This is a genomic window from Mesobacillus foraminis (assembly GCF_004340465.1).
Lineage (GTDB): Bacteria > Bacillota > Bacilli > Bacillales > Cytobacillaceae > Mesobacillus_B > Mesobacillus_B foraminis.
This window is the reverse complement of record NZ_SLVV01000007.1, coordinates 280,746-338,416: the sequence shown is the minus strand read 5'-3', so window position 1 is coordinate 338,416 and position 57,671 is coordinate 280,746. Positions and strand designations below refer to the sequence as shown.

The window sequence follows — 57,671 nt, the reverse complement described above, 5'->3', positions numbered from 1 at the left end:
GTCTGTTAATTGTTCTTTTACCACTGCTAACGCCGTTTCACGATCCATATAATTGATTCTCCTCTATATAAAGGCGTACAGAATCAGGAATCAGATATCGAATAGTCTGGTTATCCCCGATTCGCTTTCTGATCAAACTTGATGACAACTCCATCATAGGGGATTCGACATAGAGAATATCATATTTGGTTTCACTGCTATAGGCTGGCCTGTTGACGCCCACGAATGTCAGCAGATTCTGCAATTCATCCACTTTATGCCACTTTGGCAAATATTCAATCATGTCCGCACCGATGATAAAATAAAATTCTTTATCCCCATGCCGTTCAGTCAGAAGTTTCATCGTGTCATAGGTATACGAGGGGCCTGAACGTTCCAGTTCAATGCTTTCCACCCGAAAACATGGGTGGCCCTTGATTGCCAGCTCCAGCATTTCTACCCTTTGCTCATTGGTAACGTCCCCCTCTTTCCGCTTATGCGGCGGTTCCTGATTGGGCATAAACCAAATGCTGTCAAGCGAAAGAGCTGAAAGCACTTCATTTGCAATGATGAGATGGCCAATGTGAGGCGGATTAAAGGTTCCGCCGAGTATACCAACTTTTTTCATGCAGTCGCCTCCTTGTTAACGGGGAAGTTCAAGCTGCTTGTTTTCCCTCGATTCCTTGTAAAGGACGATTGTATTTCCAATTACCTGGACAAGTTCTGCACCTGCACCCTTTGAAAGCTCGTGAGCCACTGTATCCCTATCTTCATCGCAGTTTTGCAGAATATTTACTTTGATAAGCTCCCGGACCTCCAGAGCCTCAGCTATCTGTGTGACCATATTATCATTTACCCCGCCTTTTCCGACTTGAAAAATCGGATTGAGATGGTGAGCTTTTGATCTTAAATACCGTTTTTGTTTTCCTGTTAACATGATGATCCTCCTAGTTGTTTCAAGACATTTCCCTTCATTCGCGCAGTATCAGGGAAGATGCCTGTCCATTTTTCAAATGCCAGCGCCCCCTGGTAAACGAACATGTCTATTCCATTTTGGGTTGCTGCTCCCAGTCTTGCCGCCTCAGATAATAGTCTCGTTTCAAGAGGGTTATAAATAATATCACTTACAAAACAGCCCTCTTTCAAAGCAGAAAACGGCAGCGGGGTTCCGTCTATATCCGGTGACATGCCAATGGAGGTTGTCTGGATAATGAGATCATACTGATCACAGGATTTCCCTGCTTCCTCCATACCCAATATGGCAGACTGCACAGCGAAAGGACATCCCTTTGCCAGCTCTTCAGCCCTGGCAGCCGTTCGGTTGCAAATATCTATTTCCTTTAAACCAGCTTCGGCTAAAGAAAAATAAATGGCCTTGGCCGCTCCTCCAGCCCCAATGATCAATGTCTTCTTTTCCGTAATGGCCGGGAGCCTGTCCAATAGGCCACGAACAAATCCTCTTCCATCTGTATTGTAGCCAATTAACAGTCCATTTTCATTCACTACTGTATTAACAGCGCCAATTGCTTCAGCCAGATGATCCACTTTGTCCAGTAAAGGGATGATTTGGGTCTTATGGGGGACAGTTACATTAAAACCTGCTGCCCCTATTGCTTTAAATCCCTTCACCGCATCTTCAAGGTCCATTGGTTTGACATGAAAAGGAAAATACTGCCTATCCATTCCGTAAAAATTGAATAAGTCATTATGCATGACAGGTGACATAGAATGGCCGACCGGATCGCCGATCACACCGTATAATTTTCTCACTGGATTTCCCCTCCCCGGGACTTACATTTATATCTTCTATATGAGAGATTTTCTAAGCAGAACATGTACTCCTTCTGGAACATGGGCAGCCACCTTGGCTCCTGCCTCATTCACAGTAACCCAGCCCAGACCGGAAAACACGATATCAGTCTTGGCCTCTTTAATGGAAAATTCATGCCGGACCAGCTTTGGAAATGCATCAAGCTGCTCAGGCCTAGGCGGGGTCAGCAATTCTCCCGCATGCTTCTCATAAAGTTCAGATGCATTTTCCAGCTTCGTCCGATGGATTTCAAGCTCATTGGACAGATAGCATGTAAATGACCTACGCCCTCCCGAAAGATAATCAAATCTGGATAATCCTCCAAAAAAAAGGGTCTGGCCTTCATTGAGCTGATATATTTTAGGTTTGATTTCCTTCTTGGGTGTGATGACCTTTAGATCACGCTTATCCACATAGTGGGCCATTTGATGGTGGTTAATGATTCCCGGAGTATCAATCAGCGACTTTCCATCTTCTAATGGTATCTGGATGATATCAAGCGTTGTTCCAGGAAAATGGGAAGTGGTGATGACATCTCCTTCACCTGTAACTTCTTTAATGATTCGATTTATAAAAGTTGATTTTCCTACATTAGTGCACCCGACTACGTAAACATCCCTGCCTTTACGGTACTGGTCAATCGCAGCAGCCGTTTCCCGAATGTTCTTCCCTTTGGCAGCACTGACGAGAAAAACATCCTGAGGAACGAGACCCTGATCTTTGGACTCCTTCTTCATCCACTCGATCAATTTGTTCTGTTTGACTGATTTAGGGACAAGGTCTGCCTTATTCCCAATAAGAATAACCGGATTTTTCCCTGCGAATCGCTGTATCCCAGGCAGCCAGCTGCCATTGAAATCAAAAATATCAACAATTTTTACTATCAGGGCATCTTTCTCTCCGATCCCATTTATAATCTTTAAAAAGTCATCGTCCGTCAGGCCCACATCCTGAACCTCATTATAATGCTTTAACCTAAAGCAACGCTGGCAGACTACCGACTCTTTTTCAAGCGAAGACTGAGGAGCATATCCCAATTCATCAGGTGTTTCTGTCTGAATTTTCACACCGCAGCCAGTACAAACTATTTGCTGATCACTCAATTCCTAGTCCTCCCAATTTAATTGACCTTTTTTTCTGAACCAGTTTAAAATCCTTCTCTCGACCGTCCGATTGATCCTCGTAAAAAAGCCATCTGTTTGAGTTACCGGCACGACAAGGATGGTATGAAACCCGCTCCTGTTTCCTCCGAGTACATCCGTCAGCAGCTGGTCCCCAATCACAACAGTTTCTTCCTTTTTTAAATCCATTTCTCTTAACGCTCTGCGGAATGCCCTGCCCATAGGTTTCCTCGCCTGGTAGATATAAGGTATGCCCAGTGGGTCGGCAAAAAATTTAACGCGATTTTCATTATTATTTGAAACAATGGTCACGAGAATGCCATGTTTTTTTATTTCCTCAAACCACTGCATTAATTCCGGGGTTGCGGAAGGGCGGTCCCATTCTACTAATGTGTTATCCAGATCTGTGATAATTCCTTTGATGTTTTTACGTTTTAAGCTTTCCGGCGTGATTTCAAAGATATTTTTCACATGCTGGTCTGGCAAAAAATGCTTTAGCAAATTCTTACACCTCGTTATTTAAATTCCTTGTCATACCGTAACATCATAACCAATTTTATCCTCTGTTTCAAAACAAACACTGTTCACGTATAAATTTTTCGACATTTTTTTCCTTTTTTTGGTGTTGTGGATAACTTTATGCACATTTTACCACTTGAATTGTATATTATTTTCCACTTTATAAACAAATTAACCACAGGTTATCCACCTATAATTGTGGATAATTAGAACGGTTGTTCTCCGCGTTTAAATTTGATAGAGTAAGGGTACAAATAAGAAACTTACTAGTATATGAACGTAATTTATTATTTATACATTCATATTCGGGGGTGAATGACTGAATGCGAAAGCTTTCGGATGAATTATTAATTGAATCCTACTTTAAAGCAAGGGAATTAAACCTCAGCCTTGACTTTATCCGCCTGATTGAAACAGAAATACAGCGGCGGTCATTGACTCACAAAATTCGATACTCCTCGTGATCTCAACGTCCCTAGGGGCGTTTTTTTATAGGTTTCTGTGAAACATGCAAAAAGCACAGAGCAAGATCTGTGCCGCATGTTTCGGCTGGCTCGTTATTCACCAAGCTTCTCTCCCATTCTGACCGGAAGCGGAAGCCTTAAGGTGTTCGGAAGCTTCAGCGTGTTTTTCTCAAAAAGAAGCACCACAGTTGATCCAAAAGAGAAATAAGCCATTTCCTCTCCTTTTTGCAGCCAATCGCCTGCATGGACGGTTTCAATTGAATTTACGAACATGGCTCCTACCTTGACTACAGCCAGACGGCCCCGACCATACTCCATTTCAGTAATAGTCCGGTAATTTTTGGCAAGTGTGCTCTTTCCATATTTAAGTCCCAAAGAGTTCACAGGATATGACCTCGTTCCCAGAGTCCACTGTTTAATGATCCTTCCCGTGACCGGGCTGTGAATTCGGTGATAATGGCTTGGACTAAGGTACAGCACTAAGTATGTCCCTCCTGCATAGGCTTCGGCAGCCTCTTTGCTTCCCAGCATCTCAGCAATGGAGTATACCTTCCCTTTTACGGTGATTTGATGAATGCTCTCAACTGGTCCAATGTCCTCCAACACAGCATCTACCGGACTGACAACTTCAGCCCCTTCATCAGTGACAATTCTTGCACCCGGCTTAAGCCTCCTGACAAAGAAGTCATGAAGGGATTCATATTCGTGCAGGCCTTTCTCCATTTCTCCAAGGTTAATGTTATAGACTCTCGCAAATGATGGGATCACCTTTCTGCTTGCTGAGGACTGGGCAAATCTTTTTAAAAGTTCTGATGACCATTTACGGTTGGTAAGTTCGATAAATAAGCGGTACAGGCTCTGAATCAAGCAAATAACCTCCATAAGTGTATTGATACAGTGCGCATTCTCCTAAATCAACTTTTTATAATTGCATGCCGAATTAGATTATCGTGTTTCAGGCAAGGGCATTGCCGGGTATGGCTGACTGCTTTTAGGCTCCATACTTCCATAATGACTGTTATTATACCATTTGATAAGGGCCTGTACTATTAATATATTACTGGGGACAGTAAAGAACCTCATTAATCAATCAGAGAGTTGTCGCATGGTTCCCGTCCATTGAACGGACAGCGTGGAAACAACTCGCTCAATTTGTTCCTCCATATGCAAAGGTTTCCCGTAAGGCGTTCATTACTTTGGGATAATTAGCAGCCTGCTATAGAAATCAACGAGCTGAGACATCGTATCCTTCTATGTACGTACTTCCCTTAAAGCAGATAAGTAAAAAACAAAAACAAGGATGCCCAATTAAAGATTGAGCACCCCCTTTATCTATTCTGTTATTGCAAGAAACTCTTCAATATCTTTCACGCACAGGTGTACTGCCTGCTCCCAGAAGTCCTTCTTCGTCAAATCTGTTTGAAGGTGTTTTTGGGCTAGTTCTTCCACAGTCATGGAAGCGGAGTCCCTGAGCAGGGCCATATACCTGTGTTCATATCCCTGGCCTTCCTCCAGCGCCTTAGCGTATATACCCATAGAAAATAAAAATCCAAAGGTGTAAGGGAAATTATAAAAAGGGACACCAGTAATAAAGAAATGAAGTTTTGAAGCCCAAAACAAAGGATGATACTCTTTAAGAGCACCGCCATAAGCCTCCTCCTGGGCCTCCTTCATTAATTCATTGAGGCGCTGCACACTCACGACCCCCTTCTTGCGCTCTTCATAAAACCTTGTTTCAAATAGGAACCTGGATTGAATATTCATCAATAAAGCAACAGAACGCTGTATTTTATCTTCCAGCAGCCCCAGCTTCTCTTCTCTTGAGGCAGCTTTTTTAACAGCAGCATCAGAAACAATCGTTTCCGCAAAAGTAGAAGCCGTTTCCGCAACATTCATCGCATAGCTCCGGTTAAATAAATGAAGGTCTCTCATCGCGTAGGTATGAAAGCCATGGCCCAGCTCATGTGCCAAGGTCGAAACATTGGAAGCTGTTCCAGAATAAGTCATAAAAATCCTTGACTGACTGCTCTCCGGAAAATAAGTATGAAATCCCCCTGGAGCTTTCCCCTGGCGGTCCTCCGCCTCGATCCAGCGGTCTTCAAACGCCTTTCTGGCGAACCCAGCCATCCCCTCGCTGAAATTCGAGAAATTCTCGATGATAAAATCTGCTCCCTGCTGATAGCTCATTCTTGTATTAGCCTGCCCGAGCGATGCATCAAGGTCGTACCAACTTAAGGCTTCGAGTCCAAGAAGCTTTGCCTTTCTGTTTAAAAATCGGATCATAGTTTCCTTTTGTTCCGAGATCGAAGACCACATCGCATCCAGTGTTTCCTTTTTCATCCGGTTCATTTCAAGAGGTTCTTTCAGAAAGTCATCCCACCCCCGTTTATTGTAGATATTGAGGCGAAATCCAGCAAGATGGTTTAAGACTTTGGCAAAAAAGTCGCTATTCTCCCCCCATGCTTTTTCCCATGCTGCGAAAACCGCTTTTCTGGTTTTGCGGTCACTGTCTGCAAAAAGATTGGCTGCCTGCCCTACTGAAAGCAGCTTTTCCTCTCCGTTTTCTCTGTATGGAATTTTCACTGAACCTACCAGCAGATCATACATCTGGCCCCAGCCGTGATAGCCGTCGATGCTCAGTGAGGTAATCAGGGCCTCTTCCTCGGCGGGGAGTTTATCTGCGGCCCGTTCCCTGCGCTCACTTAAGATAAATTTTAGCTCTTTCAGGAATGGATCCTTCATCATAGCAGTCCATTCATCCGGAGTACAGGTGGAAAGCTTTTGATCAAAACCCAGCAGTACCGTCTGCAGCTGGGCGCTTAGCTCCGTCACTCTCGCTTTTAATTCACTGGCCTGTTTATCCTGCGTATTTTGAGCCTGCAGGCAGCTTACAAAGGCCCCTGCCTGTCGAAGCGGCTTAGCGGCCTCTTCAAATCTGTCAATCAGCTGTTTCAAAGTGGCTGCGTCTTCAAGGGAAGAGCCAGGTAACCAGGATTCAACACTTTGCTGAAACCCATGTATTTTTGCCTTTGTCTTCTCCAGATGTGCTGTAAACTCCCTTGAATTGCTTCCCCCTTCAAAAAAGATGTCCAGGTCCCAAACTTGGGAATATGTATGAACAGCCATTTCCATCCCCCTCTCAACTTTCCCCTATATTATAAATTGCACGAAGAAATGTTTCTATTTTTAGCGGAAGAAAAAAACGGCCAGTCATAAAGGCCGCTGATTCCCATTATTTTTTATTCTTCTTTTTTTCTTTTTCAGCCCGGTAAAATTCATGAAACATTTTCATCAATGCCCTTTTTTCAATACGGGAAACATAGCTGCGTGAAATTCCAAGTTCTTTCGCTATTTCCCGCTGTGTTTTTTCCTTTTTCAGATCCAGCCCAAACCTGCCGATAATCACTTCTTTTTCCCGCTGATCCAATACATCTATATACTGCTTTACTTTTTCCAGCTCCATATTAAGCTGAATGGTATCAATAACATCCTCTGATTCAGATTTAAGGACATCAATAAGCGAGATTTCATTCCCCTCTTTATCCTGCCCGATCGGATCATGCAGCGACACATCTTTCTTGGTTTTCTTTAAGGCCCTCAAGTGCATTAAAATTTCATTTTCAATACACCGTGCAGCATAGGTCGCAAGCTTGGTTCCCTTTCCTTCCGAATAGCTTTCAATTGCTTTGATCAGCCCGATCGTCCCAATTGAGATAAGATCTTCAGAATCTTCCCCAGTGTTTTCAAATTTCTTCACGATATGTGCCACTAGCCGTAAATTATGTTCAATTAGCATATTTCGGGCATGCGCATCTCCCTCAGCCATCAACTTTAAGTATTTTCTTTCATCCGCGGATGATAACGGTTGGGGAAATGCATTGTTTTTAACATAAGAAACAAGAAAGATAATCTCCTTTACTAAGTACCCAAGTGCTGCCAGAATCCCAGACACTTTTCCACCCCCCGTTTGTTAGGACTTTTGCCTATAATAGATTCCTATGAAGGATTTGCCTGGTTCGTGTATGTCCGATGAAAATCTTTTCTGATGTAAATATTCCCAACCATAAATGTAAAAAAGCATTAACCTTCTATCGGTTAATGCTTCCATTTAAAACGTGGCAGTAGCGGTATTTCGAACGTATTTTTTCTAATCTACACTGACCTCTGTTGCGATGATGCTTCCGATAGCTCCGCAAATGATAAGGCCCATAACAATTGAAAACATTGGTCCACACTCCTAAAAAAGGATTCCTGTCTCCTTCAAATTTACCATACTGAAAACATGAGTATGGAGTAAGATTGTGAACTTTTTTTAACAATGATTTACTTGACCTGCTTTCTCCTTCGAAATTCTAAAGTTATTAACAAAACATGCAGTGACATTGTCATTCCCCCCTGGCAGAATGGCTAGGTGGTATCTTTCTCCACCCAGTAAATTGCTTTCCTTTGATTAAACCTTTTCATAAGTAAAACCACCTTTCTCCTCTATTTGATAAAGCAGCTTTTAAAACTGACGCATCATTTTTGCCTGCCGGGCTTTATTCTCTTCAAGCAATTTTTCAACCATATCGTTATGTTCCGCTTCTTCCTGAGTCATTTGGCGTCTTTTAATTATAATGGTAAAAAATAATATATTTAGGGTCATTACCTAATCACCTCCTTCTATCCTATCCCCAAAAATAAAAACCGCAGGGAAAAATGCTCCCTGCGGTCTCAAAAAAGGCATAAAAATGCCGCAGGGCACGCTCCTCCCTGCGGCATGGACAGGCTTAATTAACAAGAAAACGTTCTTAAGCGATCCATCCGATCCTGGTCGAATGCGTAAACAAGCTATTTAACTTGACTGTTGATTTCATATGCAACTTCATCATTTCATTCGACCTCCTTAAGAAAATTTTACTTACAGTGGTAATTATATCCACTAATAGCATATTTGTAAACCTAATTATCGCTTAATTTTCTAAATTGTTTATTCATTATTATTGTAATATAAAAAAACGCCCCCAATATTAGGGACGTTTATTTTTCATTAGATATTCCTGGCCTTCTTCTGAATCAATTAATTTATTCCTGCAGCTTCTTGAAAGGCTTAAGAACAAGATCGAGAAAAGCAGGAAACCCGCGGAAGCTCCAGCGGATATATATATATCTTTCATTACCTTGACTTCGGAAGGAATAATAACACCAAGATAGAAGAATACACCAGCAGCCAAAAGAATGACTCCGTATTGTCTGTAGTCGACCATCTTTTCATACAATTGCTTTGCGTTCACGTTCCATCACCTTTTCTCTTCCTGTCATTCTATTAAGTGCTTAGTAGAATACAATAATAATTTAACATATTCATTGCCATTGATGATCATGTAAATTGTGTCATTTTTAGCAAACAAAAAAAAACCCTCCAATCAGGGAGGGTTCTTTGCTTCATGGCTCGTTTTACTTTCTTAAAGATCCAGTGATTTTCATCACCAGGGTGGCCGAGTTTATGGCTGCTGTTTCTAAAAACTGGTCGAAGGAAACATTGGATTCTTTTCCCGCAATATCTGACAGGGAACGAATGATAACAAAGGGTATACCGAACTGATACGCTACCTGGGCTATTGCCGCCGCTTCCATTTCGACCGCCTGCAAGTTGTTAAATTTCGTTTTGATGAACTCCACTCTATCCGGGTCGCTCATAAATGAATCTCCAGTTGTAATAAGTCCCTTTACGGTTTGGATGCCTTCAATTTCTCCGACGCTGTCCTCTGCAATCTGAATCAGTTTAGCATCGGCTTCAAAGGCCGGCGGAAGCTGAGGGACCTGACCATACTCGTAGCCAAACGCTGTGACGTCGACGTCATGGTGCCGCACTTCACTTGATATAACTACATCTCCAACATTTAATTCTGGATTTAAACCGCCCGCTGACCCTGTATTTATAATATAATCAGGGCTGAATCTTTCCAGCAGGACAGTGGTCGACATTGCAGCGTTTACCTTGCCAATCCCTGAACGCAAAAGGACAACTTCTGTTCCTTCAAGTGTTCCTGTAATAAATTCGAAACCCGCAACCGTTTGCTGTTCCCCATTCTCTATTTTATTCCTTAATAGAGTTACTTCTTCTTCCATCGCACCAATAATAGCAATTCTCATAAAAAGTTCCTTCCTGCTTTCCTGTTAAGCTATATTCTGCATCATTCAATCCATTTTATACTCTCTTTAAGTGCCTAAAAGATGAATGTGCGCGCGAGCCTATTTTACCATTTTGATATTCAACTTTCTAATGTGAATCTTAATCAGGTGAAATATCCGAGTATGCTTGCATCAAAACCGACCTGAAAATACAATAGAATTAACCATATTAATCAGAAAGGAAAAGAAAAATGAATTTTCAGCTTGACCTCATTCAAGATAAAGTTGAGTTTTTCGAAGCCGCCAGCTTAAAAGAGCTTGAAAAACAAATCAATACCCAGATTGAAATAAATAAGGGAATCATGATGACTGTCCATCATGTCTCCCATCAAATGCATTTAGATGGAGAAGGACGCACCTTTTATTCTGCAGTTGTCCATTTCAAATTAAAAAAAGACTGACCTTCGAAGCCAAAAAGCCGGAGCTCAAAAAGTGAGCTTCCGGCTTTTCATTATTTCAACTCTTCCACCTTAACTGGTTTCCAGCCCTTTCCATCTACCCACTCAATGGCAACGCGGTATTTGACTGATCCGCCTTTTTCTGAAATGGTACCGGCAGCACTATTAGGGCCTCCATTATTTCCCAGAAACCAGACTGTCATATTATTCGAATCAATGCCTGTTGCATAGGAGATTGCTTTAATCATTTCCTGCCAATCCACAGCATTCTGGTCATATACGGCAACGTGTTCTCCGCTTTGTGATGTACCGACAGGCTCCCAGTCCGGATTTTCAATTGTTTTTTTTACATCCGGGCTGCTTCCGCCTTCAGTGACTACTGGCTCACTGTCCTCTTCTTCCTTATTTTCTGAATCCGTTTCCTCTTCCGCTTCGGTACTATCCTCTTTCGCCTCGGTGTCTTCTGAAGGATTGCTTCCGGCGTTTTCTTTGGAAGATTCTTCCGTTTTGCTTTCTGCCGCTGTATCTTCATTTGTTCCTTTGCTCTCGACATCACCAAAGAAAATATTGACCGAGACAAAAATGATTAATAAAAGTACGATAGCGATTAAGCTATTTAATACTAGATTGGTTTTTCTCCTTTTAGCCAGTTTGCCACTTCTTAAGCCTTCATTCTGGTTTTCAAAATCGTCTTTCAACTATCTTCACTCCCTTATCAGGTTGTCAACATTCTACCATGACTTTATGCAAACATGAAGAATTTTATCAAAATATCTGCGCTTAGTCATCAACAACCTGGCTTCCTTCACCTTTGTCAAAGGAATAAATCTCCTCAACCATATCAGCGAATAACTGGTTGACTCCCCCTTTATTTTCGTGAACACCTAAATTTACGGCAACGAGAGCATATTTGGGATTTTTATATGGGAAATAGCCTGCAAACCACTTGTTATGTGTTTGCTTCCCCTCCTGATGAATCCCTGTTTCAGCTGTCCCTGACTTGCCTGCTACTTCATAAGGCAAAGAATTTAGCCAGCGCCCGGTTCCTTCCTCATCAATGACAACTTCACGCAGGAGTTTTTGAAGCCTTTGAGCTGTATAAGGAGAGACCGCGTCCCCCTCAAGTTTCTTATCATTGAATTCCGCTAATACAGCACCATTTTGATATTCAATCGATTCAACCGCCCTTACCATTCTTTTTTCACCGCCCCGGGCGATCATGGCCATCATATTGGCTACGGCTAAAGGGGTTACCCTGACCTCGTGCTGGCCAATCCCGGAGAGTGCTGCGAAATTTCTGTCCTTTCTCGCTGCGTCAGTGGAAAATACTCTTCCTTTATCCTCTTCTGTCAGCTGCTTAAAGCTTTCAATATGGTAAAGATCTCCGGTCCAGCCCACTGTTCCTGTGAGAGACAGCTTTTCGGCATATTCCTCAAGGATGCTGGCGTTCTTGTCCTGCAGCTCCTTAGCGAGCTGGGCAAACGTGGAGTTGCAGCTTCTTGCAAAGCTGTCAGTGAAGTCCAGGCTGCCATGATTGTACTTGGTATCTCGCTCGCCATTTATCTTTCTGCTGCAGTCAAAAACACGCGAAGGCGGCTGAAGACCATGGTCGATTGCTGCCGCAGCAACCACCGTTTTAAAAACGGAACCGGGAATGTGCTGAGAGAGCATCATATTTTTTATGCCTGAATCCCCGAATGGATCCTTTCGGTTAAGCTGAGGTCTTGAGACCATGGCAAGGATGTTATTTGTTTCAATATCCAGAAGCACGAGCCCGCCTTTTTGGATCTGATGCTTGTCGGCAAGGTGTTCGGACAGCTCCTGCAAATCCTTATCAATTGTAGTCCTGATGTTGATGGGGTAGTAGGGATTGGCCGGTTCTGAATATTTTACATTAATCCCGAATAATGGAGAACCTACCCCGTCCACATGGTAGACAAGCCTCGACTTTCCTTCTCCCACGAGGAACTCGTCAAAGCTCTTCTCAAGCCCTGAGAGTCCCGTCAGTGTCCTTGGAGAAAATTCCTTGCTGCCATACCTTGCCTCAAGGAGAGAAGGGTTTTCCCCCGTAATTCCTATCAATTGCTCTGCATTCCGCTTTGAGATAGGATACTTCCTTTCCACAGCTAAAACGCCCGGAATTTTCAATAGATTGATCTCATTCATTTCCTCCGCAGTAAGCATGTGCGGATCCTTTCCGCCGAAAGCCACCGGGCCTTTTGCTTGATTGATTGAATCAAGAATCTGAGGTTCCGTGACCCCAATAATGGAAGCAACCTTTTCTGAAGGCCAGTCCATCTTTTTTAAGAAAGGAAAAAGAATAAGTACAGGTTTTTTTTCATAAATAAGCGGGTCTCCTTTGCGATCAAGGAAATTTCCCCGTCCATTATCAATGATTATTTCCTGTGCTCTTTGCCTTACACTCGCTTCAAGCAGGTTTACCTGATGGTCTGAGAAGGATTCAGTGGAAATAAGCTGTATTTGTGCCAATCTGCCAGTCAGAATTGCCAGCCCTACCATACAAAGGGCAAGCCAGGCCCTTATTCTGTTTCTTTTCATAAAAAACACCTCGTCAAAAGTGTTGACGAGGTTGTTGTTTTTCAAACTTGCTATTCATTTTTACTTTATTGTTGTGATGCGTACGTTCATTTCCCCGCCAGGTGTCTGAACGGTTACCTGATCTCCAACCTTCTTGCCCAGCAGGCTCTTCGCAATCGGGGAGTCATTGGAAATCTTCCCTTCAAATGGATCGGCTTCAGCACTTCCGACAATTGAATAGGTCTCCTCTTCTCCATCAGGAAGTTCAATGAAAGTAACAGTACGGCCAAGAGTTACCGTGTCACTGCTCATTTCATCTTCCTGAATGATTTTGGCATTGCGGATCATATTTTCAATCGTTGTGATCCGGCCTTCAACAAATGCTTGTTCTTCTTTGGCAGAATCGTATTCGGAGTTCTCGGATAAATCGCCAAAACTGCGGGCGATCTTGATGCGCTCCACAACGTCTTTACGTTTAACCGTTTTCAAATGTTCTAGTTCTTGTTCTAATTTTTGTTTTCCCGCAAGTGTCATCGGAAATACTTTCTCTGTTGCCAAAGTCCTTCACTCCTTCTAGTCTTCACTGTTCCCCATATTTTTTTGTCATTTATGTAGGGAGAATCTTTTTTAATATAGACAGGAGCGCGTCCTTATTTAAAGGGCGCGCGCTGCTTATTTCCCATATTCTTATCTATGCTATTGTTTCATAAAAATGATTTTTGTTCAAGAATTGTTTGTATCTTTGTTACCATCAAATCAATTGCTACATGATTGTGGCCGCCTTCAGGAATGATGACATCGGCATACCTCTTTGTCGGTTCAATGAACTGGTTATGCATCGGCCGTACCACATTTTCATATTGCTCAATCACGGATTCCAGCGAACGGCCCCGGTCTTTAATATCTCGAAGCAGCCTCCGGATAATACGTAAATCAGCATCCGTATCGACAAATAGCTTAATATCCATCAAATTCCGGAGCCTTTCGTCCTCAAGAACCAGAATTCCCTCAAGGATGATCACATTTTTAGGTTCAACGTGAATCACTTCACTTGACCTGGTGTGAATCGTATAATCGTATACCGGTTTTTCAATGGGTTCATGCCGAAGAAGCTTATTCAGATGATCAATCAATAAATCATTATCAAAAGCAAGGGGATGGTCATAGTTCGTTTTAAGCCGTTCTTCAAATGGCAAATGACTTTGGTCCTTATAATAATAATCCTGTTGAAGCATCATGATGGAATGACCCTTGAAGCTTTCATATATTGCCTTTGTAACGCTTGTCTTTCCGGAGCCGGAGCCGCCGGCTACCCCAATCACGACAGGCTTGCGTTTCATTTTTTACTGCCCCTTTCGCATCATGTTGTACGGGTAAACTGGCCTGTCCATGCTGAACTTCACAATTTGCAGAGGATGACGGGCTGCATCTAGCTCTTTGCCATCTTCATCCCAGATTTTTTCAATGACGTAATTGAAATTTTCCAGTTCTGGACCGAAGAATTCCACTTCATCACCTGGCTTAAAGAAGTTCCGCTGCTGAAGTGTGACCATATTTGTATCTGCATCATAGTCAAGTACCATCCCGACAAAATCAAATGTCGTCTTTTTGCTATGGTTTCCAAACATCTGCTCTTTATACCCGGGAACTCCTTCAAAAAAGGCTGGTGCAGTATCACGATTCGCACATTTATCAAGTTCTTCGAGCCATTCCTGCCTGATTGTAAAGTGATCTGGATCAGCACAGTAAGCATCGATTACTTTTCGATAGACGCTTACTACTGTAGCGATATAATGAATCGATTTCATTCTACCCTCGATTTTAAGGCTGTCAATTCCCAGTTCAATCATCCGCGGGATGGATTCGATCAGCTTTAAATCCTTAGGGCTCATCGCAAATGGGCTGTCTTCCTGACTGAAAAGTGGTGTTTCTTTACTGCCCTCAAGCCTGTAGAGGTCATAATCCCAACGGCAGGACTGGCAGCATCCGCCCCGGTTCGAGTCTCTGGCCGTCATGTGATTGCTTAATGTGCATCGGCCGGAGTAGGCAATGCACATAGCCCCATGAATGAAGGTCTCAATCTCGATGTCGACCTTTTCCTTCATTTCTTTAATTTCTTCTGCACTGGTTTCCCTTGCAAGCACAACTCTTTCCAGCCCTTCATCTTTCCAGAACTGGACGGCCTTCCAGTTGGAAAGAGATTGCTGTGTGCTCAAATGGACCTCGATTTCAGGTGCTACCCTGCGGCACGTCTCAATAATAAGCGGGTCAGCGACAATAATCCCGTGGATCCCTGCTTCTTTTAACCCTAACAGATAGTCTTCCAGTCCATTAATATTTTCATTGTGTGCAAAAATATTTGTAGTGACATAAATTTTCGCACCGTATTTGGCTGCAAACTCCACTCCTTCCTTCATCTCTTCGAAGGTGAAGTTGCCGGCATTGGACCTTAACCCGTATTCCTGTCCACCGATAAATACGGCATCAGCTCCGTATCGGACTGCTATTTTTAATTTTTCAAGGTTGCCGGCAGGCGCTAACAGCTCCGGTTTCTTGACAATAACACGCTTACCGTCCACGATCTGTGAAATGCTGTCCTTCACTGCTGTCATCGCTATTCCTCCTTTATATTAATAAACCGTTTCTTTAAAGAAAAAACCTGTATCAAGCGGCCGATTATCCGGCTGCAGTTCCTCCGCTCTGGCGAGCAGTTCATCTTTTTCCTCGTCATATTGGTCTTGATCTCCTGCAGCAAGGTCGATGGCTTTCCTGTAAAGCTTTGTGATCTCAACTAAATAATCTGTATCCTTAAGAATGCCGTCAATTTTAAAAGAATCTACTCCTGCATCTACCATTTCCTGCAGTTCGTCAATAATGCACATATCATTCGGACTCATGATATGTGTACCATTTTCATCTTCAAAAATTGGGTATTTATTTCCCCTTTCTTTATCATGAAGGAACATATTTTTTTCCTGTTTGCGGTTTTCGACTTCCATGGCTTTGCCTTGGTATTCGAAATAATTGCCCAGCAAAGAACGCTTTGACTGGAACATGCAGCTCATTCCATGCACCTGCACTTCAATTTCCACTTCTGCATTCTCCTTGGTTTCAACAATGGCATCCATGTTGATTTCCCTGGAGAGAACCGCACGCTTGGCACCTTTCCGTCCCCAATAATTGCACGTATACCAGTTTGTGGCGGTTGTCTCGGTATTCCAGTGAAGCTTCATGTCTGGAGCTGCCTGCTTTGCCGCCAGAAGGACTGAAGGATCCCCAAAAACAATTGCATCCACATTGATTTCATTTAAATAGGAAATATAATCTTCGAGCAAATCCAATTTATCATTATGGAAAATTGCATTCATCGCGACATACACTTTCTTTCCATTTGCATGGACCAATTCAGCAGCTTTCTTAATATCTTCCCGGCTAAATTCTCCTGCCAGCCGCAGGCCGAATTTCTGTTCTCCGACCATAATTGCGTCTGCCCCTGCATCAATCAGAGGAAGAATATCATTTACAGTTGTAGGAGTCACTAATAATTCTGGTTTTTTCATTTTTTCACCTCAGTTTGCTAATTGCTACACCGTCACCAACTGGCAGGATCACGGTGTCGAATTTTGGATGGCTGACCAGCCAGTGATTAAACCCATCTATTTTTTTCACAAGATTCCTAATCCGCTTGCTTTCAATTTCCTCTGCCGCAACTAGGCCTTTAAAAAGAACATTGTCGGTAACGATCATTCCACCAGGTCTGAGCAGAGCAGAATACATTTCAAAAAAACGCTTATATTGTCCCTTAGCCGCATCAATGAAGATTGTGTCATAGGGAGCCCACTGGCTTGCCTGGGCCAGGGTTTCAAGTGCATCGCCATGTATCGTTTTGATTTGCGATTCTTTGCCAGCCTCTTTTATATGAGCCTTAGCCAGATCTAATCGTTCCTCGTCACGCTCAATGGTGACAATTTGCACTCCCGGCAAGGCATGCGCCATTCTTAAAGCGGAATATCCTATTGCCGTTCCAACCTCAAGTATAGTTTCAGGCTTCTGAATTCTCAGGATTTGCAGCATCGCTTCAATCCCGGCAGCTTCCATGATTGGGACGCCATGCTCCTTGGCATACACTTCCATTTTCATTAAAACTCCATCCCGTGCCGGCAGGAGACTATCCAGATAGCCTTGTAATTTTTCGTCTAACATGCTGCAATCCCTCCTATCCTAGCATTCTGTCCTAAAGCCCGGACCTCAAGACAAGAAAAAATAGCGTTCACAGGCAGAGACAGCATGGCGCATGCTTAGGATTTCACTTTGCTTGATTTCCATGGTCTCAAATCTGTATAGTACGCTATCGAAAGGTATCTAAAAACACTCCAACTATTTTACCATAATGAAAAGGGAAATGCTATTCTTTCTGCATTTCCCTCTTTTATCAATTATTGCTCGTAATATGCTCCTCTTTTAGGCGATTATGCTCTTCCAACGTTTTCGAAAACAATACATCTCCATCAGGTGTTGCCAGGAAGTATAATGATTCAGTGTTTGCCGGGGCCAATGCCGCTTCTATTGACATCTTGCCTGCATTCGCAATCGGTCCAGGAGGAAGTCCGGTATTTTTATAGGTATTGTAAGGAGAATCTACCTCCAGATCTTTGTAATACACCCTGTCTTTGTGTTCCCCAAGTGCATAAAGCACAGTAGGATCCGTTTGCAGGGGCATTCCTATATCCATCCGATTGTAAAAGACACTCGCTATCTTATCCCGGTCAACTTTTTCTGTAGCCTCTTCCTCTATTAACGAAGCCATGGTCAGAAGCTTGTGGATCGACATGTCTTTTGATTCACTTTGTCCTTTGTACTGGCCAACAACCTTCCTGGTTTGATCAAGCATGGCAGCAACAATTTCTTCCACAGTCGGATCTTCTGTGTAAAATGGATATGTTGCCGGAAATAAATACCCTTCAAGCGGATATTTTATTTGTTTATTTAAAATATCTTCTGTCAAGAGGTCCGGGTATTTTGCCATCAGGGATTTCAGGAAATTCTTATCATTAAGCTTTTCAAAAACCTCTCCTGTTTCTTGATTTGTTTTTTCAGCTATGATGGCAGCAATTTGGGTCAGCTGTTTGCCTTCCGGTATTGTAATCCGGACAGCAACCTCCTGCATGACCTTACCTGTTTTCAGGGAAGTAATCACCTCGGGGAGTGTCATTGACGGGTTCATTTTATAGTCACCCGCCATGAAGCCGGATTCATTCTTAAACTTCACGTAATACTTAAATACCCTGGAATCACGGATCACCCCATTTTCCTCCAGTATTTGCCCAATGCCTGAAACAGAGGATCCGATCGGAATCTTGACCACTATTTGTTTCTTGCTGTTTTCATCTACCGGTTTCAAGGCTTGATTAATATAATAATAGCCTCCCCCTGCAACCGCTGCGGCTAACAGAATGAAAACTACAGCTGCCATAAAAACGACTCTTCTGATTACTTTCGCCTCGCTTTGCTGTTCCTTAAGTTTTTCATATATAAACTGTTTTTTTTCTGCCTTTTCCAAGTTTTTACCTTTTGTTTCTTTCTTTTGAGACATTGTTTCCCTCCGGGCTGACTTTTTGTCCTAATATAATTCTCGAACCATTATACTATATTTCGACGCTTAAGTCGCAAAAAATTACGATAATTCCCTTAGTAAGACAAAATCTGCACAAAAAAACTGAAAGGGAGCCAGGATTTTCATCCAGGCTCCCTTATTCAAACTGCTGTGAAGAAATTGGGGTTATTGCTCTTCATCTTGCTCTGCTAGGAAGGTTTCAAGCATTTCTTCAATCATGTCCCACTCTTCGTCCGTTTCAATCGGCATTAATTCTCCATCCTGACCATCCTCAGTAGGAGTGAAGGATGATGCATGAATTTCAATTTCTTCTTCGTCATCCTCTTCTGCACCAAGTGGGTAGTACAAAACGTACGATTTGCCAAATTCCTCAGAATCAAACGTAAACAGTACCTCGCAAAGCTGTTCATTTCCATTCTCATCTACAACTGTAATATTGTTTTCACCGTGATCCATTCTTTTCACCTCATTAAATTTGACTGTTAAGATAACCCTGCAAAATCATTACCGCAGCCATCTTATCAATTACCTTCTTGCGTTTCTTCCTGCTGACGTCTGCTTCCAATAAAACACGCTCTGCAGCCATGGTCGTGAGGCGCTCGTCCCAAAGGATGACTGGCAGGCCAAAAAGATTTTCGATCTCTTTCGCAAATCTTTGGCACGCTTCACCACGCGGCCCGATTGTCCCGTTCATATTTTTTGGAAGGCCGACAACAACTTTGCTTACCTGGTGCTCTTTTATTATTTTACCTAATTGATCGAAGCCAAACTCATTTTCTTCTTCATTAATTTTCAGGGTTTCCAGACCCTGTGCAGTCCAGCCAAGTTCATCGCTTAGGGCGATACCAACTGTTTTTGTTCCAACATCAAGCCCCATTGTCCGCATTTATTTTCCCTCGCGGTGACTTTTCAAATAAGATTTGACCAGTTCTTCGATAATCTCGTCACGTTCAAGCTTCCGGATAATATTTCGGGCATCCATGTGACGCGGAATATATGCTGGATCACCAGACAGCAAATATCCAACGATCTGGTTGATGGGGTTGTAGCCTTTTTCCTGAAGTGCTTCGTACACCTGAAACAGCACGTCATTGACATCATGCTCAAACGGCTCTTCAGGAAAATTAAATTTCATTGTTTTATCGAAAGAGCTCATCGAATGCACCTCGCTTTTTTCGTTGACAGGCAAAAATTTGTTAAAGATACCTTTATTTTACACTACTTTACCCTTATATCAAACGGATTTTACCCATTCTTCAACAATTTGCAAGGCATTGTCGAGTTTTGCAGGATCCTTGCCGCCAGCTTGAGCCATATCCGGACGGCCTCCGCCTCCACCGCCGCATATCGCGGCAGCTTCCTTCACAAGCTTGCCAGCATGGTAGCCCTTGTCTATTAAATCCTTTGTAACACCGGCAATCAGATTAACTTTTTCACCATCGGTACTGCCCAGCAGGATGACTGCTGAGTTTAGCTTTTGTTTCAGGTCATCTGCCATATTTCTTAAAGAATTCATATCTGCTGCCTGTACACGTGCAGCAATTACAGGGATTCCATTGATTTCTTTTACTTTGGATGCCAGGCTTCCTGCTTCAATATTGCCCAATTTGGCCGCAAGTGATTCATTTTCCCGCTGAAGCTGCTTAATTTCGCCCAGCAAGCCATCAATTCGGACAGCTACGTCCTTAGGAGCTGTTTTTAATTTTGAAGCAGCATTCTTGAGAACGGCAATCTGGTCGTTCAAAACTTGATAGGCAGCCTCGCCGGTAACAGCCTCAATCCTTCTGGTGCCCGCACCGATTCCGCTTTCGGAAACAATTTTGAATAAACCAATGACAGATGTGTTTGGAACATGGCATCCTCCGCATAGCTCCAGACTGTAGTCCCCTACCTGGACAACGCGGACAATATCGCCATATTTCTCACCGAATAATGCCATGGCTCCCATTGCCTTTGCCTCCGAAATTGGCTTATATTCCGTTGCAACCGGGATGCTTTTCCAGACCTTCTCATTCACAATGTTTTCCACTCGTTCAAGTTCTTCCTGTGTGACCTGGCCAAAATGTGAAAAGTCAAATCGAAGACGGTCCGGCTCCACTAGGGACCCTGCCTGATTGACATGTGTACCAAGAACATCTTTCAGTGCCTGGTGCAGCAAGTGGGTAGCTGTATGGTTCTTGACGATCCGGGAACGATTCGCTTCATCGATTACCGCATGCACTGCTGTACCTTTTTGCAAAGTTCCTGCCTCAACAAATGCATGGTGCAAATTCTGTCCATTCGGAGCCTTCTGTACATCCCTGACAGAAACTCTTACTCCTTCCGATTGCAGGATTCCCCTGTCCGCAATCTGTCCGCCGCTTTCCGCATAGTAAGGTGTTTCATCCAGAATAAAATGAAATTCATCTCCCTCCGACACCTCATCGGCAAGCAGGCCATCTTTAATGATTGCAATCACTTTGCTGTTTGTTTCAGTGCAGTCGTAGCCTACAAATTGGCTATCAACCTTAATCTCTCCCAGGACTCCTCCCTGAACCTGCATTGAACCAACATCCTGGCGAGCAGCGCGGGCACGTTCACGCTGTGCCTGCATTTCCTTATCAAAACCTTGGTGATCGAGCTTCATGCCTTCATCGCCGGCATACTCTTCCGTTAATTCAACCGGAAAACCATAGGTATCATAAAGGCGGAAAACATCCGCTCCCTGAATGGTGTCGCTTCCCTTGTCTTTTTCTGCTTTGATCAGCCCCGACAGAATCGCAAGCCCCTCATTCAGTGTTTCATGGAAACGGTCTTCTTCATTCTTTATCACTCTCTGAATAAAATCAGCTTTTTCCTGCACCTGAGGGTAATAGTCCTGCATGATCTCCCCAACGACAGGAACGAGTTCAAACATGAACGGCCGGTTGATGTCTAGTTTTTTAGCATAGCGGACAGCGCGCCTTAGCAATCGCCGCAGCACATATCCCCGTCCTTCGTTGGAAGGCAGGGCTCCATCGCCCACAGCAAATGCAACGGTCCTGATATGGTCAGCGATGACCTTGAATGACGTATCCTTATCATTTTCTGCTCCGTACTTCTCCCCGGAAATTTCTTCTGTTGCCTTCATAATTGGCATGAAAAGGTCTGTATCAAAGTTGGTCGGCACATTCTGAACGACCGAAGCCATCCGTTCCAGACCCATCCCTGTATCGATATTTTTCTTAGGGAGCGGTGTGTAAGTTCCATCCGGGTTATGGTTAAATTCAGAAAAAACAAGGTTCCAGACTTCCAGATAGCGGTCATTTTCGCCGCCGGGGTATAGCTCAGGATCTTCCGGATCATTACCGTATTCAGGTCCCCGATCATAGAAAATTTCTGTATTCGGTCCGCTTGGGCCTTCCCCGATATCCCAGAAGTTTCCTTCAAGCCGGATGATCCTTTCTTCCGGAACACCTATTGTTTTACTCCAGATTTCAAATGCTTCCTCATCCTCAGGATGAATCGTAACGGAAAGCTTTTCCTTTTCAAAACCAATCCATTTTTGATCAGTCAGGAACTCCCAGGCCCAGTTAATTGCCTCGACTTTAAAATAATCTCCAATTGAAAAATTCCCAAGCATTTCAAAAAAGGTATGATGGCGCGCTGTATTTCCAACATTCTCGATATCGTTCGTCCGTATAGATTTTTGAGCATTTGTGATACGGGGATTTGTAGGAATGACTCTTCCATCAAAGTACTTTTTCAGGGTTGCAACCCCGCTGTTGATCCAAAGCAAGGAAGGATCATCATGGGGCACAAGCGGGGCGCTGGGCTCCACTGCATGTCCTTTTTCTTTAAAGAAATCTAAAAACATTTTCCTTATTTCTGCACCAGTAAGCTGTTTCATAAGTACCTCCTTATGGTATGTATTTTTTGCCGCAAAGACTTTTTGAACAAATAAAAAAGCCCCCATCCCTGGACAGGGACGAGAGCTAACTCGCGGTACCACCCTGATTATGCATGCAGAAAATGCAAACATCTCTCAAATCGCCTTAACGCGGCTGTTACGGCAGCGGTTAACTGCACTCCGGATTAGCCTTCTGTCACCCTTCACCTGAAATTCCTTTCAGCCGCGGGAATTCCTCTCTTTAGGGGGTCTGTGACATACTCGATCCTTCACCATTTTGTTCTTTTAAGTTCTATAGCCGAATTATATCTATACTGCTTTCTGTTTGTCAAATCAATTTCATGGAACCGGCCTGCTCTTAAGTCGGATTAAATGATCGCGGGCATGGTAAATGGCTGCCCGAAGCACCACCAGAAGCGGGACAGCGAGGACCAGTCCAGCGATGCCGCCTGCCTTTCCACCCGCCAATAGGGCGAACATTATCACCAATGGATGGATATGAAGACTCTTGCCCACAATGAGGGGTGACAGGACATTGCCTTCCAGGAACTGCAGGGAAAAGACAATTCCCATACAGATCAACACCATTTTAAATGACATCGTCGCTGCGATGACCACTGCAGGTACAGCTCCGATAAAAGGGCCAAAATAGGGGATGACATTGGTGACCCCCACAATTAAACCTAAAAGGAGGGAATACCGCATTCCAGCAATTGAAAAAAACATTGCAGATAACAGGCCAATGATCAGGCATACCAGCAGCTGTCCCCTGATGTAGCTTCCCAGTGAGTGGTCCACTTCCCTTAAGAACTGTTTTCCTTGATCCCGCCATCGTGAAGGTGTCAAGTACCAGGTCGTCCTCCGGATCAGTTCAAAGTCTTTTAGCATGTAAAACGCAATAAAAGGGATAATGGCAATAATGACGATTGAATTAAGGATTCCAATAAGTATGCCCATGATACTGGTCAGAAACCCCTCCAATGCAAGTTCAACAGCTGCGATGCTGCTTTCAATCCGTTCCTGAACGGGGAACGGCCAGCGCGAAGTCTGGTTTTGAATGTTTTCCATCCACTCACGGTACTGTGCTGCGAATACCGGGGCGTTGTGGGCGAGATCGCGCAACTGGCGAATAAACACGGGAATTCCTTTATATACGGCAAAACCCACTCCTACAAAAAAAAGAGAGTATATTATAAAGACGGCAAGGCCTCTGTGCATGCCTCTGCCATGAAGATGTTCCACAACAGGATGAAGAAGATAGGTTATAAATGCCCCTATCATAAATGGAATCAAAAGTGAGACAAGGATATCCAAAACCGGTACCCAAACAGGTTTCAGCCTGAAAAAGATATAAATGACAATAAACAATAGGAGCAGGAATCCGAGCCGATAATACCATTTCATCCGAATATCCAACATAATCACCCCCTCCATTCTATTGTTCAGAGGAAGCGGAAAGATTATTCATAAAAGGACCCCCTGTAAAAAAGAGGGTCCATGCATAGTCGCTTTTTCGATACTCTTTTGAGGCCATTTCATTTGTCTGATGTCAATCATGCCTGATCCTCGATGTTATTTTATGCATCTTTCAAGCTATGCAAAAGCCGAAAGAACACTCTGTCACTGTCTCATGCATGATTTTTTACATCACTGACAAACAGCACCCGGCTGTCACATCCCGTAAAGTCGTTCTTCTTCATCAAAGAGATCATCAAGAGAACTTAGTGATCCATCCTCCTCCACCTGGTGGGTATGGATGATCCCCTTTGAAAGGGAAAGCTCTATAAAGCAGTTCCAGCAATAGTATTGGTTGATTCCAATTTTACCGATATCCTTGCTTTGGCAATTTGGGCATGTCAGCATTAATGCTCACCTCGTTAACTTTTCTCTACGTTAACAATGATGGCATCCTTTCCGATTGCGGGAGGATCAGCGGCTTTGATCACTCGTTTCCCCGTAGTGATGTCTGAAAAAAAGCCATCCGTTAATTCGTACCCTACAATCGTGCCCAATTCCTCCTGAAAATATACGTCCTCAAATAAGCCCAGCTGTTCACCTTCCTGGGAATACATCATTTTTCCGGATAGTTTCCCCTGATGTTCGAGTGTAAATTCAGGAGGACCCTGCAGCGCTTCGAGTACTGACTGATCCTTCACCATTACTCCGTCCCATCCAAAGGAATCAACATTTTCAACTTTGATTGAGAATGTTTTTTTTATGAAAGTCCCTTTTTTCAAAAGAAGAGCCTTGACCCTGCCATCCCCGGAGACGCTTAAATCACAAATGTCTCCTAACCTTGTCCCATCCTGAAGATTTATGACTGGAAGACCTTTCAGCAATGAAAACGTCCGCAAAGCATCCCCACCTTTCCGAACGTTATTAGTGTGAGCTTTCCTCCATGAAATCATAAGGTGTAAGGTTTTCCATCCCGATCATTGGATCCGCATTCAACATGGTATGATAATAATCCTCAGCAGAAGGATCGGTTGCACCAGCATTGTTGGAATGCGGTTCTGTTTCTTCAGGAAACGCCTCAATTAACTTGTCTCCAAGTGTGGTATTTCGTTTCGTATCATCTGCACGTTCAATTCCAAGGCGGAAAGCATCCTCCTCTCCGCAAAGGATCAAGAATTTCCTGCTCCTTGTTATTGCTGTATAGAGCAGATTCCTCCTTAGCATGCGATAATAGCTTTTCACTACAGGCAGTATGACAATTGGAAATTCGCTCCCCTGTGACTTATGGACCGAACAGCAGTAGGCATGGGTAATCTGTGAAAGGTCCTGGCGGGTATAGGTCACCTCATTGCCTTCATAGGAAACCACCATTTGATCTTGTTTTTCCGTATTTTCTTTAGCATAGAAGATCGCTACAATTTCACCCATATCCCCATTAAATACATTTGCCTCCGGTTGATTAACCAGCTGAAGCACCTTGTCGCCAACCCGGTATTTTACATCTCCAAAAGCCAGCTCTTTCCTTGTTCCATCTGGGTTAGGGTTGAATATCTCCTGCATGAGGAGGTTTAGGCGGTCAATTCCCGCCGGCCCCCTGTACATAGGAGCCAGAACCTGAATGTCCTTCGAACTGTACCCTTTTTTCTTGGCATTGACGACAACCTGTTCCACAACAGTTGAAATTTGTCCAGGGGCACACCGAAGAAAGGATCGGTCCCGCTGCTGGGCAGACAGATCCTTCGGAAGCGTTCCCTTTTTAATTTGGTGGGCCAGCTCAATGATGGAGGACCCTTCGGCCTGACGGTAAATGTCCGTCAGCCTGACTGTGGGGATTTTGCCGGAATCGAGCAAATCTTTAAGGACCTGTCCCGGCCCCACTGATGGCAGCTGGTCTTCATCTCCAACCAATATTACCTGAATATGATCAGGCAACGCCTTAAACAGCTGATGGGCCAGCCAGGTATCCACCATGGAGGTTTCATCTACGATGAGGATTTTGCCTTCAAGCTGCTGGTCTTCATCATGGTCGAAACCATCGGCCCCATTCCAGCGCAATAATCGGTGAATTGTAACGGCGGGCAGCCCTGTCGATTCAGCCATCCGTTTTGCCGCTCTGCCAGTAGGAGCAGCCAGCAAAAAAGGAAAGGGTTCTTCCTTTTTATAATCGTTAATATCAAGAGAACAGCCATGCAGCTCGGCATACAGCTCGACTATCCCTTTAATGACAGTCGTTTTTCCTGTCCCTGGTCCTCCCGTCAGGATCATCATCGGGGACATCAGCGCTGTCTGAATAGCCTCTCTTTGAGTGGGTGCATATTGGACCCCAAGCCTTTCCTCAAGGCTTCCCAGTGCCAGAAGAAACTCCGACTCAGGAAACTGCTGCTCGTATTCTTTTTGATCCAATATCCTTTTAATATTGGAAACAATCCCTTTTTCCGAGAAATAAAGTGAAGGGAGATAAATCCTTCTTTCCTCGACAATAATTTTGCCTTCTTCTCCAAGCTGAATGATTTCGCTTGAAATCTGATCAAATTCAATTTCATGGGGCTCATTCTCTTCAAGCAGTTTTTTTACATCTTGAAGGAGCTCCTCAGCCGACATAAAAACATGGCCGGATTGAATGCTTGAGGTCTCGAGTGTATATAAACAGGCCGCCTTGATCCGGTCCGGGTGATTTCCGGTCATTCCAAGCTGGCGTCCCAGTTCATCTGCGCGACCAAACCCAATCCCTTCGATATCCTCGACAAGTTTAAAAGGATTGTCCCGAATAATTTCGATGGCCTGCTCTTTATACGCCTGAAAAATTTTCATTGAGAGCTGGGGACCAAATCCATATTGGTTTAAAGCGACCATCACCTGTTCCAGCCCCTGATGCTCCATCAAGGTATCATAAAGGCCTTTTGCCTTATCCGGCGCAAGCTTGGGGATGCGTTCCAAGAGGGAGGGATTTTCCATTATCGATGCAATGGCATTTTCTCCTAAAGTGTCCACAATATTCTCAGCTATTTTCTTCCCAATGCCTTTAAAAAGGTCACTTGATAAATAGGTAATGACCCCTTGTTTGGATTGAGGCAGGTCTTTCCGAAAATGGGTTGCCTGGAACTGGGAGCCGAATCGGGGGTGTTCCTTGAACTCACCAAAGAAAACATAAGTCTCCTGCTCATGGATACGGGGGAAATAGCCCGTTATGACAGCTTCCTTATCATCGTATTGGTCATTTGTTTCCTCAACACGTATACGCAGCACTGTGTAGAGATTTTGTTCATTATGAAAAATGGTAACCAGATGCCTGCCTTTTATGTACTTCCCCTGTTCTGAAAAAAGATCCATTGAATCCTGCTTGTCCACAGGCTTTATCCCCCTTTCCTCCGCTACTTTTGGTAGGCGATCAGCCTATGCTCTCTTCAATTAACTTCTTGCCGTGGCCTGCGAGCAGGTGGCCAGGCTCAATCTCAAGAGCCCGGTTAAACATATCAAGGGCTTTGGCGGCCTCTTCTTTAAATCCGTATGCCACTCCCAGATTGTAAAAGGCATCTGCATGACTGGAATCAAGGCTTACACTGTGTTCCAGCTGAATAATTGCCTCGTCAATATACTGTTCTTTTGCAAGGCATAGGCCGTATTGAAAAAAAGCCTCGGCGTCCGTCTTCAGCAGCTCCGTACTTCGCTGCAAGTATGGAATGGCAAGCCTTCCCTGATCAAGCTGCACCAGGCACATCCCCAGCATAAAATAGTTGTCGCCGGATTCCATTCCTTTCTTGGCAGCCTGTTCGAACATATCCTTTGCTTCAGCAAATCGTTCCATCTCATAAAAAAGACTGCCTTTGCTGTAATATGCAGAAACTGCACTGCTGTCGAGTGAAATGGCCTTATCGTAAAAATTCATCGCCTTCTCTGTTTCACCAACAGCAGTCAGCACATTTCCAAAGTTTATGTATGCCACTGTATCATCCGGATTTTCTTCAATCGCTTCCATGAAAACCTTAGCTGCGGCTTCCCAATTTCCTTCTTTCATATATTCAATACCTGTCTGGTTTTTATCCATAACAAACACTCCATTCTTTAATGAAAGTATAGCATATTTTGACTCTCCGCCCTGATAGGAGAACGCGAAAAAGGACCTCAAAAATTGTTAATCTAAACCTGAGTTCTTAACCTGATATTTATTCCCTCAAGAGAAAATCCCCGGCTCCACAAAGGAAGCCGGGGTTGTCATGTCAGCCTACATAGGTCAGCTTGCTGCCATCATTAAACACTTCGTCGATTGTCCCGCCGCCAAGGCATTGGTCTCCATCATAGAAAACGACCGCTTGTCCGGGAGTCACTGCCCTGATAGGCTGTTTGAAAATGATTTTTGCATTTCCATCACCAAGGACCTGAACCGTGACAGGATTGTCATTTTGGCGATACCGGAATTTTGCCGTACACTCAAATTCATTCTCAACAGGTCTGTCCGTCACCCAGCTGATATTAACTGCAAGAATCGAATCCGAATAAAGCTTCTCATTGTCAAAACCCTGTCCTACATAAAGGATGTTCCTTTTAAGATCTTTCCCTATTACGAACCAGGGATCTCCGGAACCTCCTATGCCAAGGCCATGCCGCTGACCGATGGTATAATACATTAAACCATCGTGCCTGCCCTTGACTTTCCCGTCAAGTGTTTGCATTTCACCTGGCTGGGCCGGCAGATAGTTGCTGAGGAACTCCTTGAAATTCCGCTCGCCAATAAAACAAATTCCTGTACTATCCTTTTTCGCCGCGGTAGCCAGATTTGCTTCCTTTGCAATTTCCCTGACCTTTGACTTCTCCAGGCTGCCAATCGGGAACATGACCCGCTTTAGCTGATCCTGGCTGAGCTGATTAAGAAAATAGGTTTGGTCTTTATTTTCATCTAGCCCGCGAAGCATCTTGTATTCTCCATCGCGGAATTCAACCTGTGCGTAATGGCCTGTAGCCAGATAATCAGCCCCGAGGCTTAATGCATGTTCAAGGAAGGCCTTGAACTTAATCTCTTTATTGCACATAACGTCCGGATTGGGCGTCCGACCCGCTTTATATTCATCCAGGAAATAGGTGAAAACCTTATCCCAGTACTGTTTTTCAAAATTTACTGCATAATATGGAATTCCGATCTGATTGCAGACCCGAATGACATCATTGTAATCTTCTGTAGCTGTACAGACTCCATTTTCATCGGTGTCGTCCCAGTTTTTCATAAAGATTCCAATAACATCATACCCTTGTTGTTTGAGAAGCAGGGCCGCTACAGAGGAGTCAACCCCTCCTGACATGCCAACCACTACTCTTGTATTTTCAGGTGATTTATCCATGATTATGTCTCACCTCGCTTGTATTGTTTATTCCGGTTAAACCTGGCGCCTTGTCAGCCTTTTAATGATCCTGGCTGTTTCTGCAGCTGCCTTTTCGATCTGTTCAGCTGTATTATTCAACCCGAAACTGAAGCGAATCGAATTTTTAAGGCGTTCCGAATCCTTGCCAAACATGGCGACAAGGACGTGCGAAGGATCAATTGAACCGGCAGTGCAGGCAGACCCGCTGGACACAGCAATCCCTGCAAGGTCAAGATTGACCAGCATTGCTTCGACATTGGTGCCCGGAAAGCTTAAGTTTAAGACATGAGGCAGTCCTTTAGCAAGTGAACCGTTCACTTCAAAGGAAATTTCATTTTTTTTCAAACTTTCGATAAGAATTATTTTGAAATTTTGGTAGATCCCCTGCTTTTCTTCGAGACCTTCGCTTGCAATCCTGGCAGCCTCACGGAAGCCGGCAATTGCAGGGACATTCTCCGTTCCCGCCCGGCGTTTCCTCTCCTGGTCGCCTCCAAAAGATCTTGGCGACAGAGCAATTCCATCCCTGATGTAAAGGAACCCAAGCCCTTTTGGCCCGTTGATTTTATGGGCAGAAACGGAAAGCAAATCAACTTTTAGTTCATCCACATTCAGCCTGAGAATGCCATAGGCCTGTACGGCATCTGTATGGAAGGCAGCCTGATGACTGGAAAGGAACTGGCCAATTTCCGCTATCGGCTGGATCGTTCCTACCTCATTATTCCCAAACATTACAGATACAAGGATGGTATCTTCCCTCAATGCATCCTGTATGGCCTCAGGCTTTACTAGTCCTTCTCCGTCAACTGGCAAGTAGGTAACATCAAACCCTCGCTTTTCAAGCTCCTGGCAGCTATGAAGAACCGCGTGGTGTTCGACCTGTGTTGTAATGATATGCTTTCCTTTCTTTCTGTTCGTTTCTGCATATCCGATGACCGCAAAATTATCTGCCTCGGTCCCGCCGCTGGTAAGAATGATATTATTAGGCTTTGCACCAATGCTGTCAGCCAGTTCCTGCCTGGTCTCATCCAGGATCTGCCTTGCCTCGCGCCCAAAGGAATGAATGCTTGACGGGTTTCCATACTGGCTCTCCATTACCGCCATCATTTCCTTGATGACCACTGGGTGAAGAGGCGTAGTCGCTGCATGATCTAAATAGATTCTTTCCATAATGGACACCTTCTTTTAATAAACTGATAAGTAACGATTAAATATAGAACATATAAGCATCAGATTCATTTACGTCACCTGAATGATTGGCCAGATCCTCCACTGTTGTATTGTCCAATACCGTTTTAATGGCATCCCTGATCCTGATCCAAAGCTCACGTTTGGCCGGTTCTTCATCCTCGATTCCTTCTACAAGAGTAATCGGTCCTTCCAGGACACGAATGATGTCACCTGCTGTAATTTTAGAAGGTTCATTTGCAAGCACATAGCCTCCATACGCCCCCCTGATGCTTTTTACAAGCCCGGCATTTCGAAGCGGCGCCACCAGCTGCTCAAGATAATGCTCAGATAGTTCATTGGCCTGGGCAATGGATTTGAGCGAGATTGGACCTTCTCCATGCTTTTTGGCAAGCTCAATCATAATTGTGAGTCCATAACGGCCCTTTGTGGATATTTTCATCTAACAGCACCCCTGTCCTATTACTTTTCCAACTTATCTATAAAAAATCCTTAGTATTTAGATTGGCTTTAGCCATTATATCATAACTTGGCGGTCATATACATTTGCCCACTTCAGACGATATGGTAGAGTAATATCATATGATTCATTTTAATGGAGTGAGGATTGATGACTGTTAAACCACTCGCTTTCCGAATGAGGCCGAGGACCATTGATGAGGTAATCGGACAAGATCACCTCGTTGGTGAAGGGAAAATTATTAACCGGATGGTGAAAGCGCGGCAGCTAAGTTCCATGATATTATACGGGCCGCCCGGCATAGGCAAGACCTCGATCGCATCTGCCATCGCCGGGAGCACCCAGTTCGCTTTCCGCACACTGAATGCGGTCACCAATAATAAAAAGGATATGGAAATTGTTGCTGCCGAGGCAAAAATGTCCGGAAAAGTCATTCTTCTTCTGGATGAAGTCCATCGGCTGGATAAAGCCAAACAGGACTTCCTTCTTCCTTATCTGGAGAATGGGATGATTACTTTAATCGGCGCTACTACAAGCAATCCCTTTCATGCGATAAACCCAGCTATCAGAAGCCGATGCCAAATATTCGAGTTAAAACCACTGCAACCGGCGGATATAAAACTTGCTTTAGAGCGGGCAATAAACGATTTAGACCGAGGCTTTGGAAAAAATGATGTTGTACTGTCAAAAGAAGCACTGGACCATTTTGCTTCCGCCTCCAATGGTGATGTCCGGAGCTCCCTGAATGCCCTGGAACTTGCCGTGCTGTCTACGGAGCCAAATGGTTCCGGGACAATCCATATTGATTTGAAAACGGCAGAAGAATGCATGCAGAAGAAAAATCTTACCCACGACAAGGATGGCGATGCCCACTATGACGTATTGTCCGGGTTTCAAAAGTCCATAAGAGGGAGCGACGTCAATGCCGCCTTGCATTACCTCGGCAGATTGATAGAAGCGGGTGATCTTGTCAGCATCAGCAGAAGGCTGATTGTCATTGCGTATGAGGATATCGGTCTCGCAAACCCTCAGGCAGGGGCGAGAACATTGGCTGCCATAGAGACAGCGGAGCGCCTCGGATTCCCGGAAGCACGAATCCCCCTGGCGAATGCGGTCATTGAGCTATGTCTGTCGCCTAAGTCAAACTCGGCTATTCTTGCTGTCGATTCTGCCCTCAGTGACATACGAAACGGATTAAGCGGAGAAGTTCCCGACCACCTTCGTGACGCCCATTACAAAGGAGCAAAGGAGCTTGGACGGGGAATCGGGTATCTTTATCCGCATGACTACGAAGGTGGCTGGGTCCGTCAGCAGTATCTGCCTGATAAATTGAAATCAAAAGTTTATTTTAAACCTAAAAAGACAGGGAAATTTGAACAGGCGCTTGCGATTGTTTATGAAAAAATAATGGGTAAGAAAAATTAATCTCCCAAGGCTATATATTTAATTAATTTAACAGACTGTTTTCACAGCAAAAAAACCGAATGCGGGACCACCAGTGTCCTGCATTCGGTTTTTCTATTTTTTTAAGGTTTTAGTCGTTAACCCGGTGGATTTTAACATCCTTGAGCAGCTGCCTGACAACATAGCTGGCCATGATCAGGCCGCACGCAGACGGAACGAAAGCATTGGAAGAAGGAGGCATTTTAGCCTTCCTGATCTTGGCATCCTCTTTTCCGACCACTTTGTTGACTTCTTCGAGACTGACAATTGGGCTTTCATCGGAAAAAACAACAGGCAGACCTTTACGGATTCCTTCCTTCCGGAGGCGTGTTCGGATCACCTTGGCAATGGGATCGGTGTGGGTTTTGGCAATATCAGCAATTCTGAATCTGGTGGGATCCAGTTTGTTTGCCGCTCCCATACTGGAAATAATCGGGATACCACGGTTAAGGCACTCTTTAGCCAAATGAATTTTATATGAAATAGTATCTGAGGCATCGACAACAAAATCAAGTCCATAATTAAAAAAATCTTCATATGTTTCTTCCGTGTAAAACATCTTCAGTGCAATGACTTCGCAGTCAGGGTTAATATCTCTAATCCGTTCCTCCATCAGCTCTACCTTCGGCCTGCCAACAGTGGACAGCAATGCGATCAGCTGACGGTTTACATTTGTAATATCAACATCATCCTTATCGACAAGGACCAGTCTGCCTACACCGGAACGGGCCAGCGCCTCTGCTGCAAAAGAACCTACCCCGCCGATTCCCAGTACTGCCACTGTGCTGTTCTTCATAATCTCGAGGCCCTCTTTGCCTATAGCCAGTTCATTTCTAGAAAATTGATGAAGCATTAATTTCACTCCAAACCAAATAAATTCCACTTAACATCTTGCTTTATGTATACCCGCTAATCAATATATCATACTTTAATTCAAAAACAACCTATTATGCCAGACAGGACTGCAAAATAAAAGCCCCACACAAATTGTGCATGGGGCGGACATTCATAATGCAGCCAAGAGTCCCAATTGTGCCGTCGCTTTGGCGCCTTCGTTTTGAACCCGCTCTCGGCAGGTGGGCATCCTGTCCCACACTCCTGCAAGTCCCCACTCCATAGGGGCGTTTGCGCAGCCTGGGAACTCCGGATTCCCGAAGTACTCAATGTTCGGTCAAAACTTCAGGTTATACAACGAACACATCAGGACTCTTGTAAGTTATTTAAAATAATATCACAGGATGAAAGGGATTTCAACACAGCAGCAGTTGTATTTACTCTCCACTTTTTGGCAATTTCAGGTCCAAATGCAGTTCATCCAGCTGCTGTTGACTTACTTCTCCAGGTGCATCAGTCAGCAAGCAGCTTGCACTAGCGGTCTTTGGAAAAGCAATCGTATCCCTAAGGTTTGTTCGGCCTGCTAGGAGCATTACCATACGGTCCAGCCCCAGTGCGATTCCGCCGTGCGGAGGAGTCCCATACTCAAACGCCTCAAGGAGGAAGCCAAACTGACTGACAGCCTCTTCTTTAGTAAAACCAAGCACTTTAAACATTTTCTCCTGGATATCACGTTCAAATATCCGCAATGATCCTCCGCCAAGCTCATAGCCATTTAACACCAGATCATAAGCCTGCGCCCTTACGCTGCCCGGGTCCATTTCAAGCAAATGCAAATCTTCACGCACTGGCATCGTAAACGGATGATGAGCTGCATAGTAACGTCCTTCATCCTCAGCATACTCTAGCAATGGCCAATCGGTAATCCAGAGGAAGCTGAATGTGTTCTGGTCGATCAATTGAAGATCTTTGCCTAATTTCAGCCTCAACGCACCTAATGCATCCGCCACAACACTCTTTTTATCAGCAACAAAAAGAAGCAAATCTCCTGTTTCAGCATTTAAGAGTGACGTTACCGATTGCTGGACCTCTTCTGAAAGGAATTTCGCGATCGGCCCCTTAAGCCCATCTTCTTCCGCCTTCAGCCAGGCGAGTCCTTTCGCGCCATACACCGAGACAAACTCTGTTAAACCATCGATGTCCTTTCTTGAATAATTGGCAGCAGCACCTTTTACATTAATAGCCTTGACTTGACCGCCACCAGCTACGGCTGCAGTAAATACCTTGAATCCGGAATTCTTTACGGCTTCAGAAAGATCCACCAGCTCCAGACCAAAGCGGATATCTGGTTTGTCGGAACCAAAACGGCTCATCGCTTCGTCATAGCGCATCCGTTTGAACGGGAGCTCGACATCAAGCCCTTTTACTTCCTTCATGACTTTCTGCATCATACTCTCGGTTAAGGAAAGTATGTCTTCCTGGCTTAAAAAGCTTGTTTCAATATCGACTTGAGTGAATTCGGGCTGGCGGTCTGCACGCAGGTCTTCATCACGGAAGCAGCGGGCAATCTGGTAATACCGTTCGAAGCCGCCCACCATCATCAGCTGTTTAAAAATTTGAGGAGACTGCGGCAGTGCATAAAATTCTCCAGGATGAACACGGCTGGGAACAAGATAATCCCTTGCACCTTCCGGCGTGCTTTTAGTCAGGATCGGCGTTTCAACATCCAGGAAGCCTTCACTGTCCAAAAAGTCGCGAATTGCTTTTGTTGTCGTATGGCGCATCTTGAACGTCTCGAACATCACAGGGCGCCGCATATCAAGATAACGGTACTTTAGGCGGATATCCTCAGATACATCTGTCCTGTCTGCAATGGTAAATGGCGGTGTTTTCGCTTCATTTATGATGGAAATCTCCTCAGCGAGAACTTCCACCTTCCCAGTTTTCAGGTTCTCATTGATTGTTCCTTCTGCCCTGGCAACCACTTTCCCTTTTATATCGAGCACATATTCGTTCCTGACACGTTCAGCTGTCTCTAGAGCCTCTTTGGACACATCCGGGTTAAACACAATCTGGACAATGCCAGTGCGGTCCCTTAAATCGACAAAAATCAAACCTCCAAGGTCCCGGCGTTTCTGGACCCAGCCTTTTAGGGTAACCGTCTCCCCAACCGTGTTTTCGGTCACTTCACCGCAAAAATAACTTCTCCCAAACATTTTGCTTCCCCCTTATTCTGATAACTCGATGAATTTTTCTAAAAATGTGTCCAGAGGCACTTCTGACTGCCCGCCGTCCGCCATTGATTTTAACGAGATTTTGTTTTCTGCAAGCTCATCGTCACCAAGGACCGCAACATACTTGGCATTATAGCGGTCGGCAGCCTTGAACTGAGCTTTTATTTTACGGTCAAGATAATCTCTTTCGGCCGAGAACCCGGCACTTCTGAGCTTATTGAGAAGACCCACTGTATAGTCCTTTGCGCTTTCTCCCAGCGCAACGAGATAGATGTCAATTGCTTCATTGACCGGAAGCTCGACATTTTCAGCTTTTAAAGCCGAAAGGAGCCGCTCGATGCTGAAAGCAAAGCCAATTCCAGGGGTTTCCGGCCCGTCCATTTCTTCCACAAGCCCGTTGTAGCGGCCGCCCCCGCACAGGGTGGTGATGGCGCCGAATCCTTCAGCAGAGCTCATAATTTCGAATGCTGTGTGATTGTAATAGTCGAGGCCCCGGACAAGATTCGGATCAACCTCATACTCGATGCCGATATTTGTTAAGTATTGTTTAACCTTAGAGAAATATTCTTTTGACTCATCATTTAAATAATCAATGATTGAAGGCGCAGTTCCCATTAGCTCATGATTGCGATCAACCTTGCAATCCAGGATTCTCATCGGATTTTTCTCAAGACGGCTTTGACAGTCGCTGCAGAATTCTCCAATTCTCGGATGAAAATGGGAAATTAAAGCATCCCTGTGCGCTTTCCGGCTTTCTTTGTCACCAAGGCTGTTGATTACAAGTTTTAGCTTTTTCAGTCCTAGTTCCTTGTAAATGGACATTGCAAGGGATATGACCTCTGCATCAATTGCTGGATCATTGCTTCCAAGAGCCTCAACCCCAAACTGAACAAATTGACGGAACCTGCCTGCCTGGGGACGTTCGTACCTGAACATTGGTCCCATATAGTAGAGCTTTACAGGCTGATTAGGCAGACCAAACATCTTGTGTTCCACAAATGAGCGGACTGTGGATGCAGTGCCCTCCGGCCTCAGAGTTATGTCCCTTCCGCCGCGGTCTGTGAACGAGTACATTTCTTTTTGTACAATATCTGTGGTATCCCCTACTCCTCTCAGGAAGAGCTCTGTATGTTCAAATATTGGTGTGCGAATTTCCTTGTATTGATATCTCCCGCAAATTTCCCTTGCTTTGTTTTCAATATACTGCCACTTTTCAGTTTCACCCGGCAATATATCCTGTGTCCCGCGTGGTATCTTAATTGACATGCTGGACAACCTCCTTCTCTTCAGCTGGTACTTTCTTATGTAAAAAACAAAAAAAGCCCTCATCCCTTGTCATCATAACAAGGGACGAGAGCTTTTGATTCCCGTGGTGCCACCCTAATTGAAGGCGAAAAGCCTTCCACTTAAACAGTTAACGCCTGCAACGTCCTTTCCTAATAAAGCTTTTGCAAAGCCACTTTCAGAAAGGAGCCTACGGAGTGTTCATTCATCAAGTCATCATGCGGAAAAGCTTTCAGCCCAGGACCTTTCCTCTCTTTTCATGTGGATCTTAACTACTGTTCTCCATCAACGGCAATTTTATTATATGACATTATATTCATCTTATAATACGGACGAAAAAACTGCTTGTCAAGAACGTTCAAGGTGTTTTTTTAGTTTTTTCACATCACCAAGGCTTAATCCGAACTCTGAAGCAAGTTCAATCATATTTGAACTTTGCTCTTTTTGGATAAAATCATGGAAATCGACGCTGAATATTTGGTTTTCCCCAAGATAAGCCGATCTTCCTTTCTCACTATGCCTCATCATATCACCTACTGTTATGTTAGTCTCCCTATTTTGCCCTTTAAACAAAAAATTATTTCAAATACCAAATGATTAAAATACTTGGATATTTATAATCAAGCAAAAATGGACCGTGATTTTAGCCAGACTTTTCGGTAAAATAAGTACAAAGAAAAATTTAACAAGGGGATGGGGAATCATTGCAGATCAATAAGCTTGCTGTTATTATTTTCTGCCTTCTTCTTTTGGCAGGCACCTCAAAGACTTCAGCACCCGCCAAAGCTTCAGGCGAGCTGCTGACCATTTCAGCAGCAAACGTAAATATCCGGGAAGGCCCCGGACTCAGCTACCCGATACTGGCCATGGTGGACAAGGGTGAACAATACTCAATTGTCAGGCAGGAAGGGGAATGGATATTAATCGGGCTTCACGATGGTAGACAAGGTTGGATAGCAGAATGGTTTACATCCAGGGAAGAAACCGGAACATCCATGACGCCGGCAACCGAGGGTACAGAAGGCAGCTCCAAAGGGACTGTCACAGCTGACAGCCTCAAGATTCGCAATGGTCCAGGGACAAGCTTCCCTTCCATCGGGTCATTGAGCTATGGCCAGACCGTGGAAATATCGGAAAGGAATGGGGACTGGAGAAAAATTCGAACCTCGGAAATTGAAGGGTGGGTTTCCTCGGAATACTTACATAGTGATGAGCCTCAGCAGTCAGGACCAGAGGAGGACCTTAAAAAATCGTTTGCTACCGATCATGTCAATGTCCGAAACAGCCCTTCTTTGAATGGTGAGGTTGTTGGACGTATTGCCAGAGAGGAGCAGGTGTCTGTCATAAGGAAAGAAAGAAATTGGACTGAAATTAGGTACAACGGAATGAACGCCTGGGTCAGCAGCAATTATTTGACCGATACCAAGGAAGCTCCTTCGGTTGAAGGGGAAGCACAAGCTAACGAATCTAGGAGTATGGCTACTGTAACTGCATCAACCCTGTATGTACGGGACCGTGGAGCTCTCGACGGCAAAATCGTCGGCCAGATTGCCCAGGGGCAGGAGTATAAAATTCTCGAAGAGGCAGACAACTGGATTAGAATTGAATATATACCCGGCAAAACCGGCTGGGCGGCAAGCTGGTTTTTTGATAAAAAAGAAGCCTCAGCAGAACCTTCTCAATCAAATGTTAAAAACCAAACTCTCACGATTCTGAGTGACGGCTCCAATATCAGAGAGGACGCCGCTGTAGATTCTCCAGTTGTCCAGAGAGCCAATAAAGGGGATAGATTTGAAATTCAGGGTCTTAAAGGGGACTGGTATCAGGTCAGCCTGGATAACGGCTCATACGGTTACGTAGCCGGATGGATCGTCTCCGTGACTGGCACAGCTGCCCAAATAGAAAAGCCGGGAGCAGGAACACATATAAAAAACAAAACCGTCGTAATCGACCCGGGACACGGCGGCAGGGACAGCGGTACGGTCGGTTTCAGCGGGACACTGGAGAAACAGCTTACCTTAAGAACGGCTAAGCTTTTGTACGATAAACTAAAAGCGTCTGGGACTGATGTTTATATGACTCGGACAACTGATACATATGTAGCTCTTCCTTCAAGAGCAGCACTCTCTCGTTCCCATGATGCGGATGCCTTTATATCATTGCATTATGACAGCATTTTGGACACCAGTGTTAACGGAATGACAAGCTACTATTACCACGAAAAAAATAAAGGTTTATCCGAGGAGCTTCATGCAGCAGTCATCAGCAGAACGTTGCTGAACGACAGGGGTGTCCGCTTTGGGGATTACCATGTACTCCGGGAGAATAGCCACCCAAGTGTCCTTCTTGAACTTGGTTATCTTAGCAATTTAAATGAAGAAATGGTTGTAACCTCCAGCCAGTACCAAGAGGCTGCAGCAAATGGAATATATGAAGGACTGGCCAGGTATTTCAAAAATAATTAATAGTTTGCATGAAGATGCAAAAAAGGGAACCCCTGCGGGTTCCCTTTTTTGTCTATCTCAACCACTGTTTCTGCCCGGAAGGCCAGCTCCTTATTTACTGTCAATAATAAGGGTTACCGGGCCATCATTGATAAGCTGGACGTCCATCATGGCTCCAAAAACTCCCGTTTCTACCTTAAGCCCTTTTTCACGCAAGCATGAATTGAACGCTTCATAAATTTCAACAGCCAGATCCGGCCGGGCTGCTTCCATAAAATTTGGCCTCCTGCCTTTCCGGCAGTCTCCGTATAAGGTAAATTGGGATACGGAAAGCACCTCTCCCCCTGCATCCAGAAGAGAGAAGTTCATTTTCCCTGCTTCATCCTCAAAAACACGTAAATTAGCTACCTTGTCAGCTAAAAAAGCAGCATCCTTTATGGTATCCTCATGAGTGACCCCTACAAGAACCACAAAGCCTTTTACAATGGAGCCCGTCACTTTGTCATTCACTGTAACTTTGGCTTCCTTGCTGCGCTGAACAACAACTCGCATATTAACATACTCCTTATTCCGGGGTCAGGCACCCTTTAATGCTTTAAATTAATTCAACACTCTTCGGACGGAATAGATGTCCGGAATCTGTTTAATCCGGTCAACCACTTTTTGAAGGTGACTGACATTCGTAATGGCGATTGACATATTGATTGTCGCCACTTTATTGCGGTCTGACTTCCCTGATACGGCCGTAATGTTGGTTTTTGTCTCGTTGACAGCCTGCAGCACCTCATTTAAAAGGCCACGCCTGTCATAGCCGCTGATTTCAATATCCACATTGTACTCTTTCCGGTCGTTTAAGGCTGATTCCCATTCAACCGGAATAAGCCTAGCCTGAGCATCATCCTTGTTAATATTGGTGCAATCTGACCGATGAACGGAAACCCCTCGGCCTTTCGTAATGAAACCGACAATATCATCTCCAGGGATTGGGTTGCAGCATCTGGAAAGCCGGATCAGCAGGTTATCAATCCCTGAAACCCTTACACCTGATTCCCGTTTCTTTACAGGTGGCAGAGATTTCAGCTCTGATACGGCGTTTGAAAGATCCTTTTCCTGCTCCATATCTCGCTTCTTGCGCCATTTTTCGGTCAGCCTGTTGGCAACCTGGAGAGCCGTGACTCCGTTGTAGCCTACTGCGGCATACATATCTTCCTCATTGGAAAAATTGAACTTATCCGACACCCTTTTTACATTTTCCGGAGTAAGGATTTCCTTCAGGTCAAAGTCCATGGCCTTGATTTCTTTTTCTACCAATTCCCGGCCCTTATCGACATTCTCATCTTTCCGCTGTTTTTTTAAAGAACTGGCGGATCTTATTTTTGGCCTGAGAGGTTTGGGCAAGCTTGAGCCAATCCTGACTCGGACCGTAGGAATGCTTTGATGTAAGGATTTCAATAATGTCACCGGTCTTGAGCTTATAATCAAGTGTAACCATCTTGCCATTCACTTTTGCCCCAATTGTTTTATTTCCTATCTCTGAGTGAATCCGATAGGCAAAATCAATGGGAACCGAGCCGGAAGGAAGCTCAATGACATCACCTTTTGGGGTAAAAATGAATACCATGTCAGAAAACAAATCAATTTTAAGGGATTCCATGAACTCTTCAGCGTTGGCAGTCTCATTCTGAAACTCGAGTATTTCCCTGAACCAGCTGAGTTTCTTTTCATAGGAAAGACCTTCATCAACCGGTTTACCTTCTTTATAAGCCCAGTGCGCCGCAATACCGAACTCTGCGATTCTGTGCATATCAAAGGTTCGTATCTGTACTTCCAGCGGGTCCCCTTTAGGACCAATGACAGTGGTATGGAGCGACTGGTACATGTTCGGCTTTGGCATTGCAATATAGTCCTTGAATCTTCCGGGCATCGGCTTCCAGCATGTATGAATGATTCCCAGGACTGCATAGCAGTCTTTAATGCTGTTCACTACGATTCTTACAGCCAATAAATCATAAATTTCGTTAAATTGCTTATTCTGCAAAGCCATTTTTCGATAAATTGAATAAATGTGCTTAGGTCTGCCAGAAATTTCAGCTTTAATCGTCACTTCTTTCAGCTGATCCCGGACTTCACCAATCACTTCTTCCAGATATTGCTCCCGCTCTTCCCGCTTCTTCTTCATCAGGTTCACAATACGGTAATACTGCTGCGGATTAAGATACCTTAATGCCGTATCCTCAAGCTCCCACTTGATTTTGGATATCCCGAGCCTGTGTGCCAGCGGAGCGAAGATTTCTAGGGTCTCATTTGAGATCCTGCGCTGTTTCTCCTGGGGAAGATGCTTCAGGGTCCTCATATTATGAAGCCGGTCTGCAAGTTTGATCAAAATGACCCGAATATCCTGGGCCATGGCCACAAACATTTTCCTGTGATTCTCTGCCTGCTGTTCTTCCTGAGATTTATATTTAATTTTCCCGAGCTTGGTCACGCCATCTACAAGCATTGCCACTTCAACATTGAACTCTTCTTTAATATCCTCAAGCGTAACTTCGGTATCCTCAACGACATCATGAAGAAATCCGGCTGCAACTGTTGCAGGGTCCATTTCTAAATCGGCCAAGATTCCCGCAACCTGGATGGGATGGATAATGTAGGGCTCACCCGATTTCCGAAACTGGTCGTGGTGGGAAGCTTTGGCGAAATCGTACGCTTTCTTCACCAATTCTACATGTTCATCATTTAAATAGGTTCTTGTCATTTGGATGACTTGCTCGGCGGTCAACACCTGATCATTCGCCATAGGATCACCTTTTTATCATTATAAAATCTGGAGGGACATTCATATCACTCCAGCAACCATTGAAATACAACAAACTGTCATATAGTCTAAATATCCTAATTTCTGAATGAAAAGGATTGTTATTATTATCAAAGAAAAATTCCAATATGTAAAGAGAAAGGATGATATTTTTCCGCTGAAGATAAAAAAAATGTCGAAAAACCTCTAATTCACACCTAATACAAATGGCACTTCACGCGGAAGTGCCATTAATATTCACCTTAATATTCCATCAATGTCAGGATATCGTATTTTCCAATCTTGCTGCGACCTTCGAGATAAGATAATTCAATCAGGAACGCAATTCCGGCAACAATGCCCCCAAGTTCTTCAACCAGCTTTATGGTAGCCTCAATGGTGCCGCCCGTAGCAAGCAGGTCATCCGTGATGAGCACCCTCTGGCCAGGTTTGATGGCATCCCTATGAATGGTTAAAACGTCTTTCCCATATTCCAGGCCATAGCTCACCTTAACCGTTTCCCTTGGAAGCTTGCCTTCCTTGCGAACTGGAGCAAAGCCCACACCAAGGGAATAAGCAACTGGGCATCCAATGATGAACCCTCTTGCCTCAGGTCCCACTACAAGGTCAATTTCCTTCTCGCGGGCATATTCAACGATTTGGTCTGTTGCATATTTATATGCCTCGCCATTATCCATCAAAGTTGTGATGTCCTTAAATTTTATGCCCGGCTTTGGCCAATCGGGTACGATGGTAACGTATTGTTTTAAATCCATTCTGTAATTGCCTCCTCATTTTGCACCGACCCTTGAATGACTTGGTCGAACCAGCTCTTCAACTGCTCAAACGATGAATAAAGCAAATCATTTTCAAGAGTAAATGTAGCTTGTTTTTTCTGATAGGTTTTAGATTCCGATAAATCCCGTTTTGGGACGCTCTTCTCTAAGGAAATAATTCCATTGTTTATTTTAACAAAATCGAGGTCAAAAAACACCTGTGACATAAATTCTATGGTTTCTTTTGACCAGCCTCTGTATTTTGCCAGTTCCTCACCATGCCTTTTAAGGTCAAACGGCGCTTTTTTCGCCAGAAAAGCATAGAACCACTTAAAATGCTCTCTTGTCGGCATTGTGCTAAAGAAGTCACTGTCTTCTTTATGAAAATGCACATAAACCCGAGCCGGTTTCTTTCCGGAAATAAGCTTTTCGAGCATTCCTCCCGAAGCTGGCAAATCAAGAAGGACAATATTCGTAGAATCGATTTCTGTATTGATTGCTTCCTCCAATGAACGGATCTTCACAAGGCTTTTTTGGGCAAAAGGCAAAAATCTTTCCTCTTTTCCCTCGTCAAACAAAATCCACTTTGTGCCATCTTCCGGAACCATTTCCTTAAGCTTTTCTGTTCTCCTCAGGCCTCTGATATCAAAGAGCTGCCAGGAATTAACGGCTACATCCTGCAGGAAAATTTGAGGCTTCCTGATGTTGTTCCATTCATTAATCGACAGCTCCCCAATGACTGACAAGGAAGAAATAGGCGAGATATGTTCATGAAGGTCACCTAGACCAAATCCAATCCCATCCAGTGACGCCCCGTCATTTCCCAGTGTAATCTTTAAATGCGCATTATTGCCTCCGATTCTTCTCATCGAGGATATACTGGCATCTTTAATCATCACTCTTGGTTTAGGGTTATCCACACCATAAGGCGAAAGCTGCCCCATCTCCTTTAGAAAATCAAGGGTAATGTCCTTTATGTCTGCCTCAAGGTCAACCTGTGTCACAGGGGTAAGGTCCGATTCAGTCAATTGCTCTGAAGCAAGTTTATTCAGCCGCTTTCTTAGCTCAACGACATCCTCCAGCTTCAGGGTCATCCCGGCTGCCATGGGATGGCCCCCGAAATGAGGGAGAATGTCACGGGAAGCAGAAAGATTCTTGAATAAATCAAAGCCTGCAATACTTCTTGCAGATCCTTTTGCAACGCCCTTCTCTTTGTCAAAGCTCAGTACGATTGTCGGCCTGTAATATTTCTCTACAAGGCGGGAGGCCACAATCCCTATTACACCTGGGTTCCAGTCTTCCTTCCCAATGACGAGGACATGGTTGTCCTCCACAGGGAAGTTCGTTTCAACCTCATTGATAGCTTCCTCTGCAATTGAAGCGACAAGGGCCTGGCGCTCCTTATTCAATCCATCAATTTCCGAAGCCAGCATTGCTGCCTCTCCGGGATCCTCCGATAACAAAAGTCGAACAGCAGGGTCCGCGCTGCCAAGGCGGCCAGCGGCATTAATACGGGGACCAATCATAAACCCGACTGTTTCCTCATTGATGGACGCTGATTCCGTTTTGGTCAGCTTAAACAAGGCTCGGAGCCCTAGGTTTTGGGTCTTTCTCAGCTGTTCTATGCCTTTTTTTGCAATTAAACGGTTCTCATTGGTCAGAGAGACCAAATCCGCAATGGTACCAATTGCTGCAATTTCCAATAACTCTTCAGGTGCAGCCCCATAGAGAGCGTGTGCCAGTTTGAATGCCACCCCTACCCCTGCAAGGTCCCTGAATGGATACTTGCTGTCTTCAAGTTTAGGGTGGACGATTGCGTAAGCATTCGGGAGGACTGGCCCCGGTTCATGGTGGTCTGTAATAATCAGGTCCATTCCAAGCTCCCTGGCCACATCGGCCTCATGGAGAGCAGATATCCCAGTATCAACCGTAATGATCAGCGCTGTCCCTTTTTCTGCGGCTTTTCGAAAGGCAGCTTCATTCGGACCATAGCCTTCTGTGAAACGGTTCGGAATATAGTAGTCCACATTGGCTCCTAAATCGAGCAATACCCTCATCATCACTGTTGTGGAACTGACTCCATCCGCATCATAATCACCAAATATCAGGATTGGCTGCTGCTCCTGTACAGCTTTATTGATGCGTTCTACCGCTTTATCCATATCTTTTAACAAGAACGGATCATGAAACTCAATATTGTCATTAAATAGAAAATCCCGTGCATCCTGGACAGTTTCAATACCTCGATTCACGAGCAGGGATGCTGTTAAAGGGGCTATATTTAGTACTTCGGCTAACTCTTTTGCTTTCATTGAGTCAGTTTGTTTAACGTTCCATTTAGTTCTGGATTTTAACATACGTTCACCTCTCAGCTTTTCTATTATACAAGAGCCCTGCCACCTATTCAATCGGCGTGAGTGTTCTAAAGCTTTGTTAATAACACCCAAATAAAGAATCCGCAGGACATTTCCTGCGGATTGATTGATAGTGTGATTTTTTATTTCGTTCATTTTACCTCGCATAGCACTATGTTAAACTTGCGGTTCATCAGAATACTTGCGTTTCTCTTTATAGGTGATTATTTCCCCTTTTTTCTTCAGCTCCCTGTTTTTAAATACATACCAGAGCTGAGCGGCAATAAAGACAGAGGAATATGTCCCGGATATCAAACCTATAAGCAGGGCAAAAGAGAAATTCCAGATCGATTCGCTTCCGAAGGCCAATAGGGCAACTACTGTAATAACAACTGTAAGCACCGTGTTCACGGAACGTCCAAGAGTCTGGCGCAGGCTCCTGTTCACCACATCGGCAATATCCTGGGAGGTTTTAAGCTTCCTCTTTTTCTGGAGGTTTTCCCTCATTCTGTCAAAAGTAACGATTGTATCGTTGATGGAGTATCCGACAATAGTCAAAATTGCAGCAATGAAGGTAAGATCCACTTCAAGCCTTAGCAAGCTGAATACCGCAATGATAAAGAACGCGTCATGCATCAAGGAAACGATTGCCGCAATGGCCATATGGATCTCAAAACGGACCGTCACGTAAATGATAATACCAACAGAAGCAATCAACAGGGCAAAAAAGGCATTTTTGGCGAGTTCTTTGCCAATCGTCGGTGAAACAGTGCTGACATTCGGCTCGGTCCCAAATTGATCCTTCAGATCGGCTTTCAATGAGGCAATCTCTTCTTTAGACAGGACCCCTTTGTAGCGGGCAACTCCGATTTCATCATTGTTCCCCGAGATGACAACATCTTCTGTTTCGATGCCGGCACCCTTCAGCTCTGCAGTAAATTCCTGTGCAGTCAAGCTTTTTTCAGATAGTACTTCAATCCTGGTTCCACTGGCAAAATCGATTCCAAGATTTAGGCGGAACACCGCAAGTATTATAAGGCCCGCTGCCAACAGTACTCCTGAGGCCATAAAGAATCTGTTTCGATGCCGGATAAAATCAAAGCGATCGAACCTCGTTTTCAGATCAAGTGTATCCACATTTTCAGACAGGCTGTGGACTTCGCTCTTTTTGACTCCGAACCAGCCCGGCTTGTCCTTAAACAGGCCGCTGTTGACCCATAGACTCAGGAAGACCCTGGCACCGAACACTGCAGTAATGAAGCTTACCAGTATACTGAGGATAAGCATGGTGGCAAAACCTTTTACGGAGCTCGTCCCATAAAAGAACAGGACCCCTGCTGCAATTAACGTTGTCAGGTTGGCATCCAGGATCGTCGAAAGCGAATTCTTGCTTCCTGCCGCAAATGCAGCCTTGATATTCCGGCCGACCTTCAGCTCTTCCTTAATCCGTTCATAAGTAATGATATTGGCATCAACAGCCATCCCAACACCAAGAATTAAAGCGGCAATGCCTGGAAGCGTGAGGACTCCATTCATCCAATCAAAGACCAGAAGGATTAAATAGACATAAACGGAAAGTGTGACTACAGCAATCATCCCGGGAAGCCTGTAATAGGCCAGCATAAACACAAAGATGGCCAATATGCCAATGATCCCGGCAAGAATTGTCTTATCAAGTGCCTGGGCACCAAACTTTGCTCCAACGGAAGTGGAGTATTGTTCTTCAAGCTGGACTGGCAGGGCACCAGCATTCAACAGGTTCGAAAGCTGGGTTGCTTCTTCAATAGTGAAATTACCGGTAATCTGAACTGTTTTTTGAGATAAGACCTGCGTGACATTTGGTGCAGAGATGAATTTAGGTTCTTCCTTTAATCTTTCTTCCTTATAGGAATCTTTTCCTTCTTCAAAATCAAGCCATATGACCAGCTGGTTATCAGGAGCATTTCCGATGATTTCCTTGGTCACGTCTCCAAACTTTCTCCCGTCCTTCAAGGTAATGGAAACACTCGGCTTGTTATTTTCGTCAAAGCTCTGCTTTGCCCCATTCTCGGCCAAATCGGTTCCATCCAGCATTAATTTGTCATTGGCATCCCGAAAGCTTAAGTTGGCCTGGGTAGACAGCATTTCGCGTGCTTCGGCCTGGTCCGTAACTCCAGCTAACTGGACACGGATGCGGTCCTCACCCTCAATTTGAATATTTGGCTCACTGACCCCAAGGGCATTTACGCGCCGGTCAAGTGCTTCCGCCGTACTGACCAATGTATCCCTGTCGATCACCTGGCCATCTTTCGCCGGTTTCACCTCATAAAGGACTTCAAATCCACCCTGAAGGTCCAGTCCGAGTTTAATATTCCCCAAGATGTTCTGGGTTGTTAACCCCATGGCGCTCCCGATAAGCAAAACTATCAGAAAGAACGCAATGATGCGACTCCTCTTAACCATTATGTATAAGTCCTCCTTAATCTAGAAACAAAAAAGAATTACCTTTTGCTCGAATCAAATCAATAAAATAAGAAACATTTCAATAACTTTTTTCATTATGAATCAGTTTAAAAATACTGTCAATTTATACATGAAGATTTAAAAAACGTTACATTTTTACTGGATTATTTTAACAGCTCCCTCCGCTCTTTCTCGTCATCTAATGAGAGACTGCCAATTTTGAAAGCCTCGATTGTTACAAAGTTCATGTATTCTCCAGGCTGGACCGAGAGGATATCGGCAACAATTTCATATAGCCGAATATCATCCTTGGTTTTTTTCCATTTTTTGCGGGTTAGGAAATTCCAGATTTCCTGCTCAGTAACCCCTTCATATCCGAGCATGGCCAATTCTTCCTGCTTGCTTTTTAATGCTGGCTGGACATCTTTCTGGAATGCCTCATACTTATGCACGAAGTCCATGCATTCCGCCTCCTTGGCTTTCTATGTATTTAAAAATCTTTATTCCTGTCATGCTTTGTCCATTCCCTTGCATATAGATTATTGTATCTGAAATTAGCATTTTTGAGAAGGCAGGGAGCAGGATGTCAAAGTTCATAAAAGGAACCCTGATACTGCTTGTGGCAGGACTTGTCACAAGGATATTGGGTTTCATTAATCGGATAGTGATTGCCCGCTTTATCGGGGAAGAAGGCGTTGGCCTCTATATGATGGCCTTTCCCACTTTTATACTTGTCGTTACCATTACCCAGCTGGGGCTGCCTGTCGCAATCTCGAAATACGTTGCAGAAGCTGCCGCAAAAGGGGATTATGGAAAAATCAAAAAAATATTAGCTGTATCTCTGGCTACCACCATTTCCCTGTCATTGATTTTTACACCTGCATTATTTTTAATGGCACCCTATTTGTCCGAGACTTTATTCACCGACCCTAGAACTCGTCTTCCTTTACTGGCCATTGCCCCAATTGTTCCAATTGTTGCGGTATCATCGGTTATTAGAGGTTACTTTCAGGGAAGGCAGAATATGAAGCCCGGTGCTGTTTCCCAAGTGATTGAACAGCTGATCCGCATTACCTTGATTGCGGTCCTGACAAAAAGCTTCCTGCCCTATGGAATCGAGTATGCCGCTGCCGGGGCAATGATCTCTGCTGTCATCGGAGAGCTGGCCTCCCTTGCTTATTTAATCACTGCCTTTAAAGTAAAAAAGAAATTCCCAATGCGCCAGAATTTTTTTCAATTTGTTCAGTCCGGAAGGTCCACATTTAACGAACTGATGAGGATAGCCCTCCCTACTACGGGCAGCAGGATGATCGGTTCAATTTCGTGGTTTTTTGAGCCCATAGTTGTGGCACACAGCCTCGCACTGGCGGGTGTTGCTGCCGGTGTAGCTACGAAGCAGTACGGAGCGTTAACAGGTTTCGCCCTTCCTCTCCTGATGCTCCCTTCCTTCATTACCTTTTCGCTGTCTACCTCGCTTGTACCGGCAATCAGTGAAGCGAACTCTAAGAAAAATTTTAAGTCCATTGAACATCTGCTTCAGCAGTCCCTAAGATTCTCTCTGCTGACAGGAGGTCTCGCTGTCATTGTTCTTTATGTCCTCGCAGAGCCTCTGATGCTGGTTATGTATGGGACAGACAGTGGCACCCAATTTATCAAGCTGATGGCGCCATTCTTCATTTTTTATTATTTCCAGGGACCCCTGCAGGCTACCCTGCAGGCCCTGGATTTGGCAAGGGCAGCAATGATCAACAGCCTTGTCGGAAATATCGCTAAAACGGCTGTCATATTCCTGCTTGCCAGCCAGCCGGCTTTTGGGATAAATGGGGCAGCATTGGGGCTGACATTAGGTTTTGTCCTGGTTACTGTCCTTCATTTTGCTACTGTTTTAAAGGCGGTCTCCTTTACTTTTCACATGCGGGAATATATTAAGACCTTTGCCATTATAGCTGCAACCATGTGGCTCGGCTTCCAGATCTGGAACGGGATTGGGACGGGATTGGCGTTATCTGTGAGGGTTCTGTGCTCGGCATTTGCCATCACAGTGGTTTACTGTATGCTGGTATTGCTGTCAGGCCTGGTGAAGAAAGAAGAAATTGAGAGACTCCCCGGGATTGGCAAACCTCTTTCTATCCTGACGTTCAGCTGGAATAAACGATGAAATGACCAAACACGCCGGAATCAGGCGTGTTTGATTTACATCTCATCCTTCATATCAATGAACAGCTTCTTTTTATCATAATTGCAAAAGGAGATTTGCCTGATATCCCTATATCCCCTTGCATGCAATTCCTGCCGGAGCCAAAGGTTCGTTTTTTTAATCTTCGCCAGATTTTCTTCCTGAATCACTCCATCGATGATAAGCGGTAATGTAATATCACTGCTTTCACCTTTTTTAAAAACCGATAGTTTTCCTGAAGGTTCCAGGATGGCGTATTTTACGTCTGCTATATTGATGATTCCTTCCTCTCTCAGCTGAAGCAGCAGGTCATCGAAATTATACCGTTGCTTTCTCATTTCGTATTCATCAATTCTCCCCTTGTTGATGATGATACTAGGCTGTCCATCCATCATATCACGAAAGCGCTTGCTTTTTAAAGAAACAAATGCAAGCAGGATTTGAATCGCAACAAGCAGCAGCATGGGAAGCAAAGAATGAAAGAGTGGCTCCTGGGTATTATCAATCGCCATGGCTGCCATTTCGGCAATCATAATAAAAACTACGAGATCCAGCAGGCTGAGTTCTCCTATCTCTCTTTTGCCCATCAAACGAAAAATAACCAATATGAGGATATAGAGCAGCAATGTCCTGAAGATAATCTCTGCATACGGTCCGATATTTGCCCCTCCCCCCTGCACTCTCTTTTGGTAAATAGCTTTCTGCACCTGACAGTAAAAAATAACTTTTAGGTCCAACTAAATAATCACTTAAAAATCTCATTCTAATTTATTTTTCCGGGAATATGCTTGTACTATACGGCTCCATTATTTTAAGAACGCTTAAACAAGGGGGAAAAGTATGGAATCGCGAAACCTGGGAATTGCTGTACTGTACGGTGTGATTACCATTTTTGTTTTTGCAACAATCAGCAGCTTTATTTTTGCCTTTTTATTAAGATTTACTTCGGTTTCAGAATCCTCTTTGCAGTACATCATTACAACCGTATCATTTATTTCTTTATTTGCTGGAGGTTTTATCACTGGCGGCAAGGGGAAGAATAAGGGGTGGCTGATTGGAGCTGCAACAGGATGCATCTACTCTTCCATCATTTTCTTATTCCAGTACCTTGGCCATGATAGCCTGCTGAACACAGAACAGATCATTTACCAGGTGTGCTATATCATTACAGCGATGATGGGAGGCATATTAGGTGTCAACATGTCTGGATCAAGGGAATAAAAAAGCAGGTGCTGTTCGCACCTGCTTTTTTGCCTATTCCTTGATGACATCGCGGATTGCACCACGGTCATATGTAAGACGGCTGCCATCACCGCACTTGATTACTACTGTACCTTCATCAAGTGAGTCAACGAATCCATGAAGGCCGCCGATGGTTACCACTCGATCTCCTTTTTTCAGATCGCTCTGCATTTGCTGCACTGCCTTTTGCTTTTTTTGCTGCGGTCGGATCAGCAAAAAGTAGAAAAGTACAAACATCAACAACAGCGGGAACACTGTACCTATTAGTCCTTCCATTCTTTTCCCTCCTTTCAAAATGATCAAGCAAGCCATTAATCAGAAATTTTTTGCATCAGGTTTATTAAAGCCATATCGCTCAAAAAACTCTTCTCTGAAATCGCCTAAACGATCTTCCATAATTGCTTGTCTGACCTGCTCCATTAATTTTACCAGAAAGTATAGATTATGGTAAGTTGTAAGTCTAATCCCAAATGTTTCATCACATTTAATTAAATGGCGGATATACGCCCTTGAATAGTTTCGGCAGGTATAGCAGTCACAATGCTCATCGATTGGGCCAAAATCCCGTGCGTACTGGGCATTTTTCACTACCAGGCGCCCGCTGCTCGTCATCAGGGTTCCATTCCGGGCAATTCGTGTAGGCAGGACACAGTCAAACATGTCAATTCCTCGTATTGCTCCGTCAATCAGCGAGTCCGGCGAACCAACTCCCATTAAATAGCGCGGCTTGTTGGCCGGCAGTAAAGGAGTTGTAAATTCAAGGACCCTGTTCATGACATCTTTTGGCTCGCCCACAGATAATCCCCCAACTGCATAGCCTGGAAAATCAAGAGATACTAGATCCTTGGCACTTTGTTTTCGCAATTCTTCGTATTCCCCGCCCTGGACAATTCCAAACAGTCCCTGGTCATTTGGGCGGTTGTGTGCGGCAAGGCAGCGCTCTGCCCAACGAGAAGTCCTTTCTACCGAGGATTTCATATATTCAAAAGAAGCTGGGTATGGAGGACATTCATCAAAGGCCATCATAATGTCAGAACCGAGTGCATTCTGAATGTCCATTGCTTTTTCCGGAGAAAGGAATAGCTTGTCTCCATTCAAGTGATTCCGGAAATGGACCCCCTCTTCCTCAATCTTTCTGAATTCACTTAAACTGAATACTTGAAAACCGCCGGAATCAGTAAGGATTGCCCGGTCCCAGTTCATAAATTTATGGAGGCCGCCAGCTTCCCTGACAATCTCATGACCAGGCCTCAGCCAAAGGTGATACGTGTTGCTTAATATGATACCGGCTCCCATTTCCTTTAATTCTTCAGGGGACATTGTTTTAACAGTGGCAAGCGTTCCAACCGGCATAAATACAGGTGTTTCGAACGACCCGTGAGGTGTATGAACACGCCCTAGCCTGGCCCCTGTCTGCTTGCATGTCTTGATTAATTCGTAACGGATTGCAGACAATTTCGTATGCTCCTTCCAATTTAGGTCTAACTTGTTGCTGTTTCAGCCATAGCCAGCTACTGCAAGTCATGGCTTCGCATGGCTATAAAATCAGCATCGCATCGCCAAAGCTAAAAAAGCGATACCGATCCTTGACAGCCAGATTATATGCATGAAGAACATTTTCCCGCCCTGCCAGTGCACTGACAAGCATAATCAGGGTAGATTTCGGCAGATGAAAGTTCGTAATCATGCCGTCGATCCCTTTGAATTCGTAGCCTGGAAAAATAAAGATATCAGTCCAGCCGCTTGCCCCAATAAACTTCCCATCATTTGCTGAAGCAATGGTTTCGAGCGTTCTGGTTGATGTTGTTCCAACTGTAACAATCCGCCCGCCTTTTTCACGGACCTCATTAAGCAGTCGCGCTGTTCCCTCTGAAACCTGGTAGAATTCTGCATGCATTTCATGCTCATCAACGGATTCTGCACTGACAGGACGAAAAGTACCCAGTCCAACATGAAGAGTAATGAAGGTAATAAGCACACCCATTTCTTTTAACTCCTCAAGCAGTGCCTCTGTGAAATGAAGTCCTGCCGTAGGTGCCGCAGCAGATCCTCGCTCTTTGGCAAAGACAGTCTGATAGCGTTCCTTATCATCGAGCTGTTCCTTAATATAAGGCGGAAGCGGCATTTCTCCCAGCTCCTCGAGCACCTCATAAAAAATTCCTTTATATGAAAACTCCAATTCCCGTCCGCCATGATCCGATGTACCGGTGCAGACTGCGGATAGCAAGCCGTCGCCAAAAACAAGCTTTGTGCCTTCCTTAACCCGCTTAGCTGGTTTTACTAGAGTTTCCCATCTATCACCTTCAAGCTGCTTCAGGAGAAGGACTTCAATTTTTGCTCCAGTGTCCTCCTTCATGCCAAACAGCCTGGCAGGAAGGACCCTTGTATCATTCAGGACGAGGCAATCCCCCGGGCGAAGATATTCTTTAATATTTTTAAATGTGCTATGCTGCACCTCGCCAGTTTGCTTGTCAAGCACCATCAATCTGCTTTTTGCCCTTTCCATAAGAGGAACCTGGGCTATCAGCTCTTCTGGCAGATGAAAATCAAATAAATCTACTTTCATGTTGTAGTCACCTTTTGTTTATTTTTTATCGAAAACGTCCGAGAAAATAAAATATTGCGGAGAGGAGGATACTGACAACGATCGACGTAACAATAGGAAAATAAAAGGTTGTATTTCCTTTTTTAACGACAATATCTCCTGGGAGCTTCCCCAGATTTAAAAATTGCATCAGGAACCCTGCAATAAAAATGACAGCTCCCAATACCATCAGCAGCTTCGCCATCCCTGTCATTCAGCAGGCACCTCCATATGAAAATGTTGGTAAACAGCAGGCGTGGCAATCCTTCCTCTCGGTGTTCTTTGAAGGAATCCTATCTGGAGAAGGTAGGGCTCATAGACATCTTCAATCGTATGAGCCTCTTCCCCGATTGTAGCCGCTATGGTTTCAAGGCCCACAGGCCCGCCGCGAAATTTTTCAATGATCCCTTTTAGCAATTTGTGATCAATATGATCCAGTCCTAACCGGTCTACCTGCATCAGCTCAAGGGCTTCGCTTGCAAGACTTTCCTGGATGGAACCGTTGCCTCGTACCTGAGCGAAATCCCTTACTCTCTTCAAAAGACGATTGGCAATCCTTGGAGTGCCCCTTGATCTGCGGGCTATTTCCACCGCAGCATTGTAATCAATTTCAGTTTCAAGAAGCTCCGCTGTCCTCACGACGATTTCTTTCAGATCTTTCTCCTTATAATATTCCAGCCTGCTCAGCACTCCGAAACGGTCTCTTAGCGGGGCTGAAAGTGAGCCCGCTCTGGTCGTAGCACCGACAAGGGTAAAAGGAGGCAGATCCAGCCTGACTGAACGGGCAGTTGGACCTTTGCCAATAACAATATCAAGACAAAAATCTTCCATTGCCGGATACAGAACTTCCTCAATCGCTCGAGGAAGCCGATGAATCTCATCGATGAACAATACATCGCCAGGTTCCAGGGCTGTAAGGATTGCCGCTAGATCCCCCGGGCGTTCAATTGCAGGTCCGGAAGTGGTGCGTAGGTGTACACCCATTTCATTTGAAATGATCGCCGCGAGCGTGGTTTTCCCTAAACCCGGGGGACCATAGAGCAGAACATGATCCAGAGTTTCTTGCCGTAATTTAGCCGCTTCAATAAATACAGCAAGGTTTTCCTTCACTTTGTCTTGTCCAATATACTGGTTTAGTGTCTGGGGACGCAAGCTTTGCTCGAAAGATAGTTCCTGATCGCCTGCTTCCTGGGAGATGATTCGTTCTTCCATACTTTCATCATCCTTTAACTTTATCATATGTCATTTGTCTGATTTTTTACGGCTATGTTTATCGTAAAAGCTTTTGTAAAGCTTTTTTAATGTACTGATCCGTATTAAGCTTCTCCTTTTTAAGTTCAGGGGTAACTTTCTGGACTTCCTTTTCAGAGTAACCCAAAGCCTTCAACGCCAATAAAGCCTCATCAAGCTCATAGGAGAAGCCTGGTTCTTCTTCGTTGAAAAGATTTGGAAAGTAGTCTGGCACAATACTTTGAAGCTTTCCCTTAAGGTCCAGGATCATCTGCCTCGCTGTCTTCTTTCCTACTCCCGGGAACTTGATCAAGAAGGCCTCATCTTCGTCTTCAATCGCCCTCACCACTTGCTGAGGTTCACCCGATGCAAGGATAGCCAGGGCTCCTTTGGGTCCGATGCCAGTCACATTAAGAAGCCTGGTAAAGAGAGCCTTCTCTTCCCTGCTTTGAAATCCATATAAAGCAATCAGATCCTCACGGACATAATGATAGGTAAAAACTTGAACCTCGGTTCCATTATCCTTTGAAAAAGAAAATGGATTTGGAGTATGGATCTGATACCCGATCCCCCCATTGTCCACTACTATATATTCGGGACCGATGAAGTCGACCCTGCCTTTAACGTACTCAAACAATATCTTTCGCTCCTCTTTTTTGCTGTACCCCATTTTATCACACTATTTTCTTGGGAACGAAGAAAAATGTTCTTTTCCGAAAAAAATACGAACGTATAATCGTAATGAACAAAAAGAAGAGCCGCTGAATCGGCCCTGTTCATTAATTTTTATACCTTTCATCCTTATTGTATGGCTTGAAAGTTTCAAGTACTTTTTCATACTCTGCTTTTGTCTTGATTGGAATCCCATTTTGCAGCTGCTGGCGTTTCCTGCTTTCCAGTTTCCCTACATCTATTTGAAAAAATGATTGAATGATATTGGATTGGTCCGGACGCCCATTAAAAATAGTCAGGACACCATCCTCGGATAATCCAAAGTAACCGTTTGCTTTTAACAGAGGAGAGATATCGTCCACCAGCTGTTTAAAAACAACAATATCCTCATCCATTCTGACTAGCTCCCAGCCAGCATACTCACTCCAAAAATCCTCCATGGACCATATGGTTTCTGTAAGCTCTTCCTCACTCATCTCGCCATCTAGGTAAAACCTCTCCAGAATGACCGTTAACTCCAACGGGTTCCCCTCGTCTTCAATTGATAACTCGGGCCGTTCCACAGATATCATACCATCATTGCCGTTGAGGTCTGCTAAGCCGATTATACTTGATAGAACGCTAAGCGTCATGACAATAGACATGAATCCCATTGCCGGTCACCTCACTTTTATTTATTCATTAATAGTTTGACCAAATTTTTTCTTTTTATAAAAGAAAGGACCTTTCCAGGAAAGTTCTGGCCCCCCGCCTGCAATCTGTCCATCAACAAGTATGCTTAATAGGAAAGTTCGCGTCATGTCTAAATATGTAAAAAAGGAGTCCCAAACAATCTTAAGGCACTCCGATTTGTTACGGTTCTAAAATGTCTATTAACTTGTTCACAAATAACTTTCTCTCCTGAAATTGATGAACTGTCATATTGATAAGCTGTGTTGTCCGTTTAGGATTATAATAAGCCTTTGCCCTGATGTTACGATTCCATTCCCGAAAGATATCCGATGGGTAAATTAAGCCATACAAGAATGATGGATCCGTAAGGTAATCTCCCATAATCTTCATTTTTTCCAAGGAATCAAATGACCAGCCTGTAAAAGGCAGAATCCGATTCGCATATTGAAGCAGATCATTTTTCACCGGCCCAATGGCAATTAAATCAAAATCAATTATATACAGCTGGCCTGTTTTTGCTCTGATATAGTTATGGTGGGCGACATCCCCATGAAGGATCACTTGATGTTCCCTTTTTTGACGATTAGTAGATTGGGTCATTCCTTTTAATGAAATTTTAGCCCATTCTAAAATTTCTTCAGTTACACTTTTTGGTATAAAATAATGCAGGATCGAAATATTCTTTTGAAATTGCTCTGCTCGGACCTCCCATTTCCTCCTTAGATCCTGCTTGAAAAGGATTGACTCGAATTCCGGAACCAATTTTTCTGTAGCTTTGTGAAAGCTGGCTAATAATTCAACTCCTTCTTCCCGCTCTCGGTCGGAAAGGTAGGAAAATGACTGTAAATCAGGCTGAATATATTCCATAAAACCTAAAAATCTATTTTCAAAACACAAAGGAAAATCACCGAATTTCAAGAATGAGCAGGTTTGTTCAAAGCCTTCCTTTTTAATTGAAGACGTAAAGTCTTGCTGCAATTTCAGTTCCTCATAAGTAGGAAAGGCTTTTAGAATACATTTCAGCTGTTTGTTTTCCACCAAATAAACATGACTTCTAATCTCTGTAATTTGATCAATTTCCATAGGAAGGCGGCTTTTTAAATAGGAGAAGAGACGATTAAAATATAAATCGTCCCTTCCTGGGTGAAAATTAATATTCATTGCTTTCTTCATCGTCAAACCGTGGCATTCCGTAATTCCAGTCAGGCATTTGACCAGTTGTATTTCCATCTTGCTGATTGAATCCTCCCTGTGGATTTAATCCGCCCTGTTGGCCAAATCCTCCCTGCGGATTGAATTCACCCTGTTGACCGAATCCTCCTTGCGGATCGAATCCGTCCTGTTGACCGAATCCTCCTTGTGGATCGAATCCGCCCTGTTGACCGAATCCTCCTTGCGGATTGAATCCGCCCTGTTGACCGAATCCTCCTTGCGGATCGAATCCGCCCTGTTGACCGAATCCTCCTTGTGGATCGAATCCACCCTGCTGACCGAATCCTCCCTGTTGGCCGAATCCTCCTTGTGGATCGAATCCTCCCTGTTGGCCGACGC

At 44.3% G+C, this 57,671-nt stretch carries 56 protein-coding genes, 1 other RNA gene, 2 pseudogenes and 1 other annotated feature (1 of these 60 only partly in view); of the genes and pseudogenes, 6 read left to right on the top strand and 53 right to left on the bottom strand.

Annotation, left to right across the window (positions count from 1 at the left end; genetic code table 11):
• The 6 genes in view from yqeK to EV146_RS14810 are tightly spaced (at most 36 nt apart) and all read right to left on the bottom strand, a layout consistent with a single transcriptional unit that may run on beyond the window.
• A protein-coding gene (gene yqeK, locus EV146_RS14835) for a bis(5'-nucleosyl)-tetraphosphatase (symmetrical) YqeK (RefSeq protein WP_132007579.1) crosses the window boundary here: on the bottom strand, positions 1-48 show its beginning. 513 nt of this gene lie to the left of the window's left edge; only the first 48 of its 561 coding nucleotides appear in the window; it begins with the start codon at positions 46-48; the stop codon falls past the left edge of the window.
• A complete protein-coding gene (locus tag EV146_RS14830) occupies positions 38-607 on the bottom strand; it encodes a nicotinate-nucleotide adenylyltransferase (protein ID WP_132007576.1) in 570 nt (189 codons plus the stop codon). Before EV146_RS14830 ends, yqeK begins: the two co-directional genes overlap by 11 nt.
• Positions 608-622: 15 nt before the next feature.
• A complete protein-coding gene (gene yhbY / locus EV146_RS14825) occupies positions 623-916 on the bottom strand; it encodes a ribosome assembly RNA-binding protein YhbY (protein WP_121611650.1) in 294 nt (97 codons plus the stop codon).
• Positions 910-1,749, bottom strand: a complete 840-nt coding sequence (gene aroE, locus EV146_RS14820; protein ID WP_132007573.1) for a shikimate dehydrogenase — start codon at positions 1,747-1,749, stop codon at positions 910-912. Before aroE ends, yhbY begins: the two co-directional genes overlap by 7 nt.
• Positions 1,750-1,785: 36 nt before the next feature.
• The gene (gene yqeH / locus EV146_RS14815; RefSeq protein WP_132007570.1) at positions 1,786-2,892 is read right to left on the bottom strand and encodes a ribosome biogenesis GTPase YqeH; all 1,107 of its coding nucleotides are present in this window, start codon (positions 2,890-2,892) and stop codon (positions 1,786-1,788) included.
• 3 nt (positions 2,893-2,895) lie between these two features.
• Positions 2,896-3,411, bottom strand: a complete 516-nt coding sequence (locus tag EV146_RS14810; RefSeq protein WP_132007567.1) for a YqeG family HAD IIIA-type phosphatase — start codon at positions 3,409-3,411, stop codon at positions 2,896-2,898.
• A gap of 341 nt (positions 3,412-3,752) precedes the next feature.
• Between EV146_RS14810 and EV146_RS14805 the strand changes: the two genes are divergently transcribed.
• Entirely contained in the window at positions 3,753-3,893 is a 141-nt protein-coding gene (locus tag EV146_RS14805; protein WP_121611642.1) for a sporulation histidine kinase inhibitor Sda, read from the top strand.
• A 93-nt stretch (positions 3,894-3,986) separates the two neighbouring features.
• On the opposite strand, the gene EV146_RS14800 is transcribed toward EV146_RS14805, so the two are convergent.
• The 6 genes from EV146_RS14800 to mtnN all read right to left on the bottom strand — a co-directional run bounded on the left by EV146_RS14800 (position 3,987) and on the right by mtnN (position 10,028).
• A complete protein-coding gene (locus EV146_RS14800) occupies positions 3,987-4,760 on the bottom strand; it encodes a phosphatidylserine decarboxylase (protein WP_132007564.1) in 774 nt (257 codons plus the stop codon).
• Between the two features lie 465 nt (positions 4,761-5,225).
• Positions 5,226-7,019, bottom strand: coding sequence for a M3 family oligoendopeptidase (locus EV146_RS14795; protein ID WP_132007561.1), 1,794 nt, complete (start codon positions 7,017-7,019; stop codon positions 5,226-5,228).
• A 106-nt stretch (positions 7,020-7,125) separates the two neighbouring features.
• Positions 7,126-7,845 (bottom strand): RNA polymerase sporulation sigma factor SigK, encoded by a 720-nt coding sequence (gene sigK / locus EV146_RS14790; RefSeq protein ID WP_132007558.1) that lies wholly within the window; start codon positions 7,843-7,845, stop codon positions 7,126-7,128.
• A gap of 552 nt (positions 7,846-8,397) precedes the next feature.
• Positions 8,398-8,538 (bottom strand): YrzI family small protein, encoded by a 141-nt coding sequence (locus EV146_RS14785; protein WP_132007555.1) that lies wholly within the window; start codon positions 8,536-8,538, stop codon positions 8,398-8,400.
• A gap of 364 nt (positions 8,539-8,902) precedes the next feature.
• On the bottom strand, positions 8,903-9,166 hold the full coding sequence (locus EV146_RS14780; protein ID WP_121611637.1) for a YrhC family protein: 264 nt from the start codon (positions 9,164-9,166) through the stop codon (positions 8,903-8,905).
• 163 nt (positions 9,167-9,329) lie between these two features.
• Positions 9,330-10,028, bottom strand: a complete 699-nt coding sequence (gene mtnN / locus EV146_RS14775) for a 5'-methylthioadenosine/S-adenosylhomocysteine nucleosidase (protein WP_132007552.1) — start codon at positions 10,026-10,028, stop codon at positions 9,330-9,332.
• A gap of 230 nt (positions 10,029-10,258) precedes the next feature.
• Here mtnN and EV146_RS14770 point away from each other — a divergent pair, with 230 nt between their 5' ends.
• Positions 10,259-10,468: a YrzA family protein gene (locus EV146_RS14770; protein WP_132007549.1), complete on the top strand. Its 210-nt coding sequence runs from the start codon at positions 10,259-10,261 to the stop codon at positions 10,466-10,468.
• 50 nt (positions 10,469-10,518) lie between these two features.
• On the opposite strand, the gene EV146_RS14765 is transcribed toward EV146_RS14770, so the two are convergent.
• From EV146_RS14765 to cymR, 20 genes are all read right to left on the bottom strand, one after another.
• Positions 10,519-11,163 carry a YrrS family protein gene (locus EV146_RS14765; protein ID WP_132007546.1) on the bottom strand — a complete coding sequence of 215 codons (645 nt, stop codon included), beginning with the start codon at positions 11,161-11,163 and terminating at the stop codon, positions 10,519-10,521.
• Between the two features lie 82 nt (positions 11,164-11,245).
• Positions 11,246-13,024 carry a peptidoglycan D,D-transpeptidase FtsI family protein gene (locus tag EV146_RS14760; RefSeq protein WP_132007543.1) on the bottom strand — a complete coding sequence of 593 codons (1,779 nt, stop codon included), beginning with the start codon at positions 13,022-13,024 and terminating at the stop codon, positions 11,246-11,248.
• 60 nt (positions 13,025-13,084) lie between these two features.
• Positions 13,085-13,561, bottom strand: coding sequence for a transcription elongation factor GreA (gene greA / locus EV146_RS14755; protein ID WP_121611632.1), 477 nt, complete (start codon positions 13,559-13,561; stop codon positions 13,085-13,087).
• Positions 13,562-13,707: 146 nt separating this feature from the next.
• The gene (gene udk / locus EV146_RS14750; RefSeq protein ID WP_121611631.1) at positions 13,708-14,343 is read right to left on the bottom strand and encodes a uridine kinase; all 636 of its coding nucleotides are present in this window, start codon (positions 14,341-14,343) and stop codon (positions 13,708-13,710) included.
• 3 nt (positions 14,344-14,346) lie between these two features.
• Positions 14,347-15,615, bottom strand: coding sequence for a peptidase U32 family protein (locus tag EV146_RS14745; protein ID WP_132007540.1), 1,269 nt, complete (start codon positions 15,613-15,615; stop codon positions 14,347-14,349).
• Positions 15,616-15,633: 18 nt separating this feature from the next.
• Positions 15,634-16,563, bottom strand: a complete 930-nt coding sequence (locus EV146_RS14740; protein WP_132007537.1) for a peptidase U32 family protein — start codon at positions 16,561-16,563, stop codon at positions 15,634-15,636.
• Positions 16,564-16,567: 4 nt separating this feature from the next.
• Positions 16,568-17,206 (bottom strand): O-methyltransferase, encoded by a 639-nt coding sequence (locus EV146_RS14735; RefSeq protein ID WP_132007534.1) that lies wholly within the window; start codon positions 17,204-17,206, stop codon positions 16,568-16,570.
• Positions 17,207-17,435: 229 nt separating this feature from the next.
• Positions 17,436-18,596, bottom strand: coding sequence for an endolytic transglycosylase MltG (gene mltG, locus EV146_RS14730; RefSeq protein WP_132007531.1), 1,161 nt, complete (start codon positions 18,594-18,596; stop codon positions 17,436-17,438).
• 186 nt (positions 18,597-18,782) lie between these two features.
• A complete protein-coding gene (locus tag EV146_RS14725; RefSeq protein WP_121611626.1) occupies positions 18,783-19,073 on the bottom strand; it encodes a DUF1292 domain-containing protein in 291 nt (96 codons plus the stop codon).
• 13 nt (positions 19,074-19,086) lie between these two features.
• Positions 19,087-19,503, bottom strand: a complete 417-nt coding sequence (ruvX, locus tag EV146_RS14720) for a Holliday junction resolvase RuvX (protein ID WP_121611625.1) — start codon at positions 19,501-19,503, stop codon at positions 19,087-19,089.
• Positions 19,504-19,773 (bottom strand): IreB family regulatory phosphoprotein, encoded by a 270-nt coding sequence (locus EV146_RS14715; RefSeq protein ID WP_121611624.1) that lies wholly within the window; start codon positions 19,771-19,773, stop codon positions 19,504-19,506. It lies immediately after the preceding gene.
• Between the two features lie 78 nt (positions 19,774-19,851).
• Positions 19,852-22,485, bottom strand: a complete 2,634-nt coding sequence (gene alaS, locus EV146_RS14710; RefSeq protein ID WP_132007528.1) for an alanine--tRNA ligase — start codon at positions 22,483-22,485, stop codon at positions 19,852-19,854.
• A gap of 339 nt (positions 22,486-22,824) precedes the next feature.
• Entirely contained in the window at positions 22,825-23,901 is a 1,077-nt protein-coding gene (locus tag EV146_RS14705; protein ID WP_132007718.1) for an AI-2E family transporter, read from the bottom strand.
• A gap of 255 nt (positions 23,902-24,156) precedes the next feature.
• On the bottom strand, positions 24,157-24,348 hold the full coding sequence (locus EV146_RS14700; RefSeq protein ID WP_121611623.1) for a hypothetical protein: 192 nt from the start codon (positions 24,346-24,348) through the stop codon (positions 24,157-24,159).
• 14 nt (positions 24,349-24,362) lie between these two features.
• Entirely contained in the window at positions 24,363-24,839 is a 477-nt protein-coding gene (locus EV146_RS14695; protein WP_121611622.1) for a PRC-barrel domain-containing protein, read from the bottom strand.
• Positions 24,840-24,864: 25 nt separating this feature from the next.
• The gene (gene recD2, locus EV146_RS14690) at positions 24,865-27,288 is read right to left on the bottom strand and encodes an SF1B family DNA helicase RecD2 (protein ID WP_132007525.1); all 2,424 of its coding nucleotides are present in this window, start codon (positions 27,286-27,288) and stop codon (positions 24,865-24,867) included.
• Between the two features lie 40 nt (positions 27,289-27,328).
• Entirely contained in the window at positions 27,329-27,985 is a 657-nt protein-coding gene (locus EV146_RS14685) for a tetratricopeptide repeat protein (RefSeq protein ID WP_121611620.1), read from the bottom strand.
• Between the two features lie 172 nt (positions 27,986-28,157).
• Entirely contained in the window at positions 28,158-29,273 is a 1,116-nt protein-coding gene (mnmA, locus tag EV146_RS14680; protein WP_132007523.1) for a tRNA 2-thiouridine(34) synthase MnmA, read from the bottom strand.
• Between the two features lie 36 nt (positions 29,274-29,309).
• The gene (locus tag EV146_RS14675; protein WP_132007520.1) at positions 29,310-30,461 is read right to left on the bottom strand and encodes a cysteine desulfurase family protein; all 1,152 of its coding nucleotides are present in this window, start codon (positions 30,459-30,461) and stop codon (positions 29,310-29,312) included.
• 37 nt (positions 30,462-30,498) lie between these two features.
• Positions 30,499-30,921 (bottom strand): cysteine metabolism transcriptional regulator CymR, encoded by a 423-nt coding sequence (cymR, locus tag EV146_RS14670; protein ID WP_121611617.1) that lies wholly within the window; start codon positions 30,919-30,921, stop codon positions 30,499-30,501.
• A gap of 168 nt (positions 30,922-31,089) precedes the next feature.
• Between cymR and EV146_RS14665 the strand changes: the two genes are divergently transcribed.
• A complete protein-coding gene (locus EV146_RS14665; RefSeq protein WP_132007517.1) occupies positions 31,090-32,364 on the top strand; it encodes a replication-associated recombination protein A in 1,275 nt (424 codons plus the stop codon).
• Between the two features lie 109 nt (positions 32,365-32,473).
• On the opposite strand, the gene EV146_RS14660 is transcribed toward EV146_RS14665, so the two are convergent.
• The 5 genes from EV146_RS14660 to EV146_RS14640 form a co-directional block, all read right to left on the bottom strand.
• Entirely contained in the window at positions 32,474-33,235 is a 762-nt protein-coding gene (locus EV146_RS14660; RefSeq protein WP_121611585.1) for a tRNA threonylcarbamoyladenosine dehydratase, read from the bottom strand.
• Positions 33,236-33,401: 166 nt separating this feature from the next.
• Positions 33,402-33,592, bottom strand: a non-coding RNA gene (ssrS, locus tag EV146_RS14655) — 6S RNA.
• A 61-nt stretch (positions 33,593-33,653) separates the two neighbouring features.
• Positions 33,654-35,432 carry an aspartate--tRNA ligase gene (aspS, locus tag EV146_RS14650; protein WP_132007514.1) on the bottom strand — a complete coding sequence of 593 codons (1,779 nt, stop codon included), beginning with the start codon at positions 35,430-35,432 and terminating at the stop codon, positions 33,654-33,656.
• Positions 35,433-35,444: 12 nt separating this feature from the next.
• Complete coding sequence (gene hisS, locus EV146_RS14645) at positions 35,445-36,716, bottom strand: histidine--tRNA ligase (protein ID WP_121611583.1); 1,272 nt, start codon at positions 36,714-36,716, stop codon at positions 35,445-35,447.
• Positions 36,717-36,793: 77 nt separating this feature from the next.
• Positions 36,794-37,032: a binding site (T-box leader), on the bottom strand.
• 50 nt (positions 37,033-37,082) lie between these two features.
• Positions 37,083-37,262, bottom strand: coding sequence for a hypothetical protein (locus EV146_RS14640; protein WP_132007511.1), 180 nt, complete (start codon positions 37,260-37,262; stop codon positions 37,083-37,085).
• A gap of 176 nt (positions 37,263-37,438) precedes the next feature.
• On the opposite strand from EV146_RS14640, the gene EV146_RS14635 reads away from it, so the two are divergent.
• Positions 37,439-39,199 carry an N-acetylmuramoyl-L-alanine amidase family protein gene (locus tag EV146_RS14635; protein ID WP_132007508.1) on the top strand — a complete coding sequence of 587 codons (1,761 nt, stop codon included), beginning with the start codon at positions 37,439-37,441 and terminating at the stop codon, positions 39,197-39,199.
• A gap of 90 nt (positions 39,200-39,289) precedes the next feature.
• Here EV146_RS14635 and dtd read toward each other — a convergent pair whose 3' ends face one another.
• From dtd to EV146_RS14605, 6 genes and pseudogenes are all read right to left on the bottom strand, one after another.
• The gene (gene dtd / locus EV146_RS14630) at positions 39,290-39,730 is read right to left on the bottom strand and encodes a D-aminoacyl-tRNA deacylase (RefSeq protein WP_132007505.1); all 441 of its coding nucleotides are present in this window, start codon (positions 39,728-39,730) and stop codon (positions 39,290-39,292) included.
• Positions 39,731-39,778: 48 nt separating this feature from the next.
• Positions 39,779-41,975: pseudogene (locus tag EV146_RS14625) on the bottom strand (RelA/SpoT family protein).
• A 260-nt stretch (positions 41,976-42,235) separates the two neighbouring features.
• Entirely contained in the window at positions 42,236-42,748 is a 513-nt protein-coding gene (locus EV146_RS14620) for an adenine phosphoribosyltransferase (protein WP_132007502.1), read from the bottom strand.
• On the bottom strand, positions 42,739-45,105 hold the full coding sequence (gene recJ, locus EV146_RS14615) for a single-stranded-DNA-specific exonuclease RecJ (RefSeq protein ID WP_132007499.1): 2,367 nt from the start codon (positions 45,103-45,105) through the stop codon (positions 42,739-42,741). The genes EV146_RS14620 and recJ overlap by 10 nt, the downstream gene beginning before the upstream one ends.
• A 174-nt stretch (positions 45,106-45,279) precedes the next feature.
• Positions 45,280-47,544 (bottom strand): protein translocase subunit SecDF, encoded by a 2,265-nt coding sequence (gene secDF / locus EV146_RS14610; protein WP_132007496.1) that lies wholly within the window; start codon positions 47,542-47,544, stop codon positions 45,280-45,282.
• 164 nt (positions 47,545-47,708) lie between these two features.
• Positions 47,709-48,005 carry a post-transcriptional regulator gene (locus EV146_RS14605; protein WP_132007493.1) on the bottom strand — a complete coding sequence of 99 codons (297 nt, stop codon included), beginning with the start codon at positions 48,003-48,005 and terminating at the stop codon, positions 47,709-47,711.
• 122 nt (positions 48,006-48,127) lie between these two features.
• On the opposite strand from EV146_RS14605, the gene spoVB reads away from it, so the two are divergent.
• Complete coding sequence (gene spoVB / locus EV146_RS14600) at positions 48,128-49,702, top strand: stage V sporulation protein B (RefSeq protein WP_132007490.1); 1,575 nt, start codon at positions 48,128-48,130, stop codon at positions 49,700-49,702.
• 35 nt (positions 49,703-49,737) lie between these two features.
• On the opposite strand, the gene EV146_RS14595 is transcribed toward spoVB, so the two are convergent.
• Positions 49,738-50,379: a DUF421 domain-containing protein gene (locus EV146_RS14595; protein WP_241993924.1), complete on the bottom strand. Its 642-nt coding sequence runs from the start codon at positions 50,377-50,379 to the stop codon at positions 49,738-49,740.
• A 181-nt stretch (positions 50,380-50,560) separates the two neighbouring features.
• Between EV146_RS14595 and EV146_RS14590 the strand changes: the two genes are divergently transcribed.
• Complete coding sequence (locus tag EV146_RS14590; protein ID WP_132007487.1) at positions 50,561-50,941, top strand: TIGR04086 family membrane protein; 381 nt, start codon at positions 50,561-50,563, stop codon at positions 50,939-50,941.
• A 33-nt stretch (positions 50,942-50,974) separates the two neighbouring features.
• Here EV146_RS14590 and yajC read toward each other — a convergent pair whose 3' ends face one another.
• The 9 genes and pseudogenes from yajC to EV146_RS27595 all read right to left on the bottom strand — a co-directional run.
• Complete coding sequence (yajC, locus tag EV146_RS14585; protein ID WP_121611573.1) at positions 50,975-51,238, bottom strand: preprotein translocase subunit YajC; 264 nt, start codon at positions 51,236-51,238, stop codon at positions 50,975-50,977.
• Between the two features lie 39 nt (positions 51,239-51,277).
• Positions 51,278-52,417 carry a tRNA guanosine(34) transglycosylase Tgt gene (tgt, locus tag EV146_RS14580; RefSeq protein ID WP_121611572.1) on the bottom strand — a complete coding sequence of 380 codons (1,140 nt, stop codon included), beginning with the start codon at positions 52,415-52,417 and terminating at the stop codon, positions 51,278-51,280.
• 82 nt (positions 52,418-52,499) lie between these two features.
• Positions 52,500-53,528 carry a tRNA preQ1(34) S-adenosylmethionine ribosyltransferase-isomerase QueA gene (gene queA / locus EV146_RS14575; protein ID WP_121611571.1) on the bottom strand — a complete coding sequence of 343 codons (1,029 nt, stop codon included), beginning with the start codon at positions 53,526-53,528 and terminating at the stop codon, positions 52,500-52,502.
• A 25-nt stretch (positions 53,529-53,553) separates the two neighbouring features.
• Positions 53,554-53,760 (bottom strand): DUF2905 domain-containing protein, encoded by a 207-nt coding sequence (locus EV146_RS14570; protein ID WP_121611570.1) that lies wholly within the window; start codon positions 53,758-53,760, stop codon positions 53,554-53,556.
• Complete coding sequence (gene ruvB, locus EV146_RS14565) at positions 53,757-54,758, bottom strand: Holliday junction branch migration DNA helicase RuvB (RefSeq protein WP_132007484.1); 1,002 nt, start codon at positions 54,756-54,758, stop codon at positions 53,757-53,759. Before ruvB ends, EV146_RS14570 begins: the two co-directional genes overlap by 4 nt.
• A gap of 58 nt (positions 54,759-54,816) precedes the next feature.
• Positions 54,817-55,413: a Holliday junction branch migration protein RuvA gene (ruvA, locus tag EV146_RS14560; protein ID WP_132007481.1), complete on the bottom strand. Its 597-nt coding sequence runs from the start codon at positions 55,411-55,413 to the stop codon at positions 54,817-54,819.
• A gap of 142 nt (positions 55,414-55,555) precedes the next feature.
• Entirely contained in the window at positions 55,556-56,101 is a 546-nt protein-coding gene (locus EV146_RS14555) for an intercompartmental signaling factor BofC (protein WP_132007478.1), read from the bottom strand.
• Positions 56,102-56,300: 199 nt separating this feature from the next.
• Positions 56,301-57,350: a phosphotransferase gene (locus EV146_RS14550; protein ID WP_132007475.1), complete on the bottom strand. Its 1,050-nt coding sequence runs from the start codon at positions 57,348-57,350 to the stop codon at positions 56,301-56,303.
• A pseudogene (locus tag EV146_RS27595) lies at positions 57,271-57,671 on the bottom strand (hypothetical protein); the annotation flags it as partial. The gene EV146_RS14550 and the pseudogene EV146_RS27595, both read right to left, overlap by 80 nt.

Coding starts and splice junctions, on each gene's coding strand:
- EV146_RS14590 (WP_132007487.1), top strand. CDS start 50,561: ATGGAATCGCGAAACCTGGGAATTGCTGTACTGTACGGTGTGATTACC.
- spoVB (WP_132007490.1), top strand. CDS start 48,128: ATGTCAAAGTTCATAAAAGGAACCCTGATACTGCTTGTGGCAGGACTT.
- aspS (WP_132007514.1), bottom strand. CDS start 35,432: ATGTTTGGGAGAAGTTATTTTTGCGGTGAAGTGACCGAAAACACGGTT.
- EV146_RS14805 (WP_121611642.1), top strand. CDS start 3,753: ATGCGAAAGCTTTCGGATGAATTATTAATTGAATCCTACTTTAAAGCA.
- mltG (WP_132007531.1), bottom strand. CDS start 18,596: ATGTCTCAAAAGAAAGAAACAAAAGGTAAAAACTTGGAAAAGGCAGAA.
- yajC (WP_121611573.1), bottom strand. CDS start 51,238: ATGGAAGGACTAATAGGTACAGTGTTCCCGCTGTTGTTGATGTTTGTA.
- EV146_RS14620 (WP_132007502.1), bottom strand. CDS start 42,748: ATGGATTTAAAACAATACGTTACCATCGTACCCGATTGGCCAAAGCCG.
- EV146_RS14685 (WP_121611620.1), bottom strand. CDS start 27,985: ATGGATAAAAACCAGACAGGTATTGAATATATGAAAGAAGGAAATTGG.
- EV146_RS14570 (WP_121611570.1), bottom strand. CDS start 53,760: ATGACAGGGATGGCGAAGCTGCTGATGGTATTGGGAGCTGTCATTTTT.
- cymR (WP_121611617.1), bottom strand. CDS start 30,921: ATGAAAATATCCACAAAGGGCCGTTATGGACTCACAATTATGATTGAG.
- EV146_RS14665 (WP_132007517.1), top strand. CDS start 31,090: ATGACTGTTAAACCACTCGCTTTCCGAATGAGGCCGAGGACCATTGAT.
- EV146_RS14725 (WP_121611626.1), bottom strand. CDS start 19,073: ATGGATCACGGTGAAAACAATATTACAGTTGTAGATGAGAATGGAAAT.
- ruvB (WP_132007484.1), bottom strand. CDS start 54,758: ATGGAAGAACGAATCATCTCCCAGGAAGCAGGCGATCAGGAACTATCT.
- dtd (WP_132007505.1), bottom strand. CDS start 39,730: ATGCGAGTTGTTGTTCAGCGCAGCAAGGAAGCCAAAGTTACAGTGAAT.
- EV146_RS14660 (WP_121611585.1), bottom strand. CDS start 33,235: ATGCTTCATCAATTTTCTAGAAATGAACTGGCTATAGGCAAAGAGGGC.
- EV146_RS14830 (WP_132007576.1), bottom strand. CDS start 607: ATGAAAAAAGTTGGTATACTCGGCGGAACCTTTAATCCGCCTCACATT.
- queA (WP_121611571.1), bottom strand. CDS start 53,528: ATGAAAGTAGATTTATTTGATTTTCATCTGCCAGAAGAGCTGATAGCC.
- EV146_RS14745 (WP_132007540.1), bottom strand. CDS start 15,615: ATGACAGCAGTGAAGGACAGCATTTCACAGATCGTGGACGGTAAGCGT.
- EV146_RS14700 (WP_121611623.1), bottom strand. CDS start 24,348: ATGCTGACATGCCCAAATTGCCAAAGCAAGGATATCGGTAAAATTGGA.
- yhbY (WP_121611650.1), bottom strand. CDS start 916: ATGTTAACAGGAAAACAAAAACGGTATTTAAGATCAAAAGCTCACCAT.
- EV146_RS14555 (WP_132007478.1), bottom strand. CDS start 56,101: ATGGGATTCATGTCTATTGTCATGACGCTTAGCGTTCTATCAAGTATA.
- EV146_RS14605 (WP_132007493.1), bottom strand. CDS start 48,005: ATGGACTTCGTGCATAAGTATGAGGCATTCCAGAAAGATGTCCAGCCA.
- EV146_RS14740 (WP_132007537.1), bottom strand. CDS start 16,563: ATGAAAAAACCAGAATTATTAGTGACTCCTACAACTGTAAATGATATT.
- EV146_RS14760 (WP_132007543.1), bottom strand. CDS start 13,024: ATGAAAAGAAACAGAATAAGGGCCTGGCTTGCCCTTTGTATGGTAGGG.
- EV146_RS14770 (WP_132007549.1), top strand. CDS start 10,259: ATGAATTTTCAGCTTGACCTCATTCAAGATAAAGTTGAGTTTTTCGAA.
- EV146_RS14640 (WP_132007511.1), bottom strand. CDS start 37,262: ATGATGAGGCATAGTGAGAAAGGAAGATCGGCTTATCTTGGGGAAAAC.
- udk (WP_121611631.1), bottom strand. CDS start 14,343: ATGAAACGCAAGCCTGTCGTGATTGGGGTAGCCGGCGGCTCCGGCTCC.
- EV146_RS14550 (WP_132007475.1), bottom strand. CDS start 57,350: ATGGAAATACAACTGGTCAAATGCCTGACTGGAATTACGGAATGCCAC.
- EV146_RS14735 (WP_132007534.1), bottom strand. CDS start 17,206: ATGTTAGACGAAAAATTACAAGGCTATCTGGATAGTCTCCTGCCGGCA.
- ruvX (WP_121611625.1), bottom strand. CDS start 19,503: ATGCGGACAATGGGGCTTGATGTTGGAACAAAAACAGTTGGTATCGCC.
- EV146_RS14675 (WP_132007520.1), bottom strand. CDS start 30,461: ATGGAAAGAATCTATTTAGATCATGCAGCGACTACGCCTCTTCACCCA.
- EV146_RS14715 (WP_121611624.1), bottom strand. CDS start 19,773: ATGAGCTCTTTCGATAAAACAATGAAATTTAATTTTCCTGAAGAGCCG.
- mtnN (WP_132007552.1), bottom strand. CDS start 10,028: ATGAGAATTGCTATTATTGGTGCGATGGAAGAAGAAGTAACTCTATTA.
- alaS (WP_132007528.1), bottom strand. CDS start 22,485: ATGAAACAGCTTACTGGTGCAGAAATAAGGAAAATGTTTTTAGATTTC.
- recJ (WP_132007499.1), bottom strand. CDS start 45,105: ATGTTAAAATCCAGAACTAAATGGAACGTTAAACAAACTGACTCAATG.
- mnmA (WP_132007523.1), bottom strand. CDS start 29,273: ATGGATAAATCACCTGAAAATACAAGAGTAGTGGTTGGCATGTCAGGA.
- EV146_RS14785 (WP_132007555.1), bottom strand. CDS start 8,538: ATGACCCTAAATATATTATTTTTTACCATTATAATTAAAAGACGCCAA.
- EV146_RS14795 (WP_132007561.1), bottom strand. CDS start 7,019: ATGGCTGTTCATACATATTCCCAAGTTTGGGACCTGGACATCTTTTTT.
- hisS (WP_121611583.1), bottom strand. CDS start 36,716: ATGTCAATTAAGATACCACGCGGGACACAGGATATATTGCCGGGTGAA.
- secDF (WP_132007496.1), bottom strand. CDS start 47,544: ATGGTTAAGAGGAGTCGCATCATTGCGTTCTTTCTGATAGTTTTGCTT.